Genomic DNA, 57,671 nt, shown 5'->3' with positions numbered 1-57,671 from the left:
TTTGTCTTTTATCAATCAGTCGGACACGATACCAAAGGTGCGGTTTTATTCACCGCCTACTATGAACCGCTTTATGTCGCTAGTCGCTTTCCCACCGCAGAGTATCGCTATCCTATTTATCGATTACCCGCTGATTTAGACTTCTGGCCTAAGCCTCATCCTACACGCCAAGAGTTAGAAGGAGCAGACGGTTTGCAAGGCGAAAAAGGCAACCTGCGGGGATTAGAGTTGTTTTGGTTTCGCGATCGCCTTGAGCCATATTTAGCTCAAATTCAGGGTTCTGCAAGACTTCAGCTAACTGATGGCACTCAGACAACAATCGGTTATGCCGGCAATACTGCTTATACTTACAAAAGTATTGGGCGAGAACTAGCAAACGATGGCAAATTACCTTTAGAAGGGATGACTATGCCAATTATTCTCGACTATTTCCAGAAGCATCCCCAAGATTTAAATATTTATATTCCGCGCGATCGCAGCTTTGTTTTTTTTCAAGAAAATCATGGTGCGCCAGCACAAGGTTCCATCAACGTACCAGTCACAGCAGAGCGTTCTATTGCTACAGATAAATCTCTCATGCCTCCTGGTGCTTTAGCCTTAATTCGTGCTTCTTTTCCCTTTGCTAAGGCTAATGGAATAGAGCATCGGATTGTTAGTCGCTATGTTCTTGATCAAGATACTGGAGGCGCAATTAAAGGTGCAGGTAGAGTAGATTATTTTTTAGGTACTGGTAAAGTGGCAGGCGATCGCGCTGGCGTTACAGTCAGTAATGGACAATTATTTTATCTGTTACTCAAGCCTAATAATTAAAGCTACTTTGAGTCCTGAGTTTTAGTTTTTAACTTTAAGAAGCTGTTGTTACTACAAAAAATTCCGTTATTAACTCCGGCTGACATTTAGTGTTAGTGCGATCGCTCATCAAAGCAATTAAATCGTTTTTATTACCTTCATTTGCTAAAATATTGCAAATTCCATAAGTCATAAGATATCTTTTACAACAATAAGAACTACAACTTTACCTGTTTAGATATGAGCCATTTTCTAACACTTGTGATTATTGATCACACAGAACCAAACCTAAGCAAAAAGGCTGAAGAATTGATGATGCCATACTTTGAAGCAGATGAAGATAATCCATCTTCGCAAGCAAAATGTGACGGATTTGTGATTGGTGGTCGATATGATGGCATAATTTCGGGTAAGGAGCAGCATTACAATCTCAACCCCGAAGAATTTCAACGTCGATACGGGCTAGATGTTGTGCAATCAGAAGACAATATTCGTCCTATCTCTACCCTAATACCTGATTTAGTTTCATACGCTATCGTAACCCCTGATGGAAAGTGGCATGACTGTCAAGGAAAGTCCAGTGAAGAATGGCTACAAGAGTTCCGAAGTCTTTTACACCAACATCAAGAAAAGATGGTGGCTGCAATTGATTGTCATTGTTGATTGAAGTTTGTATTCTTGCTTGAAACTGTACTTAATTTTACTTTGGGAGTGAGATTAGATCTCAAATGTGTTACCACAGATGATTGGTTGCACCTTGCTGCCATAGAGTATCAACAGTCACAAATTCATAACCTTGTCGTAGCAGTTGAGGAATAAAGATTTTGATTGTGGCTGCAACATCTTCTCCACCGCAAGCACCATCATGCAAGACAATCATTGAACCATTTTTTACCTGCTCGACAACTCGCTGCACTACTGTGTTAACGCCTGGTCTTACCCAGTCTTCTGGTACAACACTCCACATAACTGGGCGGTAATTCCACTGAAAAAATAATTTTAAAGTTGCAGGTGTAAATAAACCATTGGGGGGACGGACATCGCGCACTTGTTCAGGTTGTAAGTTGCAGGCGTCATAGATTGCAACTTGGGTTTTTTCTAAACTATCCTTGAGGTCAATTGGGGAAAGCATGGGAAAAGAGCGATGATCATAGCCATGCAATCCTATCCAGTGTCCACGATCGCTTACTGCTTTGGCAATCGCTGGTGAACGATTAACGCAAGCACCCAACCAAAAAAAACTGGCTTTAATGTTGTAGCGGTCTAAAACTTTTAATACTTGAGGTGTGTATTGAGGATGAGGGCCATCATCAAACGTCAGCGCGATCATTTTGGAATTGCGATCGCCACCCCAAAGACAATTGGGAAACGTTGGTTGGAGAACACGGTAAAAAATCGGAAAAAAGGGCGCTAGCTGCATCTTCGCTTTGAGGATCTTGTTCTGGAACGTAAGCTTAGTTTTCTGTTTACGAGCAGTCTATGTGATTTTATTTTATTGTGACATTGATAAATCCTGGTTTGTTCTAAACTCAGACCCAAGATGGCTTCCATCCTGCCCTATAGCGATATCACAGTTTCAGCAGATTGGCCCGGCGCATAACGAGGGCGAAGATGTAAAGTGATTTCCGTATCGAGTCGCTTGAGGAAAATGAGAAGTTTGCCCTCGCTGAACCGTTGAAACTCTCCTTTCATCAAATGAGATACTTCTGGCTGGGGAATGCCAAGAAGTTCGCTGATTTCACGCTGTTTCAGGTTGCGTTGAGAGAGGAGGCGGAGTACCTGAATTCCTATCTTGCCCCGCATAAAAAGTTCCGAAGCATCCTCTAAACCGAGGTCAGCGAATACGTTGCCACTGCTTTCTTCAAAAACGGGTTCCTGTGTCATTGTTGTTTCTCCCTGGCTACCGCGTCCTTGTAACGTTGTTTAATCAGATCAACATCAGCCTGTGGAGTTTTAATCCCCTGCTTCGATTTCTTCTGAAAAGCGTGCAGGACATAGATTTTCTCTCCAATCTTTACCGCATAGACTGCCCTGTAAGTATCGGTATCGTAGCGTTATGGTCGGGTAGCGAGATAGTAATTATGGTCTTATACCTTTACTTTTAAGCTTGTTAAACTAAGCCACTTAAACTCCAAAACTTATACCTATTTTCTTCTTCTCTTGGTCTACGAAAAAATCATGATTAAAAGAATAAATACGAATACAATCCTCATAAATAATATGAAGCTGATTTGTATAATTTTTAGATTTAGGAAAAACCCTCCAATTGACAGGTTCACCTGGAAAGTGAATGTATTTGAGTAAACTTGTAATAACTAGCAGCCCTTCTTCTTGTTCTAAAACTATTCCAAAAAAAGAACTATCTGCACTTATTATATCGCCTAATAATTCTTCAGTTTCTATAGAGCCAAGGTTAATAAATTTTTCCTGTTCTTCCGTTGCTTTTGGATAAAATTTTACCAATTGTATAGAGTTTTCTGTAATTGAGCAAATTTTATCATGAGTTCCCCAAGTAAATATAGATGATTGCTCATTCTCATTATTTGTAAATATTTCACTAGATGAAATTAACTTCTTAAATTCTCTGTTAGTGATTTGTGTTTCACCTATCTCTAGCAATGCTATTGAGGATTTTTTCTCTGCTGGCGTGTTATCTACATTAGTCAATTGGGTTAGTTCTGGTTGTTGTTTTCTGTAGCCTTTTTTTATCCTTGATCTACGTCTCTTACTAGCTTTAAAATCTGCAAAATAGCCATCATTGAAATATGAAGAACTGAAGACACTAGGATACAACCAACGAACAAAGCTTGAGTGTTGCACAAAAATATGTCGAGGTTCATTACGTTTATAAGAAGGGTTCTGTCCTAAATAATAATCAAATAAACCCTCACTTCCAGCAGCAATAGCTAGTGTTAAATGAGAGGCGGAAAGGCTTAAAACAGGTATATCACATAACTTTTCGGCTTCAGGATTTAGTGATTTTTTTCTGCTATAACCACAATTAGATGACGAAACACCACTTTGACTTCCGACATAAACAGTTTTATAATGAATGGAACTATCAGCATGAGGAAAAGGCAGTGGATTATTCTGTTCACTAACTATAAAACTTGTTAAATCTGCGGACGAAATTTCTATAGAATTTTCTACTAATTTTTTAAATTTACTGAGAATCAAATCTTTAATTTCTAAATCTTGAAATAGCAAGTTATTGTATAAATTGTCTCCAAATTGAACTGAAAATTTTAATACAAGCTTTAACTGCTCATTAATATTAATGTTTTCTATTAATTTATTCCAGTTAACAGTTGTAATAGAGCCATCATTCTTCCAAAGATAAAGCTTTCCATCATAAATTTGGCTATCATAATATGAACCAGATATAATAAGTTCTAAAGGTTTAACATCTAAAGCTTGCATTTTTGACCTCTAGCAATTTTACGAATAAGTTGTGGACGAAGATACTGTTTACTTAGCCAATCACCCAATACATTTTCTGGAGGAATATCTTGCGGTTTTTGCCCACTAGGATTTGCAGGATAACCATGCCATTTGCTGTTTCTACTACTATCAATAAACTTAGCTATAAATAGTTGGCATAATTCTGGTTCATTTTTAGCTGAGTTTCCAAGATATTCAACTTTATCATTCTTCAAATACAACCCCCAGCTAGTATGATAATGTGGCTTGTTCCAGGAAGATTCTAAAGAATGTTTAAAACAGCTTTTTTCCTCAAGTTCGGTTATAGTCCACTGTGATTTTTCGCCACTATTATTCCTGTGGTCTATTTTAGGAATGTAGAAAATTTCCGGCAGTATCTCAATTTCTTGATTAACCATCTGTCCGATTATTTTTTGAATTTACCAGTATAAACTAAATTCATAGTTTTAACTAGATACTTAGAGACATTCGATTTTTGATATAAAACTGATATCAAACGCCTTTAAATTTTGGATAATATCCAGCTTTCATAGTACAGGATACACACTCAGGCAGCCACTTAAGTAAAACTTATCAATCAACGAAAGAATGAGGGTTGCGGGAGTGACGATTGATAAGCCTGGGTTAAGTGTGTGAACTCGTTCACGAAACGATCAGCTTTTCAGGGATAATGGAGTGTAATAGTAGCCTACTACTACCGCCTGTTGCGATCGCACTAAAAGTGGAAATAATTGATTTATAACCCACATTTCGCACTTCATCTGTAGTATGCAAAAACTACAAAAACTTATTTTCACAATTTTTTGAAGATAAAGCCATAGAACATTTATTAGCAGAGAAATTATTAACTTGAGCGATGAACGTCGTCGAATTTTGCAATTCCTGCCTGTTTGTTGTCAAAAATATTATTTCTTAACTTAAAAACATTTGATTAGTTATTGAACTCTCTTCTAATCTTCTAATACTTGAATAGAGTTAACATTGAATATTCTTGAATAACTAGCTTTTTTAGCGGTATTTGAAAGCTGGGCATCTATCCTGCATAATTTATTTTTTTAAGATTTACTTAGGTATCCAAATTATAATTTGGAATTTTTCCCAGATGTATTTATTTATACTAATAACTGAATTACGGAATATGGCTTTGAGATGTATTGCAAGTCATGTTTGTAACAAAATCTGTAACAACAACATCGTTTTAGCTTTTATTCGTCTAGATTGATGACAAATCTCAGGGAAATCCCGGAATTATGGGGTAATGCTGCTTAAAGATATACGCGATTATCAAATTCTATTTCTGGGCTTGTTTTTAGTCTTGGGAATTAGTACAAGAGACTGGACGCTGCAACCAGAGTTGATTGGGGTGGCGATCGCTACTTGTTTAGCAACGCAATGGATATTGTCATTAGTCACTGGCAAAGAACAAATGATCAATCTTCGCAGCGCCCTAATTACCTCTTTGGGACTCAGCTTGCTTTTGCGGGCAGATCATTGGACAACAATGGCAATAGCCGCAGTAAGTGCGATCGCTAGTAAATTTATCTTCCAAGTCGGTGATAAGCATTTCTTCAATCCTGCCAATTTTGGTATCATTTCCGCCTTAGTTCTGACACCCGATGCTTGGGTTTCGCCGGGACAGTGGGGTGAGGAGTGGTGGTATGGACTGTTATTTGCTGGGACTGGCGGGATGATTTTGCAGCGAGTTGGTCGCTGGGACACCACAGCAGCTTTTTTGGGTGCATATTCCTTGCTGGAGGCGATTCGCAATCTCTGGCTGGGTTGGACTTGGGACGTTTACTGGCATCGTTTAATGAGCGGGTCTTTGCTACTGTTTGCCCTATTTATGGTTACAGATCCGCGGTCTATCCCCAATGCCCGAATTAGCCGTGTAGTTTGGGCAATATGCATCGCCATCTGCACTTTTATTCTGCGGAATTATTTCTTTGTCCCCACCGCAGTTTTTTGGGCGTTATTCGCTCTAGCCCCGTTGACTGTAATCCTAGATTTTCTCTGGTTAGATGGACGATTTTCCTGGTCAAAGGAGAAAGGGGAAGCAGAGGGGCAGGGGGGGAATAAATTACTGATTCTTGACCCTTGACTTTTGACTCACCACTTATTTATAGAGGTATAAAATGAAGCTTTTTCGAGTCTTGATGCCATTATTACTGGCGGTTGTAGCTGTGCTTTGCTTTACGCCCGCAGCTTGGGCATTTTGTGGATTTTATGTTGCTAAAGCTGATACGAAACTGTATAACAAAGCTTCTCAGGTGGCGATCGCGCGGGATGGCGATCGCACTGTCCTAACGATGGCAAACGACTTCCAAGGCGAAGTCAAAGATTTTGCGATGGTGATACCTGTTCCAACAGTTCTGCAAAAAGAGCAAGTTCGCGTTGCTGAACCCAAAATTATCGAACGTCTGGATGCTTTCAGTGCGCCGCGACTAGTGGAATATTTTGACTCTGATCCCTGCGAGCCAGCTTATGATCGGGTAATGCAAGCAGCACCAGCGCCTAGAGCCGCAGCAAATGAAGCAGGGAGAGCAAGGGGCGATGCCAGCTTAGGCGTTACAGTCGAAGCACGTTTCAATGTTGGCGAATACGACATTTTGATTTTGAGTGCTAAAGAATCTGGTGGACTAGAAACTTGGCTCAAACGCAACGGCTATAAAATCCCCAGAGGTGCGAAACAGTTACTTCAGCCCTACATCCGCTCCTCAATGAAGTTCTTTGTTGCCAAAGTCAACCTAGATAAATTCGAGCAATCTGGTTATCAATTTCTCCGTCCGCTGCAAATTTCTTATCAATCACCCAAATTCATGCTGCCAATTCGTTTGGGCATGATCAATGCCACTACCGAGCAGGATTTAATTGTCTATATTCTCTCGCCTAAAGGAGAGGCTGAAATCACTAATTACCGGACGGTAAAAATCCCCTCTAACACCAATATTCCCCTGTTTGTTAAAGATGAATTTGGTGAATTTTACAAGTCCATGTTCCAAACTGCCTACACTAAAGAAGACCGGAAAGTCTGTTTCTTAGAATACGCTTGGGATATGGGTAATTGCGATCCCTGTTCTGCCGAGCCTTTGACCCCAGAAGAACTGAAGCAAGCAGGCGTATTTTGGTTGGATGATAATTCTAGTGATACGCCAGTATCCCCTGGCTTTCGTCGTCGTTCTCCTAGCAGTAATGTCTTCATTACTCGTCTGCACATCCGCTATACCCGCGATAAATTTCCTGAAGATCCGACATTTCAACAAACCTCCAACCGTGAATCTTTCCAAGGGCGTTATATTTTACAACATCCGTTTACTGGAGAACTCCAATGTCAAGCAGGCAGAGAATACAAGCGGTCTTTGCCCAAGCGTTTTGAACAAGAGGCGCAAACTCTCGCTAAGTTAACCAACTGGAATATCCAAGACATTCGCAAAAAAATGAAGCTGAGTGTAGGTAATTTGACATATTCTTGGTGGGAGCAATTCTTGTCCTGGATCAGATTATAGTTAGCTGAAAAAGGAGTTGTGTGTAACGGCAAATAGATTATTCATTTTTTGCTAGATAATTTATGCCGTTACATATCCTGTAGGCTACAAAATCTATATTTGATTGCGGCTAATTAAGGCTTCTAACTTATGTTTTTGACTATCAATTAATACTATTGCTGGATGGTCTGGAGAAAATTCTTTGATAAGTTGCGATCGCTCTATTTCAAACCCTTCTATTTTTTGATATGCAGCATTTGCTTTAAGACTTTTCAGTACAATTTTGTCTACTTGCGGTTGTGTGTTTTCTAATTGTTTATACAACTCATCAAGTTGAGCATCAAAATGCTGAATCGTTGGGTGTTGAGGTTCAAATCTTGCTAAATTTAATGCTCGCTCGACTTCTACTTTGGCGATTGATTTTAAAATAGTACCAGTTGTAATCTGCGGTACTGAGATATTTACTCCCATGCTTGATAATTCATTTCTGACTTTATCCAACATTTCTTCATTTATAGTATCCATAGGGCCATTTCCGTAAACCCCATCTACATATTGCTGAAAAATCTTTTCTGCTACTTTGTAATCTGCGATCGCACTTTCTTTATTTCCTAAATCCCGGTACATATTTCCTCTGAAAAAGTATGCCTCCGCAGAAGAAGCACTTTCACTAATTACTTGAGTAAAATCTGAAATTGCTTTGTGTTTGTCGCCTAACTTTTCATAAGTCAAAGCCCTATTCCAGTATGCAGGACTACTAAAACCCAATCTACCTGTATTTTGCCTAATCACTTCGGTATAGTCTGCCACTGCGGCTTTATAATTCCCAAGTTTCTTGTAAGCATTTGCACGATGATAGTAGGGTTCTTCAGCTTGAGGATTGAGCCTAATTGCCTGCGTAAAAGAAGAAACCGCAGCAAGTGAGTCTTTTTGGCAATCCTCTTGAAAGTGTCCCATGCTTATGAAGTCGGTTAGTATATTAAGATCTGGTGGCTTAAAAGTTTGGCAGTCATTAGAAGCATTAGAAGCTGGTATTTTTACAACTAATGGTAGCGACAAACCTAGCAGCACAATAGATGATATATAAGCAAGTAAGGAAGGTATAGAGAAGGCAAATTTCATAATCTCGAAATGTTTTTAGTTAGGTAAACGACGAGTATTTGGAAAAAACGGCCATTGGTAATTGTAGATTCTACAGAAATTTATTCGCCTATTAATATTAATCAATCATGGTTTAATGTAAAATTGCCTGAATTCGAGCATAAAAAAATTTTAGATTTAACCCAAAGGCATTAACTAAACTCGGATGAAACCGAGGTTGAAAAATTAATGATGCTAGTGGGTGGACATCCATTTATAGTACGTCTTGCTCTTTATAATGTAGCCAATATGAACATTACTCTAACACAAACATTACAAGATACTACAACATTAAGTATCTATGCAGACCATTTACGCCGTCAAATTTTAATTTTTACACAACAATCAGAATTAGCTGATGCGATGAAAGATGTAGTTTATAAAGATTCTGCCAAATTATAAACAAGAAACCAATTTAAATAGCAGAGTATTTTATTGGTAAAACTTCAATAAGATGGTATGATAGAACACTGTAATTTCCATCGTCATTATTTGCAAATTCATAATACTGTTGGCGAATTGATAGGTAGTCCATAACCCATCAACCATAATCCATCTGAAATTTCTTTAATTTAAGTGCGTTTCAACGCACTTTAGCTAGTAGCCCACAATTTATTGCAGAGTGGGAAAGCAACACAAAGTAAGGAAAAGTAAAAAAATATAGTATCACGACGAAGGGTAATTTTTTTAGGGCATTGTTATACGCAATACTTAAGATATTCTTGCTTTCTTCGCTAAGATTGCCATGATTGAATTCGATGAACAGCTACGCTGCTTAGTTGCCCAAGCCTGTGGAAACCCACTCGGAAGCCCTCAGCGTCAAAAGCTGCTCACGCAAATTATTCGCTTGACAGCAAGTAGACTCTGGAGGGAAAATACTCCCTACTATCAAGACGCACTACAACAAACTTGGTTATATTTCTGCCGCAACGTTTGTGAAGGGTTGACAGGTCAAATATATGACCCCACTTATGGTAGTGTTGTCACCTGGCTGAATGCTTACCTGAAACGCAGATTACAAGACTTTTATCTCAACCAGCACCGGGAACAAATCAGAACTGTCCCGCTCCGGCTCCACCAGTCTAAGTCGGGTGAAAATAGTGAAACTATTGATCCTGTAGATAACTTACCTGCTACCCCCCAAGCACCTCCCATTTTGGAAAACTTGGAGATATGGGCGAAAACAGATTCGGATGGAGAACTGCGCCGTACTCACATAAAAGGGCATCCAGAGGTGAATTGTCAGGTGTTAATTCTCAAACGCCTACCCCCCGAAGTTAGCTGGAGAGAATTAGCTGAGGAATTTAATCTCTCAATTCCGACATTAAGCAGTTTTTATCAGCGTCAGTGTCTACCGCGCTTGCGGAAATTTGCTGAGTTAGAGGGCTTGTTATAGAAGTGGATTATGAAGTAGTCAGGAGTCAGAGAGAAGTTTGAGCCTTACCCTTACAGGATTACGGCGAATCGGCGCTATCGCCTCTATCCGGCGCACCCTGCGGCATCTTGCACGGCACTGGCTCCTTTTGCCAGCAAACCCTTTACACCCACTGACTCCTAACTCCCATTATTAATACTTTGTCTACTCTCATCCTCTAGCAATACAGGTAACTTAATTCTTAAATTTACAAACTGGGTATTTTGTAAAATTACTACCGAGTCTGATTGGGGAAATGCTTCTCAAATCTTCACAAACCACGTTTTAACTGTTACCAGTCTTTTCAATCATCTTTAGGAAAATTCAAGAAACGTAAAGAATACTTCCTCTTTCCATGACCATAACTAAAATAACTAGGCTTTCTGGGGTGAATTCTCTAAAAATTCTTATGCAAAAAGTCAAAGGCAAGACTTTCAACTTTTTACGTTTGCCTTTGTACTTCTTAATTGCTTTACTGTGCATTCTTAGTTCGCCTGTGCTGGCAAATGTCCCAGGTGTGGTCAAATCCTCATCCCAACTAGTAATCAATAGCGTTACTGATTCTACCTCTCCACTGCAACAGGGTAAAGTTTTATTCGATGCCGGCAACTTTGCCCAAGCGGTGAATGTATTGCAAAAGGCAGTTCAGGAATATAAGCAACAGGGGGATAAGCTCAGACTAGCAGCGACTTTGAGTAATCTTTCTTTAGCTTACCAGCAGCTCGGTGCATGGACTGAGGCACAGCAGGCAATTACAGACAGCTTAAATTTGCTCAAAGAACAGGATAAAAACCAAAATCTGCAAGTATTTGCTCAATCACTGGATATTCAAGGTCGTCTGCAACTGGCAATGGGAAAGGCAGAGGCCGCTTTAGCAACTTGGCAGCAAACGGAAGAAGTTTACAAGCAAGCAAAAAATCAAAGCGGTATAATCCGATCGCAGATCAATCAAGCACAAGCGTGGCGAACTCAAGGATTCTACCGTCGTGCAGTAGAAACACTGAAAAAAGTAAATCAAACATTACAATCTCAGCCAGACTCTATAGAAAAGACAGTAGGATTGCGATCGCTCGGTGATGCTCTCCAAGTAGCAGGAGAGCTAGAAATGTCCCGCCAAGCCCTTGAGCAAAGTCTTGTGATTGCTCAACGACTGCAATCAAACGCTGATATTGGGGCAAGTCTATTCAGTTTAGGAAATAATACCCGTAATAACCGTACACAAGAGCAAAAACAACAGGCGATCGCCTATTATCTACAAACAGAGAAAGTATCTCCATCGCCTCTGACAAGAGCTACAGCAAAACTCAATCGCCTCAGCCTACTCATCGAAGATAAACAATTAGCACAAGCCGAAACTCTATTACCATCAATTGAATCCCACGTAGAGCAACTCCCTCCTAGTCGTGCTGCTATCTACGCTAGGATTAACTTTGCACAAAGCCTAAGTAAATTTTCCAACAGAAATTCGGACTCAGCACTATTACTTGCCAAAGCTATTGAGCAATCCCGCAGTTTGGGTGACAAGCGAGCAGAAGCTTATGCCTTGAAGAGTTTGGGCGGCTTATACGAAGAAACCAAACAGTGGTCAGAGGCACAAAACCTGACCCAGCAGGGATTATTTCTCGCCCAAACCAGCAACGCACTGGACATTACTTATACTTTAGAGTGGCAGTTAGGTAGATTGCTCTGGGCACAAAAAGATATCAAAGGAGCGATCGCAGCGTATGATGCTGCTGTGGAAACTCTCCAGTATCTCCGCAGTGACTTAGTGGCAGTCAATCAAGACGTGCAATTCAACTTTCGAGATAGTGTCGAACCCGTCTATCGACAGTCAGTAGAGTTACTGCTGCAATCTCAGGGGACACAACCGGATATCAAAATATTAGAGAAAGCACGTCAGCGGATTGAAGCACTACAATTGGCAGAATTAGATAACTTTTTTCGGGAAGCTTGTCTACAGGGTCAAAAAGTGCCGCTTGATCAAGTGGTAGATCAAGATAACCCCAATGCTGCCATCCTTTATCCAATTATTCTTCCTAGCGAACTCCAGGTAATTGTCAAAATTCCCAAACAACCCCTACGGCATTACAATACCAAAATTCGCCAAGTAGAAGTAGAAAAAATTCTCGCAGAACTGCGAAAAAGCCTTGTCAATCCCACTGCGACCAAAGCTATAGAAAACCAGTCACAACAAGTTTATAACTGGTTACTCCAACCTATTGAATCAGAATTACAAGCAAGTGGGGTGAATACCTTAGTGTTTGTGTTGGATGGAGCATTACGCAACTTACCAATGGCAGCTCTTTACGATGGTAAGCAGTATTTAGTGGAAAAATATGCGATCGCTCTCAGCGTCGGTCTGCAACTCCTCGACCCCAAACCACTGGTACAACGGCAGCTAAAAGCCTTAACTGCTGGGCTAACTCAGCCTCCAGCCAATTACCCCAACTATGCTCCTTTGCCTGCCATCAAATCTGAATTCAACAGCATTACCGAAGCCGGAATATCGACAACTAGTCTCTTAGATGGGCAGTTCACCAGCAAAAAACTAGAAAGCGAAATTAATAGCGTTTCATTTAACGTAGTACATTTAGCAACTCACGGTCAGTTTAGTTCCTTAGCTGAAAACACCTATATTTTGGCTGCTGATGGCCCAATCAAAGTCAAATATTTTGATAGTTTCCTTCGTAGTCAGGATAAAACCAGAGTAGAACTATTAGTTTTGAGTGCCTGTCAAACAGCAGCAGGAGACAACCGTGCAGCACTCGGTTTGGCCGGGGCATCTGTACGAGCTGGCGCACGCAGTACCCTAGCATCCCTATGGCAGATTGATGATGAATCGACAGCTTTGTTTGTCAGTGCCTTTTATCGAGAACTCAAAGGTGGCAAGATCACCAAAGCCGAAGCTGTCCACCGTGCCCAGCTACAACTGCTGAAACATGCCAACTACCAAGCACCAAGCTTTTGGGCTGCCTATGTGCTGATTGGCAATTGGTTGTAACTGGAGTTCGGACTAGTCAGGATTTTTTCCTGAAGCGATGCTTTCGCTGATGTAATAGACCACATGTAGGGCTGACATTACAATGCCAGCCCTACTTAGAGGATACTATGATGTAGTTTCTATGGGTAACTCCTGTATGGATAAATTACACCTTCAGCAGATGCTTGAAAGTATTTACCAAGAACTACTTCCTCGCTTACAAATTGAGAGTGTCAATCCCCATAACCCAGTAAAAGTAAACTATCTTCCTGAACCCTGGCGGCTTCTGGGTACGGGAAACTATGCTGCTGTCGTCTATCATCCCGACCATCCAGACCTAGTGGTGAAAATTTACGCGCCTGGTCGCCTAGGCTTTGAGGAGGAAGTGGAGGTTTATCGTCGCTTAGGTACTCATGCTGCTTTTTCTGAATGTTTCTATGCTAAAGAAGGCTTCTTAATTTTGAAGCGGCTGTATGGAGTTACTCTTTACAACTGTATGCACCTTGGTCTACGTATCCCAAAACAGGTTATACGAGACATTGATGAAGCTCTAGATTATGCCCGTCATCGCGGTCTTTACCCCCATGATATTCACGGTCGCAATGTCATGATGCATGAAGGTAGAGGATTAGTCGTAGATATCTCAGATTTCCTCGATAAACAGCCATGCTCGAAGTGGAATAACCTGAAAAAAGCTTATTACTGGCTATATCTCCCTCTTTTGTATCCACTTCGATTAAGAGTGCCTTACTTTGTTTTGGATCTCGTCCGCAAGGGCTATCGTTCAGGAGCTTTATTCAAATCATTCTGCCGTCGATTATTTCAGATATTACCTCATCGTTAATCTTTACATGCAGGAACAAATTTAGGGAGTGTGTAAAGGGACAGTAGCATCTCGATTAAGTATATGATGATTTAGTTCATTAATGAGTGTGATTTAGATTATTGAGTCGAGAAATAAGAATACTCTAAATTGCTGTCCTTCCTCAATCACTAATCCCGCTTCTATGTTCAACCTGAATCGTCGTCAGTTTTTATTGCGGAGTACTCTCGCGATCGCCGCAACTGTAACCTACGATCAAGTACAAGCCCAAAAACCAACTTCACCCGGCGCTTTACCCAAAGGATTGCCGCGTCGAAAAGTACTCATTGTCGGTGCAGGTATTTCCGGTTTAGTGGCAGCGTACGAATTAACAGCAGTTGGTCATGATGTCACCATTTTAGAAGCAAGGAAACGTGTCGGTGGTAGAGTGTTAACTCTGCGAGGAGTCTTTCAAGGAAAGGATTTAGAAGAACTTGGAGCGGCTAGAATCCCACCAAATCATCATTTAACCCTTGGTTACATCAAACATTTTGGTTTAAAACTTTCACAGTTTGCGCCGACAGATGGGAAATATCTGACAATGAAGGACGGAAAACGTCTATTAATCCCAGCGAAAGAACTATTTCAAAATCAACCACAAATCAATGCCCAAGAGATTCAAAAACTGACGGATGGATTCGATCTACTTCCCCAAGCATTTGCCCAAGTATTGACAAAAAAAATTAAACTTGATAATTCTGTTACTCACATTGTACAAACATCTAATGGTGTTGAAGTGTGGTGTTTGTCAGGGCAACGATATCTTGCTGATTATGTATTATGTACTGTCCCGTTAACCGTCTTAAATCAGATTACTTTTTCACCTGAACTATCTCCGGCAAAAAAACAGGCGGCGGCAGGAGGATATAACTATCGAGCAGCAACTCGTTGCTTTGTTAAATTCCCTAATCGGTTCTGGGAAAAAGAAAACTTAAATGGGTGGGGATTTTTCGAGGATGAAGAACTGTGGCATACTACCTGGGATAAACCTGAAAAAACGGGTATTCTTCATGCCTATCTAAAAGGAAAAAAAGCTCTTGAGATGGATGCTTTTGAGGGGAAAACTCAACAGACAAAACTACTCCAGTATTGGGAGAAGATTCTGCCTGGGGTAACTAATTACTCTGTGCGATCGCACTTTTATTCGTGGACAAAAGATGTCTGGTCAAAAGGAGGCTGGGCCTATCCAACAGATGAACAGGAGAAGAAACTATTTTCAGAATTAGGGAAGTCAGAAGGACAGATTTATTTCGCTGGAGAGCATACTTCCAAGATTAGAGGCTGGCTTCAAGGAGCATTAGAATCGGGACTCAACGCTGCTAAAGAAATTCACTTTGCTGGCTCTACCGTTCCCTTGATGAAAAGATGACCAAATAATTTTTAAGTGGGTACAATCCTGAACCAATTGTAATTACGAATTACGTAGCTTGTTTCCCGCTTTGCAGGTATTTAAATTACGAATTATTTTGATGCCTCATATAGCCATCACTGTCACTATTACTGGCTTCATTTTGTAAAATGAAAAACTCCAAGTCACTTGCGGGATGGAGTTTTTGGGCATGGGTAATGGGGAAGAAGTTACCAAGCCAAAGTGTACTAGTCCCTGAGAAATAGTTTTATTCCAAATGACACGCACACTTCAGGCGTGCCATTTAGATAAGCACCTTTTCCCTTTATCCTTTACCCTTTTCCCATCCGCTAAAGTTACGAAGACGGACTACTAGCAAACTATTTACGTACCAGGTTGAGCAGTTCTTTAGGAGATGCTAATAAATCAATCGCCACAAAGTAAATTTGTCCTTGGGGGTCGAGTAAGAATCGCCAAGCAATGTTCATACCGACGTTACCCCCAAACCAAGGAGTTTCGACCGTACCAGTAATTTTATGCTGTGTATAACCATCTTCTATGCTTTCCGAAATGCCCTTGGTTGGTTTCATGACCAAGCCTTGTCCTTCATCTTGTAAATAGGCGGTGATAGCCTCTCGCCCGACAATCGGTTTTTGGAAAGGCGGTTGCAATGCACCGTTGTTAGCAAATAAAGCAACAGCAGCTTCAACATTATCTGCGTTCATCGCTTCAATGTATTTCAGCACTGTTGGCTCTGTTACTCCCTCAATAGGTAATTGAGGAAGTTGAGATGTACGGGGGAATGTGAAGTTTATGACTTCTGCCTCCTTTGTGGAAGCCTGAGCCGGATCGAATCCCATGTTTACTACAGTATTTCGTAGTACAGTAATTTGCTGACTCTGGTCGATTTTCTGGACTGCTTCTAGTACTGCTTTAACTTCAGCTGACATTTGATAACCGAATGGCATGGGAGCAACGATACCCTGTTTCATCCACTCTCCTAGCTGCCACCAAAAACCCAGCTTTGCATTGACACCAAAGTATGCATAGGAACGGCTGATGGGAGTGTCAGCATTGGTTGCAAGATCCCTCATTAATTGCGTTTGTTCTTCATGAGACATCTGCTTAATTTGGTTGAATATACCTTCCATCAATTGCAGATTTGCCTTTCCTGGAGCAGCGGGAGTAATTGTACGACCTAATTCGGTGTAGGCGTACCAGAGAAATGCTAGTTTGTCGTCAATGTTGAGTTTGGCAAACATTGCTGTGGTGGCTGGAACCGCATCCGCCACCTGGGTGTTAGAAAAAATGTTACGCGCGGACTCGATAGTGTAATTCATGCTTATTACCTCAGAGATTTACCTATTAATTGGTTGCTTTCAGCTAAACTTTGCAGCTTGGGGGATAAATCTAGGGGATTTTTCCGGGATGACACAACCATCCCTAGATATCCAAGTTCGAGCCATTAACTACTCTAGTATGGTAGCTTGAAAACATTAACAAAAGACTAAGATTTATAAGATTTATCTGATGGATATCATTGAGAAAAATGCATATCAATTATTTTTGAAACTAAGTTGATATCCCAAAAAAAGTAAGTTTTTTAGATTATTTATATTTCTTGAGGAATATAAATTAATAAAGCATCTATCTATGTAGGTAAATAAATATAATTTGCTAACTAATTACTGGAATAACAATACATTTTGCAGTGATTGCAAGCTAGAAATGAATTTTATTTGCTCAAGATGAATTAAAGTATTTTGAATTAAGGGTTTCAGATTTTTTTTAATGAAAAGAACTTTGTGGCGATCGCAAAACTTTTTAGTCTACTGAATTTCATCAAACTTCCCTTATACTTCCACTCTACCTGCTTTCAATACAATCACTTGGTCAGCGCGACGTAACTTACCAAAGTATCTGTGGATACACCAGATAGTAAACTAGCCATACGTTCAAAGGATACTTCTGTATGCTTGTATAACGCCATAAACCCACCAAGGGAGGTAAAAAAGCTAGTTACAAAAGAGGTCATGAATTGATTAGTATATCGTAAGTAGCTGGACAGAAAAATTTATAATCATAATCAATATTTTCTAACTTTCAATAGGAAATATTGTTTTAATCTGTAGCGAAAAGCTGAGCCAGTCGCTTGGGCAGGTTTCCCGACTTTAGCTAACTGGCGTAGACGTCCACCAGAAGGCTTGTCGTTGGCAAAGCCTGTCTTAGAGAAAATATCCAAACCTTTCAAGACAGTCATCGCTCCACTCTGATCAGGGGGAAAGTACGCAGATATCGTACTTATGCTAGGGTTAATGGCGATCGCTTAACTGATTGACAAAAAGCGCTTTATCTCAAATTCTCACGGATGCATACTTGATACATAATGATTGGGATTACCGAAACTCTCCTAGTTCCCAGCCAATTGTCAGTTCTTTTTTATTATTTAAAACTCTCTTTTGTGGCATAAATTTAGTGAATGTGAGCGATATGTAGATAGCAGCATTGATTACTGGGGACTTAACGTATGAATAACACCACCTATCAGCTAGACGATTCCGCAATAACTTTGCCGATTTCCCAAATAGCTCGCATAACTGCCCAGCAGTTTGCCAATCAGCAGCCAACTCTTGAAAAAGCAGAGCAAGTGCGGCTGAACACACTAGCTGTATGGGTGGTGAATGACTACTTGCAGATGATGGAAATTCCTACTAACCTCCAAGCCAGTGATAGTTGGAACCCCGTCATCCGCCTCTGTGCAAATGTGGCTGATCTGGAGATACCTTCAGTTGGTCGTTTGGAGTGTCGCCCTGTACGTCTGCATCAGCAGACATGTGTGATTCCTCCAGAAACCTGGGAAGAACGAGTAGGTTATTTAGTTGTTCAATTTGATGAATCGCTTCAAGAAGCAAGGCTACTGGGATTTCTCCCCAGAGTCACAACTGAAAAACTGCCTTTGAATCAACTGCAACCTTTAGAAGCGTTAATTGATCATTTAGCAACACCTTTTGTGAATTTGAGTCAATGGTTTGCTGGGATATTTGAGACAGGCTGGCAAACTATTGAATCTTTATGGAACGTGCCGGAACTTAGACCAGCTTATGCTTTTCGCAGTACTGAAACCGTGGAAAAAAATGCCCTTAACCAGCCAGAAGCAGTAACCAGACGTGCAAAATTGATTGATTTGGGAATCCAAATTCTCAACCAGCCCGTCATGTTGATGGTGGAAATTACTCCTGAAACTGACCAACAAACCAGTATTCGTCTCCAATTACACGCTACTGGTAATAAAATTTACTTGCCACCAGGAGTGCAGCTGACTGTTATTGATAGTTCAGGAGCGGTGTTTCTAGAAGCTCAAACCAGAAAATCAGACAACTACATTCAGTTGCAGTTTCGTGGCGCATCCACAGAGCAGTTTAGCGTTAAAGTAGCATTGAATGATACCAGCATCACAGAACATTTCATGATTTGAAGCATGTAAATTTTCAAGTTTGGTTCGGTAATTATTAACTGGTAATTGGTAATTCGGGTAAAAATTCTAACTAGATTTTTTGAACATCTCTTTAAAAGAAGTTTGAGCAGTGGCTAGAACATAGAACATAAGTGTATAGAGTAGGTATTCCCGCATCCTCATGGGGAAACAAGCTACGCGCAACGTCGCAACCACAGGAGAAGACAAGGATAAAAGCATAAGAAATTCGGTGATTTTGAATTGGAGCAAAGCGACGGTCATGGGTAAGTTAGTAGTTCTAAAATTTGGAGAGGGTAGTTTTGAGCAGGGATTTGCTGTCACCCTTCAGATTGGTGAAGAATGCGATCGCCCCTCAACAGAAATCACGGGTAAGCTACCACCATCACCCGAAATGCCGCTTTACTATAGTCACTGGCAGTCTAGCTATCGACATTTGGGCAACCGTTATCGCCTCCATGCTGACAAAGTGCAGGTGACAAATGTATCAATGATCCAAGACTGCGAAAACACTGCCCATATTTTGCGGGCACGTTTCAACACCTGGCTGCGGGCGGAGGAGTTTCGTCCCTTGCGGGAGAAATGGCTAGAAAGATTATTGCCCACAGAAGAAGTGCGGGTGATTCTGCAAACGGAAAATAACCAATTGCAGCTATTACCTTGGCATTTGTGGGACTTGTTAGAACGCTATCCCAAGACTGAAATCGCCCTCGCTTCACCGACCTACGATCGCATTATCAAACCATGCACCCGAAACCAAGCAGTGAATATTTTGGCAATTGTCGGTAATAGCCAGGGAATTGATACTCAGGCTGACCAAGCTTTACTGCAACAGTGTAGTAACGCGGATATTAGCTTTGTAGTAGAACCACAACGCAAGGAATTGACCGACCATCTCTGGGGGAAAAACTGGGATATTCTTTTCTTCGCTGGTCACAGTTCCAGTCAGGGAAATGGAGAAAGTGGGCGAATTTACCTGAATCAAACTGATAGCCTCAGCATTGGTGAGTTGAAGTACGCTCTTAAAAAAGCTATTGAAAATGGGTTGCAACTGGCAATATTTAACTCCTGTGATGGGTTGGGATTGGCGCGAGAATTGGCTGATTTGCAAATTCCCCAGATGATCATTATGCGCGAACCCGTACCAGACCGGGTTGCCCAGGAGTTTTTAAAGTATTTTTTAGCAGGCTTTGCAGGTGGTGAATCTTTATACCAGGCGGTACGGCAAGCACGAGAACGGTTGCAAGGACTAGAAGATAAATTTCCCTGTGCAACTTGGCTACCAGTAATTTGCCAAAATCCCGCCCAAAAGCCACCGACTTGGGAAGAACTAAGGTGTGCAAACACCGAAGAAATACCGAATTTATCTGCCTCTCTTCAACGCAGATTTAACGTGCCTTTATTCTCTAGCCTAGCGATCGCAACCTTAGTCTGTGGGATGAGGTTTCTGGGACTGCTGCAAAGTGGAGAGCTAAAAGCCTTTGACTTGATGATGCGATCGCGTCCTGATGAAGGAATTGATTCACGCTTGTTAATAGTGACGATTGATGATAATGACTTGGCAACTCAACGACAAAATGGCGAATCATTCAAAGGAATTTCCCTATCTGACAGATCTCTCAACAAACTGCTGGCAAAACTGGAGCAGTACGATCCCAGAGCGATCGGTTTGGATATTTACCGTGATTTTCCGGCTGAGGAGCAAGATTTAACTACTCGTCTCCAACAGACTGAGAACTTGATTGGCGTCTGCAAGGGAAGTGATCGAACAGCAAACACTAAAGGCATTGAGCCGCCGCCGGAAATTCCAAAAGAGCGTGTAGGATTTAGCGATTTTGTTCTAGATAGCGATGGGGTTTTACGTCGGCATTTCCTGTTTATGAACCAAGAAGCAGCATCGTTGTGTTCAGCTTCCCATGCACTCAGTATGCAACTAGTATTCCGCTATCTATTGCCTTTAAAAATTAAACCTCAGTTCACTCTGCAAGGGAATTTGCAGTTGGGCAATAATGTTTTTTCGACTCTGAAGTCTCGCGCTGGGGGCTATCAAGGCATCGATCCCAATGGTCAAATCTTACTCAACTACCGCTCCTCAAAGCAGATAGCTGAGCAGGTAACGCTGACGCAATTTCTATATAGTCCAGTCAACCCCGGCGCCATCAAAGATAAAGTTGTTCTGATTGGTGTAGTAGCAAAAGGAGATTTTCGAGACACCTGGTCTACGCCATACGGAGCTTCTTTAGACAAACAAATGCCAGGAGTGCTGGTACAAGCGCATATGGTTAGCCAGATCCTCAGTAATGTCTTAGATAAGCGTCCGTTACTGCAGGTTTGGTCATTGTGGGTTGAGGTAATCTGGATTTGGGGTTGGTCTTTGGTCGGGGGAATACTTGCTTGGCAGTGGCGATCGCTTCCTCTGTTAGCATTAGCTGTCGGTGTTACCTCTGGTGTGCTATATCTACTCTGCTTTGGTCTGTTAATTTTGGGTGCTTGGGTGCCTTTTGTACCATCGGCTTTGTCGTTGGTAGCGACAGTTGGCTTGATGTCATTTCATAATTCAAAAATAAAAACTTAAAAAGTAAAAATATCTAAGACTTCGCCATCATGTTTAATGTTCTTTGTGCCTTTGTGTCTCTGTGTTGACAAAAACTAATTTAATTAACCACAAAGGCACTAAGACACTAAGTTTAATAGCACCGATAAAGCAAATTTTTCACCGCATTGACAGGGCTAGCATTACAATCATGCCCACCCCATAAGCTGGAAGTTTTAGATGAAATAATAAGCTTTGAAGCTCCTTGAAAATCCTAGTTCATCACTAATTGACTTAAGGAAAAGTTTTTATGAAGTCAAATTCGCAACCAATAAAACTGTTTTTAATAGTAGCTTTTAGCTGCACAAGTTTACTAAGTAGCCTAACCTCAGTACTGGCAAAACCAACCCTACCAGCTTCAGCTCGCGCTCAAGTTGTACGCTTTAATCCCCCCCCGCCTCCACCCGGGCCACCTCCTGGAGGTCGTCCAACTGGAGGAGCTAGCCGTGGAGGCAGCTTAAGTGTGTGTCCATCTGTCAAAACTGAACTCACTGCTCTAGTCCCCTTTAGCGAGAAACCTAGTACAGTCAAGAATGTCTGGGGATTGACAACCGTGGAACGCCCAAGCTGGTTGTTTTATGTGCCATATACTAAGGAGTCTACCTATCCAGCTGAATTTGTACTGCAAGATCAAGAATCAAACCCTATCTATCAAAAAGCGATCGCCCTACCAGAAAGTCCAGGAGTAATCCAGGTTTCTTTACCTACCAATGCTCCCCCATTAGAAGTAGGCAAACAATACCGCTGGTTTTTAACCGTTTATTGTGACCAACAAAAAGAATCACCGCCGATTTACGTTGAAGGGGTGATACAACGAGTCAACCTGAAACAGGCAACTGTTAAGGAGCTAAAGACAGCAGATCCTCTAAAACGTGTTGTTATCTATGCCCAAAATGGGATATGGTACGAGGCACTGACGACACTCGCAGAACTGCGTCAGAAAAATCCTCAAAATCCAGAACTTCAAGCAGAGTGGCGGAATTTGCTTGCTAGCGTCCGTTTAGATAAATTAGCAGCTGAACCGATTTTTTCAGAAACACGGTAAATGAGGAGTAGAGACGTTGCATTGCAACGTCTCTACTCTATTTTTTCTGCCGCAAATACTGGGGACGGCAGGGGTTTCCCCAACCAACCTGTCCAGGAGGTATGTGACTAAAAACACTACTACGAGCGCCAATTACTGCATTAGCTCCAATTTGCACTCCTGGCCCCACAAAACAATCTGCCGCTACCCATGCACCATTACCAACAGTGACACTCGCTGTTTTCAAACCAAAAGTAGGATCTTGGATATCATGACTACCAGTACATAAGTAACTTTTTTGCGAGATTACGCAGTGTTCACCGATAAGTATCTGATCGAGACTATATAAAACTACATCATCTCCAATCCAACTGTAGTCGCCAATGGTGACTTTCCAAGGATAGGTGAAGCGGGCCGTAGGTCGAATCAGCACGCCTTTACCAATACGAGCGCCAAACAAACGCAGCAAAGCACGACGCAAAATATTGAGTGGTTGAGGTGTGAGGGGAAAAGCGATCGCCTGCACAATCCACCACAACAAAATATACCAACCTGGACGCCCTCGATCAAACCAGGATTGGTCATACTTACGTAAATCTACAAAAGGTTTGTCATTGGTCATTAATCATTTGTCATCTCTTACAAAGTTGAGCCAGTTGCTTGGGCGGGTTAAGCGACTTGTGCGTTAGCGTAGCGGTAGCGACGCAGGAGCGTCACTGGCGTCTGAGGCAAGGCTTCCTTGGATCAGACTTTGCGCTTTGTCATTTGTCAAGAGTCAAGGGTCAAGAGACAGTATTTATTCTCCCCCTGCTCTTTTCCAATATCTTCTAACTTGCTGTTTGCCCAATTTCTTGAGTTAGAGATGCTGGCACAGACTTAGAAGTAGTTGTAGTATTTAGCTGACCACCACAGTTACGTAATTCGTAAAGTTTGACCCCAATTTGATATTCATATTGACTCAGCAAGCGTGCATAGATATATCCGGCTTTGCCATCCAAAAAACCGCGCTGAATAATGTAGAACAAAACAAATCGTAAAATTGGTTTAAATGGCAGACGCACCCACACTTTTTTCAAAAAGCGCTTACGTTGTACCGCATCACCAAATAGATTTGCACCAATAGTGCCGCTCTCGTCTTTACCTGTGAGAATATTGAAATAAACACGGGCTTCCCAGTTGGAATAGCGGTTGTGCCGTTCTAACCAGTGGTAAAGATCGCGGAAATCTTCGTGGAGCATATCATTTTTGAGATACCCGACTTTTCCCTGTAAAATCACATGTTCGTGAACTTCGTTATCACCAGTGTTGGGAATATCTTCGGTATTCAGGTTTTCGTAACGACCTTTTTGATGCTTGAATAAACGCAGATTCCAATCAGGATATTTACCACCGTGGCGAATCCATTTTCCTAAGAAAAAGACACGGCGATTCAGGTAGTAACCGTTATCTTGATTATTGTGAATTGCTTGGTCAATTTCTTCCCATAGTTCGGGGGTGATGCGCTCATCGCAATCTACAATTAATACCCATTCGTTGCGAAAAGGGAGATTATCTAAAGACCAATTTTTCTTTTTGGGCCACTGTCCATTGAAGCTGAATTGCACGACATTTGCACCGTGACTTTTAGCAATTTCAACACTATTATCGGTACTTTGAGAATCTACTACAAACACCTCATCTGCTCTAATAAGGCTAGCGAGGCAGGCTGGTAAGTTTGCTTCTTCATTTTTGGCTGGAATTAGTACTGAAACTGGTATTTTAGATGACATAAAATTTAAGTTTTTATTTGTTATTTTTTATTTGATTTTGAGATAAAAGACCTTGAATAGCCGCATTTAAGTAACCAATCTGACCATAAGCGTATACAAGTTTGTCAAATCGTTCTGCTGGGTCGGAGAAATATTGCACTGCTTTATATAAACCACGTAAAAAGCGTTCGCTACCACGCTGCAATTGAGCGATACCAGCTTTACCGGAGAGTTGTTCCCGATAACATTCACTGATACCTTGCCACCAGCCTCGGTTTAAAAACCAGGAACGTTGTAGCCTCTCTGGGGCAACATTGTGAGCCACTAAAGCTTCGGGCAGATAAGCAACTTGCCAACCACGCTGTAGGGCTAATTCGGTCATTTGCAGTTCTTCATTAGATAAGAGATTTTTCCCAACTCGACCAAGCTGAGGATCAAAACCTCCGATTTCTTCAAGAAAGCGGCGGCGGATAGAGTAATTCAAGCCTCTGGGTGTTAAACCTGGTTGTTCAATGTAAATGATGCTGTCACCTAAGTCGTATGCTCCCAGATTTCCAGCTAATCCTGGAGATATCCAGCGTGGTTGTTGAATACCTGGGGGCCATAGTAGAGTGACTTTGCCGCCTGCGATCGCTAACTGAGAATTATCTTGGTAGGCTAAATATAAAACTTGCAGCCAGCTAGGGCTAGCTACAGCATCGTCATCTAAATAAGCAAGAATATCACCACGAGCAACCTTTGCGCCGATGTTCCGAGCAACAGATAAACCGATGGTGGGTTCAAAGATGTACTTCAGACGGGGATCGCTGGCTCTTTGTTCTACAACTTCACGAGTGCGATCGCCAGACCCATTATCTACGACCACAACCTCAAAGTCAGTAGTGAAATCTTGCGCCAAAAGGCTATCAATCGCAGCACCTAAATACATGTCTCGGTTATGAGTGCAGATAATGGCAGAAATTTGAGGGTCTGGCATTTTGTTAGTTATCAGTTGTCAATTGTCAGTTATCAGTGTTCAGAGAGAACTGTTCACTATTTACATTTGCTGCCTGTTAATCTAAACCAAAAATTCCCAACCCACCAACCGAGTTTCTTCGGATATAATTTTTAAAACTTTATAATAAGCGGCGGAAAACCTCATCCGCCGCATAGAGGACGAGGCATAATTCTTCCCCATGCCGCATCTCCCGTGCCCACAAGGGACATGGTTTTTTATGTTTGTTGGATGTGACTGTGTAAAACCACGAGCGTTTGAGCTAATTGACTCAGACGGGTTTCCAGATATTGCTTGCGCCCCAATAGTTGACGTAACTTTTGGTAACGAGCGATTGCCATGCTGACTGTGGGAACTTGATCCGATGGACATGGACGTGACCAGACTTTACCAGAATTATCCACGCCACAGAGGCGATAGCCAGTACTGGATGATTGATAAGATACTTTCTTACCAGTCGCGCAGATTTCTTCTACGTAGTCCATGAGTCGGTCAACTTCCGCATGGCGCAGTGTTGCAGTTCCTCCCTGTTCTGGTTCTTGCAGATTAGATTCTAACCAGCCGTTAACAATTGGCCCTTCTAAATAAATATCTTGAATTTGCTGTAATATTTTTTGCAGTTCATTTTGCCAACCAGCGACAATTTCCTGAATTTCTTGTAATAGATTCATCGCCAAGGTTGGATTGGCTCCGTGGCGATGACTACTTAAGCTAGGAGTTTTAAACTTGGGTAGACTCGGTGTTTTATCATCACTCTCTTGTGCTTGAAAGGTCTGCACAGAGTCATGTTGGGGAAATAAATTTTGTTCGGCTGAATAGTCTCCATCGGCATCTACATCAAGGTCTACTGTTTGCCCTTGTGCTTTTACGTCCTCTTCAGATGGCGTCTGTGTGCTTTCTGTAGGTTCATTTGCGCCGACGCTAATCCTAAAGGAGAAAGGCCGCTTTGTCGAATCACCTGTTTGATCGGCGGAGGCAGTGCCGCGAGTCCCTATATCGTGTAGAGTTGCCTCAATGCGTTTTAAGCCTGCTTTCATAAAAGATAACCTTAAATTTGCTGTCCCCAATGGTGTTAAATAATTATGAATGGGGTTGTTGGGATTTCGGCTCTTGCCATTTGTGGCATCAAAGATGCTGTGCTGGTGCTAATTTTATCTCCTAAAAGTTATTTGTTAGCAAAAATTTCACCTGTAAAGTAAAAAACTGTGGTAATAAATTAGTACCATAGTTATCTTTTCTAAGATACTAAGGAAACAACTTTGGGTAAAGTCATCTTAGTCACAGGGCCAGCACGATCTGGTAAAAGTGAGTGGGCGGAAACTTTGGCGATGCAGTCGGGGAAAGCAGTTGTTTATATAGCAACAGCTAATGACAACCCAGATGACCAAGAGTGGCACAAACGCATTCAAAAACACCAAAATCGTCGCCCTCAAGACTGGGTGACGCTCTGTGTACCTATAGAACTGTCTGCTACCCTAGCTGATGCGAAGCCGAATACTTGTCTGTTGATTGATTCTTTGGGAACTTGGGTAGCTAATTTCTTAGAACAAGACGACCTCAGCTGGGAAAATGTCCTTACAGAGTTGTTGGAGACGGTGCAGCTGGTTGCTGCTGATATGCTATTTGTTGCAGAAGAAACGGGTTGGGGTGTAGTACCAGCTTACCCTCTTGGTCGGACATTCCGCGATCGCCTGGGTTCTCTGGTGCGCCAGTTAGGTCTGCTTAGCGAAGCCGTTTATTTAGTCACTGGCGGTCATGTCCTCAATCTCAGTGTTCTTGGTTCACCATTGCCAAATATAGAGGAAGCAGGAGAAGTAAAGAGTCAAGATTCTTAACTCTTGATTCAAATTAAGCCAAAATCTCAAATCTAAAATCTAAAATTGTAATATGGCAACCAAACAAGAAGTTAGAGAATATCTTGCCTACTGGTTTCAGTTAGGTAAGAGAGTTATCACGGGTAATGGTCAGGCAAGCTTTTTGCCCCAACCAGTACTAAAAGGCGATCGCTATAGTCAAGAATTTGAAGAGTGCTGGCAAAAAATTCTCTCGCCAGAATCAGGTGATTGCTACTTGGAAGGTACGCAAGAAACCATTGCTGAACTATTGACATCAGAATGGGATATGCTACCTTGCAGCCGTTGCGCTATGCCAGTAGCCGCACGAAACGTTGGTATACCAGCATTATTATGTCCCTGTAATAATTTACCTAACTGGCCGAATACAGAGCTACCAGCACCGCGTAGCCCAATTAATAGCCAAGAACAACTAGTGCTAATTCGTAAACGGCTTCTGGATAATCTTCCCTCAGCAAATAACTGAAGTCACGAACAAAATCAAAAAAGCTCAATTGGTGATGTCCCTCTTTAGGGCATCAGCCTATCTTATAGCAATCCCAAATCCTTAAAACTTCGTCGTGTAATCTCGATTCTCGCGACTGCATCCTCTGGCTTATACATGTCAATGGTTGTCGCAAAGAAATAAACGTTTTTATTCTGTTCTAAATAGCCCACGAACCAACCAACTTCTGGGTTAGTGCTATCTAGCCATCCCGTTTTTGCTCGCAGTGTGTAGTCTGGAGTTTGTTCGCGCACCATAATATCTTTGACAAGATTCATTGTCCGTTGCGAGAAGGGCAAATTGCCTCTATACAACCTTTGCAAAAACTCTATTTGCTCTTTGGGTGTAATTTTTAATGGCCCTTGCAACCAGAAACGATCAATGTCTGCGGCAGTACCAATTTGACGGTTGCCATAATTAACTTTATTAATCAATTGCTGCATCCGCTCATGTCCAGCTTTGCGTGCTAGTACTTTATAGAACCAGACAGTTGAATCCTTGAAGGCTTGACGCAAATTCGTATCATGATTCCACGCATCAATATTCCGGTGAATTCCATCCCAAGTCAGGACAGCCACATCATCAGGAATGATACCAGTTTCAAGAGCCACCATCGCGTTGAAAATTTTGAATGTTGAACCTGGAATAATTGCAGTTGCGTTACGTTGAAAATTATGTTCGTAGGTTCGGTTTTTATTTAAGTCGTAAATCAAGATCGAACCCTCAAGCCCAAATTTTTTGAAGTGTCGCCCTAGATTTGGTGCTTGAGCAATCACTGTTGAAGTTACAGAAGATTGAGCCAGAACATGCATTGCCCCAAAGTTAATTATGGTTAGCAAAGTAAGGCATCCAATGACTGTGAAAACAACAAATTTTAATCGCCAGATGCGAAACAAGATTTTTTCTCCTTACAGATTAAAAGACACTTAAACGTAAAAGGGATTGGGGATCGGGGATTGGCGACTCCGATGCTCGTACTAGGCTAACGCCGTGACGAGTCGATTTACCTAATTTTCTCATCCTAACGTCCCTATAACCTGCAAAACTTCTAAAATTGTTAATTTGGTGGATCAAAACGATTCACAACTGTCGCCCATATAATCATCGGTGAACCTACCGCTAAACAAAATAACCATTGCTGCAAACTCAATGGTGCTGTTGAAAAAACCTCATTAATTAACGGCACATGAGCAAAAATGATTTGTAAAATAATTGCCCCAATAATCCCAAAACCAATTGCAGGAATATTAACATTTTCTTTAATTGTTCCATCCATCTTAGCAATGAGATTTGGAATTAATTGACTAATACTCAATAAATAGAATATTCGTCCAGCAATTAGAGAATTAATCGCCATTGTCCGAGCTAAATCCACATTGCCAGTTATTTGGCGGATGTATTCAAATACTCCGAATATGACAATCCAGTTAAACAGAGAAATTGCTAAAATTCGCTTGATGCGACTCCCCGATAGCAATGGTTCATTAGGACGACGCGGCTGTTGTTGCATAACATTTTGCGCCTTCGGTTCAAATGCTAAAGGTACTGTCATTGTGATGGAATTCAGCATATTCAACCAGAGAATTTGTAGGGATAAAATTGGTAAATCTCTAGCAAGTAATGTGCTAATAAGAATCGTCATTGATTCCCCACCGTTGACAGGCAAGATAAAACAAATCGCTTTTAGGAGGTTTTTGTAAACCGCGCGTCCTTCCTCTACAGCAGCTTCAATGGAGGCAAAGTTATCATCAGTAAGTAGCATATCAGATGCTTCTTTGGCTACTTCTGTACCAGCACCACCCATCGCAATACCAATATCTGCTTGTTTCAAAGCTGGTGCATCATTCACACCATCCCCCGTCATGGCGACTACTTCGCCTTTTGATTGTAAAGCTTCGACTAAACGCAGCTTTTGTTCTGGTGCGACACGGGCAAAGACTACTCCCTCTTCGGCAACTTGGGCGAGTTCTGTTTTATCCATTTGCGTGAGTTCTGCGCCTGTAAAAGCTAGAACTGAGCCATTTTTGTTGATTCCCAAGCGGCGAGCGATCGCCTGTGCTGTAACCGCATGATCTCCGGTAATCATCTTTACCTGGATTCCCGCCGATTGACAGGCTTGTACTGCCCTAATTGCACTTTCACGTGGCGGATCAATCATCCCCTGCAACCCTAAGAAAATTAACCCGGTGGCAATATCTGGATGATCTACCGTATTTTGTTGCTCGCTGACAGGCTTTTTCGCCAAAGCTAATACTCGCAAGCCCTGCCGTGCCATGATATTTACTTCCCTCTCAATAGTGGTTTGCTTTAAAGTTTCTACACAATCTAGCGGGCGGGGTTGTCCATCATTATTTAGCATCAGATTGCAGCGTTGGAGAATTGCCTCTACTGAACCCTTGACATAAATAGTCTTTCCTTTGGGAGTAGTGTGCAAAGTTGCCATGTATTGGAACTCAGATTCAAACGGAATTCCATCCAGCTTAGGCATTTGCTTTGCTAGGGTAGACTGGCTGAAACCCGCTTTGTTAGCTGATGCAATTAAGGCTCCCTCTGTGGGATCTCCCATGACTATCCACTTGTCATCCTTCTTTTCTATATGGGAGTCATTGCACAGCAATCCTGCTAACAGGCATTCTTGCAAACCCTTCTCACCGTTTAAGTTCACTGGTTTGTCATCGATGAGGATTTCTCCCGTTGGTGCGTAACCTAAACCGCTGACTGTATATTGATGTCCCCCAGCGTAGATTGCTTGCACTGTCATTTGGTTTTCTGTCAAAGTCCCAGTTTTATCGGAACAGATGACGGTAGCGCTACCCAAGGTTTCCACTGCTGGCAATTTGCGAATAATGGCATGACGCCGCGCCATCCGCGAAACACCTATGGCTAGTGTGACTGTAACTACGGCTGGTAAACCTTCTGGGATGGCACTTACTGTTAAAGCGATCGCAGCTTCTAAGGCTTCTTGAAAGCCCCGAAAGCTTAATCCCACCACAAAGCAGAGGCTAGCTAGCCCTAGCACCATGTACAGCCAATTCTGACTGAATTTGTCGAATTTTCGGGTTAAGGGCGTGGAAATGTCGATATGCTGCTGCATTAACTGGGAAATTCGCCCTGTCTCGGTGGCGTTTCCTGTAGCAACTACAATACCAGTCCCTTGCCCAAAAGTAACGAAGCCTCCGGCATAAGCCATATTTTTACGCTCTGCTAAAGCTGCGTGCAGATTTAAAACACGAGTGTCTTTTTCTACGGCTACCGACTCACCTGTGAGAGCAGATTCATCAATTTGCAAGTTCCGCACTTGGATTAAGCGTAAATCTGCTGGTACTTTGTCGCCAGAAGTCAGCAACACAATATCACCAGGAACTAATTCTCGTGAGGGAATGCGTAATTTTTGACCATTGCGGATGACAGTAGCTTCTGTGGTAATAGCTTTAGCTAGGGCTGCGATCGCACTTTCGGCTTTCGATTCCTGAATAAATCCAATAATGGCGTTGGTGGTAGTGACGCCCCAAATTACCCCCGCATTCACCAAACTGCCAGTTATTGCTTTCACAAAACCCGCACACAGCAAAATAATTAGCAATGGCTGGTTAAATTGCAGCAGAAATTTCCACCACCAGGGTTTGCCTTTTTTGGCAGTAAGTTCGTTAGCCCCTAAATCAGTTAATAGCTGTTTTGCCGTCGCGCTACTTAAACCTGTCTCGGCATCACTTTGCAAGCGGGCGATCGCTTGGGAAATATCCAAACTATGCCAGATAAGCTGTTTATCTTCTGGCGCAATGGTAGACACTGCCTGAGCCATATTTGTAATCCTTTTTAAAAGTGTCAAATCTAATATGGCACGATTTATTAGTGTCAAGCATTTTATAGCACTATTTGTTTTTGATACTAATCATAGTTGTCCTCAATGGTTGCTGAGTAATCACAGAAGTGAGTATGCTTTCGTTACAGGCGAAAGGCGGGTGAATTTGGATTTGTCTACTCCTTTGCAATTAATTGGGCGATCAGCAGAATTTCAGCGCATTGTTGAAGTACTTGCCCAGGATGGCGACTTGCTGATTACTGGAGTACCTGGAGGCGGACGGCGTACCTTAGTGCGGGGAGCAGCGCAAGAAGTCGGTGCGATCGTGCTGGAAATAGACTGCATCCGCGCTACAGATGGGGAGCGATTTGTACAGTTGCTAGCAGAGGCGATTAGCCAAAACTGGCAACCAGCAAAAGTTCAAGATTGGGTTGTCAAGAGTGCTAGTCAGTTTTTTATTTACGTGTTGGAGGGAAATGGTGGGAAACTAAAACTATTGCGATCGCCAAATGTCAAAGCAGATGCGTTCAACCAACAACTATGGCAAGCATTTGAACTATTGCTAGAGTTGCCGCAAATCATGGCTATTGATTTGCATAAGCGAGTAGTGCTGATTTTGCAGAGTTTCCCTCACATCCGCTCTTGGGATCGCAATGGTTTGTGGGAAGCCACATTCAGGCGAGAAATTAAAGTGCATACTCATGTTAGTTACGTTCTCATAGCAACTATTGCTGAGACAAGTAATCATGCAGATGAGACTAACTATCCTCTAGAAACTGTACAATTACCACCCTTAGCTAAGGACGTTTTAGCAGTGTTAACTAGGGAAACGTTGCATACACAGGGACTAACATTTGATTCTCGCTCAAAAGCACTACAACTATTTTTAGATGCTGTACAGGGACACATTGGCGATGCTATGGCACTAATTCGCCGCCTGCAAACTTTGTGTCGTCCTGATAAATTAATTACTGAGCAAGAGGTAGAGCAAGCAATTGCTGGACTGCTCCAAGACCTGTCTATCACGTTTGAGTCATTACTGATGCTACTTCCAGCAAATCAGGTGCATCTTTTGGAATGTTTGGCTCTAGATCCCACAGACAAACCGCAAAGCAAAGATTACATTCAAAAAAATGGACTTTCGAGGGGTGGTAGCCTTCAGGGTGCTTTGAATGGGTTACAGCATAAAGGTTTGATTTACAGTGCTGAGCAGAGTTATCAACTGGCATTACCTTTACTAGCTTTGTGGTTGCGTCAGCGGTTGAGTTAACCTCTGTAGAGACGTTGCAATGCAACGTCTCTCTATATACAGGACTTACGCACTCAGATCCCCCAACCCCCTTAAAAAGGGGGGCTTTAGAAGTTCCCCCCTTAAAAAGGGGGGCTAGGGGGGATCTAGGTTTCAGGCTTCAGTGCGTAAGTCCTAATATATTAATAGAAACCAGTATCTTGCAAAAACTCAATAATTGCTGCATTCACTACTTTAAAAGCACCTGTTGAGGCGTCATGACAACAATTAGGCAGAATTTGTAACCGGGAATTGAGCAGGCGTTGATGCAATTTCTCACCATGACTAGCTGGAAACCAACTATCTTGCTCGCCCCACAAAATTAGTGTAGGACACCTAATAGCATCCAAGTTATTTTGAATTTTACTGAGCATATTTGGCTTATTCTCTTGGAAATTCTCAATTTCTCGCGCTGCTATTTGTAATTCTTCTGCGACTTTCACAAGAGTGCCGGGTAGTTCAATAAACGGGTAAGTTATCCAGTAGACATCTTCCTGTGTCAGGATTGATGGATCGAACAGCACCCCACGCCTTTCTATTGCCATAATTTCTCTAACTACAGGTGCTAATAAATATGCCAAACGTAAAGAGTCAATTGTTTGGACTATTTCTAAAGGTGCGTGGGCAAGCAATGACATCGCCCAGTGAGGTAATTGTTCGGCAAAAATAGGTGCATTTACTACTACTAATCGCCCAATTAGTTGGGGATTTTCTTGAGCAAGGGCAAGAGCAACTAATGCACCTAAAGATTCTGCTACAATCACTGGAGGTTCATCACATAATGCCTGAATAATTCTCTCTAACTCAATAACTTGATGACCGTTATCTTCTCTGCGGGACAATGGTTTTTCTGAGAAACCATAGCCTTTGGCATCAAAACAAATCACACGAAAATATTTAGATAATGGTGCTATGCTGTTGCGCCAATTGTAGCTCCAACTGCCCATGCCATGTAAGAAAATTAACGGCTTACCTATACCTTTTTCGCCGTAAGCGATTTGTACAGGATATCCTTTAGCATCAGTAATAATTAGACTTTGCCGCCCTTTAGGAAAAGTGGCTTGCCACCAATCTTTCATTCTGTCAATAACTAATTTAAGTACCAGTGAAGGCGTTCAATAGAATTCTAATTAGTATCACAGGTAATGCTACTAAGACAATAGCGATTAGCAATAATCCAACAAAAACGGCAAAGATAAACCACTTGTCTGCACTCCTTTTCTGGCTAGGAAACTTTAAGTGTTCTTCTAATAGCTTGAGATTATGGGTATTAGCTGTCCAGGCAAAATCAAAAAAGTCTCCCAACACTGGGATAGCGCCTACTAAGCCATCAATAATCACATTCAAAACCATTCTACCCAAAGTGGCTCTAGACGCACCCAGCCTCGCTGCTTCTAGGATGATGTAGCTAGAAAGCATGATTCCTAAAAAATCGCCACCAATGGGTACAAGCCCTATAAGTGGATCTAGACCAATGCCAACTTTTGTTCCGGGAATCGTGATCATACTATCCAGAAGTCGGCTCATTTGACGCAGGCGCTTTAAGCTAGGTGCTTTAGCATCAGGTTCAATCATTGAAAACTGAGGGGGAGATTCAGACATTGGGGCGATCGCTTATTTGTATTGAATCGTTAGATATTTTACTCCCATACTGAGATCTTTTAACAGGTTACACGGGGATTTATGAGTATATTTATCTTTAATATTCTTCGCTAGATTGCGATACTTACGGTAAGCTACGCTAACGCGTTTTCAGGCGCATATCTTCACCAACACTCACATTTAATTGGTCGCCTACTAACAGAACAGCAGCGCTCATCCACAACCATAGCATTAACACTATCACAGTCCCTACTGCACCATATACTTTATTATAGTTGCCAAAATTAGCCACATAAAGCCGAAATAGGGCAGACAAAATTGCCCAGGAAACAGCTGCTAAAATTGCTCCAGGCATCATTGGTGTGCCTGAGTTCCATCTGCTTGGGCCATAGCGATAGATAAAGCTAAAGGCAGCAGCAACAATACTTAAAGCTAGAGGCCAGCGTAACAGTTGCCAAATATGTAATAAAAAGACTAAATAACCATTTTCACGCACCACTAATGCTAAAAGTAGGTCACTAATAAAGACTAAGAAAGAAGCCAACACCAAAAGCAATATAGTACCGACTGTTAATCCCAAAGAGACGAGTTTTGCTTTCCAAAAGGGGCGCGTATTTTCTGAGGGAATTTGATGAATTTGATCAAAGGCAGTCATAGCTGTACTGACTGCTCCAGAAGCAGTCCAAATTGCGATCGCAAAGCTCAAAGAAAACAAGCCACCATTTTTGGGGTCAGTAATTTCTGTGGTGGCAAAATCACGAATTAGCAGCAGCGCATCTTCGGGTAAAACTTGACTCAGTTGCACCGCTAGTTGTTTAAAGGTGTCTTGCAAAGATTCTTCAAATAAGCCAATAGCTGTGAGGATAGCAATAATCGCTGGAAACAGCGATAACATGGCGTTGAAAGCAATTTCCGAAGCAAGTCCTAAAAGTCGTCTTTCAGTTGTCCTAGCAAAAGTTCTCTTGAGTGTACGCAAATTGAGGTGGCGAAAAAAGCGGACAAAACGAGGATTTGTCATAACTACAGTTGCAGCTGATTCAGCGAGTCAAAATTGCAAAAAGAAAAGTTTTTTTAGCAAAGCTTTTGGTTTTTCTCTCAAAATTGGGGTTAAACGATTAAAGGACAATTGACACTGGTAAGTTTCTCCGTGATTCTACCGTAAGATTGAGTATTGCACTTCGTTGATACTCTGTTCCTATTTGCGAGGCTATTTGCTCACTGCTGATTTACCACTTTGACTGTAGGTATAAAGTGGGATAGAAATTAAGAAAATTCTTTCTTTAGCTCCAGCAGCCTATCATATTAATTTTCGATTAAAAGTTTTAATTACAAAGCTGTTTTCTGGACTCTCAAACAATATTACTTATCCTAATTTGATATCAGTGTTTATCGGAAAAGGTAAATCAAAGTAACACAAAATAATTTTCTATGAGTCAAGACTTAACACAACAATGGTTGACGGAAATTCAGAGCCTCAAACAACAACTGGCAGAGCTGCTGCGCGATCGCGATGCGGCTTGGGAAAGCGCCCAAAAATGGCGTAAACTTTACAATACAGAAGCAGAACAACGCCGCACAGATGCCCAAATGTCACAACAGGCGATCGCATCCCTCAAGGCAGAGCTTCAGAAACTCCAGGGTAGTGAAGAAGAGAGACTTGCTGATGGTACAGCAGTAACAGCTATCCAACAAGAAATAGAACCACTAAAATCTGTAGAGGACATGCAACTTAAACTCATCGCTGTCATCAAAGAACGCGATCGCTTGGTGCAAGCTTTGAAAACTGAGCAAGATAACCACGCTCAAACCCGCAACAGTCTCACTACCGCCTTGGGTGATGCTATTGATCGGTTGACACAAGAGCGCGATCTGGGGAAGAGGGGAAGAGGGGCAGGGGGCAGGGAGCAGGGGGAGAATAAATACTGACTCTTGACTCAGAACTCAGAACTCAGCACTCAGCACTGAGTATGGTAGACCAATATTTTCTGGAAGCGGAGTCGAGATTTAGATGACTGAAGCGAAGGCAGTAAATTCCAACGACCTCTTTACTATGGGTGGCGAGATGGGGGCGCTTATGCGAGCGCTTGACTGGTCGCAATCACCGCTCGGTGCTGTTGAAAACTGGTCACTAAGCCTAGGAGTCGCCTTAAGCATCTGCCTGAATTCTCGCTTTCCGATGGTGATCTGGTGGGGTAAGGAATTAGTGTTGCTTTACAACGATGCTTGGCAACCGATTTTGGGTACTAAGCATCCCCAGGCACTAGGACGCCCTGGTAAAGAAGTTTGGGCTGAGATTTGGGACATTATTGGCGTGCAGCTTGAAAGTGTGTTGACAACCGGACAGGCAACCTGGTCTGATGATATGTTGCTGTTGGTTGATCGATACGGCTATATCGAAGAAGCCTACTTTACCTACTCCTATAGCCCCATCTTCTTAGAAACAGGAGAAGTGGGAGGAGCGTTTACGGCTGTCACTGAAACCACTCGACGGGTGATTGGTGAGCGACGTCTGAGCACATTACGAGAACTGGCTGCTAGCACTGTGGAAGCAAAATCGGTTGAGAAAGCTTGTCGCATTGCTAGCACAACTCTGGCAAAAAATCCTTATGATATTCCCTTTGCGTTGCTGTATTTAGTAAACAATCATGGCAAAGCTCACCTTGTGGAAACAGTAGGACTAGAAGCGGGGACACCTAGCAGTCCTCAACAGGTTGATTTAACTCAGCACGACCCTTGGCAGCTGGCGCAGGTAAGCAGAACTACACAACCAGTAGTTATTGAGCAGTTAATAAAACAATTTGGTGAGCTAACGGGTGGAGCCTGGGAAGAGTCACCCCGATCGGCGATCGTCTTGCCGATCGCCCAAGCGGGTCAAAAAGAGCAGTTAGCGGGGTTGCTTGTCCTTGGTATTAGTCCTCGCCTGGAGTTTGATCATGAATATCGAGGCTTTTTTGAGCTGGTTGCTAGCAATATTGCCACAGCGATCGCTAATGCCAGTGCCTACGAAGAGGAACGCAAACGAGCCGAAGCTCTAGCAGAACTTGATCGGGCTAAAACTACTTTTTTTAGTAATGTCAGTCACGAATTCCGCACACCGCTAACGCTAATGCTGGGCCCATTAGCAGAGACTTTAGCCCACGATTCAGGACTCCAGCCAGGGGAGCGTGAAAAATTAGAGGTGGTACAGCGCAACGGATTACGTTTGCTCAAGCTGGTCAATACCCTCCTTGATTTTTCCCGTATTGAAGCCGAGCGGGCGCAGGCAGTTTACGAACCCACAGATTTAGCAATGCTGACAGCGGAATTAGCGAGCGTCTTTCGCTCCGCCATTGAACAAGCCGGGCTACGGCTTTTAGTCAACTGTCCACCCCTGCCCGAAAGAGTGTATGTAGACCGCGAAATGTGGGAGAAGATTGTCCTCAATCTACTTTCCAACGCCTTCAAGTTTACCTTTGAGGGAGAAATTGAAGTGATGCTGCGTTGGGGTGGTACTCACGTTGAATTAGAAATCAGGGATACAGGTATTGGCATTGCAGCAATCGAACTTCCGCATTTGTTTGAGCGATTTTATCAAGTGCAGGGTGCGCGTGGGCGGACTTATGAAGGTTCAGGGATTGGATTATCGTTGGTTCAGGAGTTAGTGAAACTGCATGAGGGTAACATTCAGGTTAACAGCGTTGTAAACCAAGGAACCCGGTTTACCGTATCGCTACCCACAGGATTTGCCCATCTGCCGAGCGATGCGCTAAGCACCAGATCTACTGAAAGCATCGCCCTATACTCAACCGCAACGGGTGTAGCTGCTTATGTTGAGGAAGCATTACGTTGGCTACCCGAAGAGGAAGAGGATCTGGGGATCTGGGGGGCAGAGGAGGAAATTAGTTCTTTGGCTGTGCGTGAATCTGCACGAATTCTCTTGGCTGAGGACAGCGCCGACATGCGTGACTACCTAAAACGACTGTTGAGCCAGCGGTATGAAGTTGAGGCGGTTGCTGATGGGGTCGCGGCCTTGGCTGCTGCTCAGACACAACTGCCTGATCTGATTCTGAGTGACGTGATGATGCCGGGACTCGATGGTTTTGAACTGCTGCATCAACTCAGATCTGACCCACAAACGAGAGAATTACCCGTCATTCTGCTTTCTGCTCGTGCTGGAGAGGAGTCTCGCATTGAGGGGTTAGAAGCCAGAGCCGATGATTATTTGATCAAGCCGTTCTCTGCTCGTGAATTGCTGGCACGAATTGAAGCAACTTTAAAGCTAGCTCGGATACGACAAGCAGCAAAGCTTCGTGAACAGACATTACGAGCTGCTAGCGAGGCGGCACAGCAAGAAGCTGAATCAGCTTATAACCAAATCAATCACATTCTGGAGAGGATGACCGATGCGTTCGTTGCCCTTGATCAAAATTGGCGAGTCACGTATCAGAATACACAGGCTGAGCAGCTCAACGGCAAGCCACGAACCGAGGTCATCGGCAAGAATCATTGGGAGGAGTGGCCTGCATCAGTTGGCACTAATATAGAGCGCCAGTATCGACGGGCAATGGCAAAGCAGGTTCCTGTCCACTTTGAACACCGCTACTACTCACCACCCGATTATGAGTTTTGGCTTGAGATTCATGCCTACCCTTCTCAAGAGGGGCTAGGAATTTTCTTTCGTGACATTAGCGATCGCAAGCAAGCAGAGGAGGCGCTACGGCAACGAGAAGCAGAACTTAGCCTGATCACAAACGCCTTACCAGTCCTCATATCCTTTATAGATTCAGAACAACGTTACCGCTTCAATAACCGAGAGTACGAGGTATGGTTTGGGCATTCGGCAACAGAGGTCTATGGCAAGTATATTTGGGAGGTTTTGGGTGAATCTGCCTATACAGCGATTCGTCCTTACGTAGAGCAGGTATTAGCAGGACAGCAAGTTACCTTTGAAAGCCAAGTACCTTATATAGATGGTGATTTACGCTATGTAAGTGCTACGTATATTCCTCGTTTGAACACTCAAGGAACCGTTGAAGGGTTTGTAGCGTTGGTCAGCGATATTAGCAATCGCAAACAGGCCGAAGCTACATTGCGTGAAAGTGAAGCACGTTTTCGCCAGATGACAGATACCGCTCCAGTGCTGGTCTGGATGTCTGGCACTGACAAACTCTGTAATTACCTCAATCAACCTTGGCTAGACTTTACCGGACGGACTTTAGAGCAAGAGATGGGGAATGGATGGACTCAAGGCGTTCATCCCAATGACTTTCAGCGTTGCTTAGATACATACATTAATGCCTTTGATGCCCGACAAAATTTTCAAATGGAGTATCGCCTTAGACATTTTGATGGCGAATACCGTTGGATTTTGGATGCTGGTGTGCCGCGGTTTGCATCAACAGGAAAGTTCCTCGGCTATATCGGCTCGTGTGTTGATATTCACGATCGCAAGCTAGCTGAGGAGGCGTTACGCGAGAGTAAGGAACGTCTAAGCTTTGCGCTGGAATCAGCAGAATTAGGCGATTGGGATCTAGATTTGAGAAACCAAACTGCTCACCGTTCTCTGCGGCATGATCAAATCTTTGGTTACGAGTCTCTCTTACCCGAATGGACTTATGAAATGTTTCTGGAGCACGTTGTACCTGAAGATCGCGCTCTAGTTGATGCCAAGTTTCGGACTGCCTTAACTAATAATAATATCTGGAATTTTGAGTGCCGCATTCGCCGTGCTGATGGAGAATTACGCTGGATTTGGGCACGTGGGCATATTTATCATAATGCTCAAGGTGAGGCAGTGCGGATGCTGGGATTAATTGCTGACATTTCTGAGCGCAAACTAGCTGAGGAGGCATTGCGGCAAAGCGAGGAGCGCACACGGCTTGCAATCAAGGTGGCTCGGCTCGGTACTTGGGCCTATAACCCTAGCACAAACCTCGTTAAGTTCGACGAGCGGATGTGCGAGATCTGGGGCGAGCCGGATGACGCGGTGATCATCCCTTTACCAATAATCATGGAGCGCATCCACCCTGATGATCAAGCACGTGTAGCAAGTTCTGTCAATACTGCGCTTGATCCTAAATTGTCGGGTGCTTACAAAATCGACTATCGGCTTGTGTGGCCCGACGGAAGCGAGCGCTGGGTATCGGCTTACGGACAGGCGCAATTTGAGGGAGAGGGAGTATCCCGGCGATCGCTTGAGTTAATTGGAACCGCACTCGACATCACTGATCGCAAGCTTGCCGAAATCGCCTTGCAACAACTCAACGAAATCTTAGAGCAAGGAATCAAAGAACGCACAGCCCAACTAGAAGCTGCTAACCAGGAGCTAGAATCTTTTTCCTATTCAGTTTCTCACGACTTGCGAGCACCATTTCGCCACATCGCTGGATTTGTGGAATTGCTGCAAAAACGGCTGAATTCAACCAGCTTAGATGAAACGAGTCAGCGCTATTTACGGACGATCGCTCAAACTGCCAAACAGGCAGGTATACTAATTGATGAATTGCTGACATTTTCCCGGATGGGACGCAGCGAGATGCGTTCTATTACCCTGAATATGGATCAACTGGTGCGAGAAGTCAAACGTGATTTAGTCACAGAGACAATAGGACGCACAATCCATTGGCACATTGCGCCATTGCCAGAGGTGCAAGGCGACCCTTCTATGCTCCGGCTCGTTCTTCGCAACCTGATTGGGAATGCAATTAAATATACTCTGACTCGCACCTCAGCAGAAATCACCATTGGAAGTATCAATCATGAAAACGAAGTTATCTTTTTTGTGCAAGATAACGGCGTTGGTTTTAATATGCAATATGTCCACAAGTTGTTTGGCGTATTTCAACGCCTACATAGCGACCTAGAGTTTGAAGGCACGGGTGTAGGATTGGCAAATGTGCAGCGGATTATTTATCGACATAATGGTCGAGTTTGGGCAGAGGGTGTGGTTGACAACGGAGCCACCTTTTATTTCTCACTGCCTAAGTTGTTAAACAAGGAGGGAGAATGAAGGAACTCAAGCGAATTCTGCTGATTGAAGACAGTGCCAACGATGCGGAGCTAATACTGGCTGCCCTTTCGGAAAACCATCTCGCCAACGAAGTAGTGGTAGTACGCGATGGTGAGGAAGCATTAGATTATCTCTATCGCCGGGGGCTGTTTCGATTACGCATGGAGGGGTATCCTGTTGTAGTGCTGCTCGATTTGAAGCTACCTAAAATTGATGGACTAGAAGTGCTAGCACGACTCAAATCTGACCCCAAAATGCGAGTGATTCCCATCGTAGTACTGACCTCTTCCCGCGAAGAACCAGACCTATCTCGATGCTATGAGTTAGGCGTCAATGCCTATGTCGTCAAGCCTGTAGATTATCATGAATTTGTCGATGCGATTAGAGGTGTGGGACTGTTTTGGGCAGTGATCAATCAGCCACCCCTTGGTGCTCTACCTCCTGTACCTCATCGTCAGCCGGAGAGCAAGTAATGAGTGTCCTGCGTTTTCTCCTTTTGGAAGACAGTCTGTTGGATGCAGAGCTTATCCAAGCAATGTTAACAGAAGGAGGAATTGATTGCGAACTCGTACGTGTTGAAACCAGTGCTGACTTCTTGGCTGCACTGGAAACAAAGGCTTTTGATTTAATTCTTGCCGATTATGCTTTGCCGTCGTTTGATGGGATTTCTGCACTCCAAATTGCTCGAAATCGTTGTCCAGATGTGCCTTTCATCTTTGTCTCTGCGGCGTTGGGTGAAGAATTGGCGATCGAAGCCCTCAAGAATGGTGCAACCGATTATGTGTTGAAGCAAAGACTAGGGCGGTTGGTTCCTTCGGTACAACGGGCATTGCGGGAAGCCCAGGAGCGTTGTGAACGCCAACGAGCAGAGGATTCTTTACAAAAGAGTGAAGCCAAGTATCGCAGAATTGTTGATACTTCTTATGAAGGAATCTGGATGATTGATTCTCAGGCACGAACAGAGTTTGTAAACCAGCGGCTCTCCGAAATGTTGGGCTATACGGCAGAGGAGATGTTTGGTCGTGCAATATTTGATTTTATGGATCAGACTGATGGTATAGTTGCCCAACAGAAACTTGAGTGGCTTAGGCAAGAAGGAAATGATCTTAAAGAAGGTCGATTGCGCTGCAAAGATGGTTCCTACATCTGGACACTGATTTCTGCTAGAGCAATTTCGAGTGAGCAAGGTGAATTCTTAGGTGCAATCGCCATGCTAACCGATATCACAGATCGCAAGCGAACCGAGTCAGAACGCGATCGCCTTTTGCAACTTGAGCGAGCAGCACGAGCAGAAGCAGAAGCAGCAAACCGAATCAAAGACGAGTTTTTAGCAGTCCTTTCTCATGAATTGCGATCGCCCCTGAATCCGATCTTAGGTTGGTCAAGATTGTTACAAAGTCGTAAATTTGATGAAACAGCCCTCAAGAAAGCACTGGAAACCATTGAGCGCAATGCTAAATTGCAAGCTCAACTAATTGAAGACCTGTTGGATGTTTCTCGCATTCTGCAAGGTAAAATCAACCTCAACATGACAGCAGTCGATCTAGCATCCACTATTGAGGTTGCAATGGAGACAGTACGCTTAGCAGCAGAGGCGAAAACCATTCAAATAAAAACGATGCTAGATCCGGCTGTTGGTAAAATTTTGGGTGATTCAGCTCGTCTACAACAAGTCCTCTGGAATCTGCTCTCGAATGCCGTCAAGTTCACACCTATTGGCGGACAAGTAAATGTGCTATTGGAGTGTGTTGACACTCAAGCTCAAATTACCGTGAGCGACAATGGTAAGGGCATCACCCCTGACTTTCTACCTCATGTGTTTGAATATTTTTATCAAGGTGACAGTACAACAACCAGAAAGTTTGGTGGATTAGGGTTAGGTTTAGCGCTTGTCCGTCACTTGGTTGAGATGCATGGTGGAACAGTGTCGGCCCAAAGTCCAGGTGAGGAGCAAGGATCTATCTTCACAGTTCAGCTACCCTTGCTCAAGGACAGCAGAATCATCAAGGATGAAACAAACAACACCGTTTTAACTGAGACTACTGCTACTTTCCCCCTCACAGGTATACAAATCCTGCTTGTAGATGACAATGCTGATACCCGTGACTTTTTCAGCTTTGTGCTTGAGGAGTTTGGCGCACTCGTAACCACAGTTGCATCAGCAGATGAAGCATTACAAGCTCTAGCACACTCAAAACCAGATATCTTGCTCAGCGATATCGGAATGCCAGAGATGAACGGCTATATGCTAATACAACAGGTGCGTGCTTTGGAAATAAAAGAAGGGCGACAACAGATTCCCGCAATCGCCCTGACTGCTTATGCAGGTGAAATGAATCAGCAACAGACACTAACAGCCGGGTTTCAACGGCACATTGCCAAACCTGTAGCACCAGAGGAGTTGCTCACAGCGATTTCCAACTTAGTTAAATGTAATTAACAAGGTCGCTGCATTAATGCTTTACAAAGAGTTCCCATTGTAGCACCAGAGGAGTTGCTCACAGCGATTTCCAACTTAGTTAAATGTAATTAACAAGGGACTGGGTACTCTTAAGAGGGGGAAAAGGTTAAAGGGTAAAGGTTAAGAGGATAGTTTTTCCCTTTACCCCTTACCCCTTCCCCTAATGCCCCATGCCCAATTCCAATTATTCTAAAATCCCATTGCTTCGGCTACTGCTCTCAGTTCAGGCGCGATGCCCTGTTTAAATAGACTTTGATTGTGTTTAATGGCTGTATCTGGGTCTTTTAGACCATTGCCAGTGAGGACGCAAACTACTGTTGCCCCGGTAGGAACTTGGTCTTTTACCTGCAATAAGCCGGCTACAGAAGCAGCGCTAGCAGGTTCGCAAAAGACGCCTTCAGATGATGCTAAAAGTCGATAGGCGTCAAGAATTTCGGCGTCAGTAACGGCGTGGAAACTGCCCATACTTGCTGATTGCGCTGCGATCGCTAATTCCCAACTAGCAGGATTACCAATGCGAATTGCTGTCGCTAAGGTTTCGGGATGCGCCACTGGCTTACCAGTGACTAAGGGGGCTGCACCTGCGGCTTGGAATCCCATCATTCGGGGTAGGCGATCGCATTTTCCAGCTTGATGATATTGACAAAACCCCATCCAATATGCTGTGATATTTCCCGCATTACCTACAGGGATACATAGCCAGTCTGGAACTTCGCCTAGCACATCGACAATCTCAAAGGCTGCTGTTTTCTGCCCTTCTAGGCGGTAGGGATTGACCGAATTCACCAAAGTTACCGGATAGCTTTCTGCCATTTCGCGGACAATTTCTAGCGCTTGGTCAAAATTACCTTTAATTGCCAGCACCTCTGCCCCATACAGCAAAGCCTGAGCTAACTTGCCCAATGCTACATAGCCATCGGGAATCAGTACGAAGGCACTCATCCCGCCACGCCTAGCATAAGCCGCGGCGGCGGCTGAGGTGTTGCCTGTGCTAGCACAAATTACTGCTTTTGCCCCTGCTTCCTTGGCTTTGGAAATTGCCATTGTCATTCCCCGGTCTTTGAAGCTACCAGTGGGATTAAGACCGTCGTATTTGACAAATACACGTACTTGTCTGCCAATGCGTTCTGCGATCGCCGGCGCCGGTATTAAGGGGGTGTTACCCTCGAACAAGGTGACAACAGGCGTTTTTTCGCTGACAGGCAAGTATTCACGATAGGCTTCTATCAGTCCAGGCCAAGGTTGGCGATAAGATTTAGCAGCAGACAGGCTCAAAGTCACGGAGTTTATAAAGATTGAGGATTGGGTAATGGGGATTGGGGATTCTTAAGAAGGGGATAGGTTAAAGGGTAAAGGGATGGTTGTACCCTTTTCCCCTTACCCCTTCACCTTTCCCTAATCCTAATCCCCAGTCTTTTGATTTGATTGGAACACGAGTATCAAAATTGCAGTCTTTTATGAGAGAATCTAATATTTATTAGACTAAATGATTAAAATTATACAATATTTTCATAAAGGTTAAATTTACATTATTATATTATCTCTAATGGTGTGAGTTAAGTTGTGGATTTAAATAAGTGATGTCTACCTGTTCACCAAGTGTTTATAACCGTGAGTCTCAGGCTCTCTGGGCTAGCAAGTTGAGCAAGTCTTATTACCAAGATGATCAGCAAGCTAAACTTATGCATCTGCAAGCAGAGATAGACTCTCTGTTGGAGCAGTTGCAAAACCTGAAGCACCAGCGTCTAGATGGTGTTAGCCAAGAATAATGTAAGTTGTTTTGGACAGAGAAGAGATCGCCAGCATCTCTCGACTCGGAATTTTCACAAGAGAGTTGCTTACTCAAAACGCTGGTTTTTCTCTGACCAGCGCTTCAAACTATAGTTATTAGCATTTTCCACTAGTAAAGCTAGGGAATGCGTATCTGAAAGTTTAGCGATCGCTGTCAACGTTTGCCGAGAATTTTCGGTAAAATCCGTATAAATCACTTTACCAGTATCAGACAAAATTAAACTCCGGGGACGGGATTGCTCTTTTTCCCCCTGAATCCCAGGTACAGCCTGATTTAAAGATGCTATTGATGCCCCAGAGATAGTTAATACTGTTTCCGGCTTGGCATTGTTTGTTAAATCAATCAGTTGAACAGGCCAATAACTCAATTTTTCGTGCATCTGCTCGAAGCTAGGAATAGCCTCAGTGGAAACATCACCTGATTGTTGTATGGAACGCCACACAGTTGGTAATATTGTCCTTAGCTTTTGAGGATCTTGTTGATACAGTGCCTCTATAGTGATTGGAGACGGTTGCACCCATTCCAGCGCTGTATTTGTCAGGGCTAGGGGTCTGGGTTGAAGACCATTATTTTGATTCTCTGGAATTTTGACGCCAGTAGCTAATAAGCGCAAAACCCCACCTCGTAATTGCACTGCTTTGATAGTGGCGGTAGTTGTTTGCTGTTCTCCATTGGGTAGCCAGACAACTATTTGAATTCCAGGGTCAGAAGTGATACCCAAAGTTTGCCAAAAAAATTTACCTGGGGAAGTTTTAGGAGGCTTTAAGTCATTAAATGGTGAATTTAGCCAGCGTTTACCGTCATGAAATGCACTTACTTCCACCTGATACCATTGGTTATCTGTGAGTTTTATATCTGCCTTGGAATTTAGTTGTAGCCACTCGGCGCTAGTAACTTGAGTGATTGGTTGCACCGAACCAATAATCTGACTAGGATGATTAGAGAGGGTTTGCGACTTTGTTACCTCACTACTAACTCTTGTTAACAGACCTTGAATATATGCAAGAGTATGTTTTTTGATTTGTGGTTGGGCGCTCAACCAGGAATTGGCATGTTCTCGCCCCCGTTGAACTGCTAAAATTAATGCTCCCCAAGCTTGTACTTCCGACCTATTTGGATTCACTCGCAACGCTGCAACTGTGCGATTCCACAACCGTCCTTCATCGGCTTTAAGTAAAGTGGCAATTTCTTGAGCATTCTGGGGCGATGCTTCAAACACCTGTAAAGCTTTTCCCCAGCGACCATCAATCAAATCTGCTAATACTTGTTGACTCGGACTTGCCCAATTTTTTTGAGCTTGGGCTTTGCTAAGTTGGGAGTGCAAGCGAATCAAATCCATTTGCGCTTGCGCCGCCTCTGGTAAAATCCCTCTTCGCTGTTTTTGGATGAATTTCAACCACTCAAAAGCTGGTGTCCACAGTCCGCTACGGGCAATTGAGAGGGCATTTTGGTACGCAGAATCTTTGAGGGCTGGTGAATTGAGAGTAATCGCCTCTAATTGAATGGGTTTGAGGAATAATTTGACAGGTTTGACTTGATAAACTTGTAACTGCGGTTCTAAACCTACTGTTTGATCAACCACTAACTCTTTTTTGTTATCACCAGTTACCTGCTGCCATTTGGGCTGTTGTCCGTTGGGACTTGTCCAAGACAACATCGATTGTAAGTTGGTGCGTTCTGGATTGTAATATATGATGTTACCGTAAGCAAACTTACTACTTCCTTGTTGGCGTTGACCTCGCAAATAAAACCAAACCCCTGATGATGTAGCACCTTCAAAACGTTTCACTTCAGTTAAAGGTAAGGATAAGTTAGTATCTTGATCTGATACCGTATCCAATACAAAGGATTCTTCAGGGCCAGTTACAGATAGTTGAGTTGCTAGATAGTAGTATTTTTCTGACTGAGATTGAAACTCTGACTCTTGTGAGCGTTGATAAACCCTGAGTTCCATAAGTTCTTGACAATCAGACTGACAATTAGCCCGTTGTCGAAAAACTGGCAGTAAAAACGAGATTTCTACATCCTTATCTAAAGGTAAGATTTCCCCAGCTATGTGTTTGTGCTTACTCAGATTGAGTTGAATATCTTCGAGAGTATGAGGACGTTCGTAGTTACCAAGAGGAATTTGCGCCCATTCTGGTAAAACTTTATTCAGCCAACTTACCTGATTTGGATTGAAGATGTAGAGAGTGCTAATCCAAGCAAAAGCCATAACTAAACTAGCACTGCTCAGCAGAATTGCGATCGCTAGCGTTGACAATAGACGATTTGGCTTCGGCTTATTATCGGGTTTTTTAGCCACATCTTTGGTCACGCCTGCATGAGGCTGATTTCGTTTAGCAGCTTTTGGCGTCAGCTTGCGCCAGCGATTTGCCATAGTAGTTCTTAATCAATCCAGTGTGTCTTTTTAAGTTCCCAGTCCCTAGTCCCTAAGTCCCTAGTCCCCAGTACCTAATACCCTGTTATACTCGCGCTTTCAGAAGTTGCCCAGACATATAAAGTCTAATTTTGTACAAAATCCGTACATTTCCCCATGTGGACGCCAGAGAATCGAGAATACACTCTTCACGTAAGTATGTGAGCAGAGTGTAAAAAGTTGAAAGTTAGACTTATTCGCCGCAGTCATTGCATTGGGACGTTCGCCTGTCTACTAGTTGCGGCAGCGGACGGAGTTACACAAAAAGCAATAGCACAGGAGTACACTGACACGGTAATTACACAGGAGCCGGGAATTACAAGTCAAGAGTCAGAAGCTATATTGTTCCCCCACAGCCCCCACTCCTCTATTCCCCCACTCCTCTATTCCCCCACTCCTCCACTCCTCCACTCCTCCACTCCCCCACTCCCCATCGCCGAAGAACCGATGGCACAAGTTACATCGGTTTCTCAACTCAAGGATGTACAACCCACAGATTGGGCATTCGGTGCATTACAGTCTTTAGTAGAACGCTATGGTTGCATAGCGGGTTATCCAGACAGTAGTTATCGCGGTAATCGCGCTTTAACTCGGTATGAATTTGCTGCTGGTGTGAATGCTTGCTTAGATAGAGTCAATGAGTTGATTACTACAGCCACTAGTGATTTACTCACCCGCGAAGATTTAGCAACTTTGCAAAAATTACAAGAAGAGTTTGCTGCTGAATTAGCGACTTTGCGGGGTCGTGTTGATGATTTAGAAGCCCGCACCGCTGAAATTGAAGCTAATCAATTTTCAACAACAACTAAACTCAGCGGACTACTCATAGTTGGCGTTCAAGGACGGACTAGCAATCGTGGTGACGTTAGTCCCAGAGATGGTCAAAAAGATACAGATGATGGAGGTACAAACGCTAATGTTATATCCTTGGCACAGCTGTATTTAACTAGTCAAATCACTCCCCGCAGTTACTTGTTTACAGGTCTTTTATCTGGTAACGGTACTAGTGCGCCTCGATTTAACAATAGTGTTTCCCGAAATGATGTTTTACTTGGCTACGAATTTCCTACAGATAACTTAATCATTAGTGACCTTAATTATCACTGGCTGGTGACAGACAACTTAGCAGTGATGGTGGGAACAGAAGGCGTGAGTATGCCGGCTGCTTTTCGAGGGCCAAACCGAGTAGAGAGTGCTGCAACAGGGCCACTATCTTATTTTGCCCAAAGAAACCCGATTTTAAATATGGGGTACGCTCACGGTGGTATAGCTATTGATTGGCAATTTGCTAAACGCGCTAGTTTACAGGCAATTTATTCGAGTTATAGTCCCGGTAATCCCGGTACACGCAGCGGTTTATTTGACGGAAACACCACTACAGGCGTACAGTTGCTACTGACACCAACGGATACTGTAGATCTGAGTTTGTATTACGTTAACAATTACTCTTCAGATGGTTGTTTACTAACCTTTGTTGGTGATGAATGCTTAACTACTGTTAATTCTAATATTGGAAAGTCAGCACCTCTGCAAACCAATGCTGTTGGCGCTACTGTAAATTGGCAAATTTCACCCAGCATTACTTTAGGTGCATGGGGTGGTTATACTAAGTCTTACATTCCAGGGCGATCGGGAAATGTAGAGACGACGAATTACATGGTATTTCTAAATTTTCCTGATTTGTTTGCTAGGGGAAATTTGGGCGGAATTTATATCGGACAACCTCCTAAAATTACCAGTAGCGACTTACCTGTAGGGAACAATGTCCCTGACTTTGTGAATACAGGTTTGGGACGAGCAGGAGGACAACCAGGAACAACTACTCAAATTGAAGCATTTTATCGCTTTCAGCTAACAGATAACATTAGCATCACACCAGGTATAATTCATATCCTAGAGCCTGGACATACACCAAACAATGACCCAGTGACTATTGGCATTCTGCGGAGTAGTTTTAGTTTTTAATTTTGTTTTTACATAGACATTACAACAAAAGGATGATTTTAAATAAGTTTTGTTAACAACTGTATGTATTAAATCTGCTTATCTTATGGCAGCGATGTCTAAAACGGGCTACGCCTACGCACGCAGCGTTAATATCTATAAAGCCATTTGCCAAAATACAAAAGCGAAAAGTCCTAATGTAGTAATGGAAATAAAAAAGGTTTGGCGATGAGCCAAACCTCATATATAAATCCAGTGCATAACAACATCCCGAATTAATTTACTCATGATTATTTTCTTAGGTCATCTTCCTATAGGATGTGTGCAAATATTCTGAAACCTGATAAAACATTACTCCAGTATTTTTGAATGCCTGAAAGCATAAATAATTATTGAGCCATAACCTAGAAAGAGGCTATGGCTCAAGAGTTTAGAGGCTAAGAATTTTGATTTATAATATGCTTGTAAATCTGTGGGTTGCGTTATGTTAGCTTAGTTTAACGGTAGTTATGAGCATTAGCTTCCACGGCTCATCCTAACTCCCAGCAGTTTTTTACTTTCTAAAACACTTTAAGAATAGTCACACAACTCCAAGTATTTTTACATCCAGAACTTGCATCCAAGCATTTTTCTAGCTAGCAGACAAAATAAAAGACGGGTTTTATCCCGTCTAGATAGCTTGAAAGTAGTAACACACCTTGGACTCTGGAAAAAATAGTAAAAATAAAATTCAATAGGTTGTGAGTCTGGCTAATGACATAAACAAGAAGAACAGTGATTTAGCCCGTGCTAAATGTTTTAATCATAGTCCATCACGACAATTTCGATTAATATATCACAAAAAAATTTTAATGTTGTGCCAATATGCCAAATAGTTAACAACAAAAAAGACGGGATTAAACCCGCCCTTAGTATAACAAGTAAAAACATCTTGGTAATTTCTGCAATATATCAAAACCCGATAATAATCATCTGCCAAAATGCCAAAACATTACAGATAAAAATTTTGAACCACAAAGAAAAGACACTGCGAAAAGTATGTAGCAAGATCCCGTAAGGTGCGCCGGCTTTCGGTGAACATATAACAGTTAGCATTTTCATGAATCACATGTAGAGACGTTACATGTAACGTCTGAAGATTGGTTGTGGGCAACCTGGAAGTTAAATAATTTAAATTATACGTAGCAGAATTTATATACTGTCTTGTAGTTAAAACAAAAAGGATTGTTTGACCTTTAGCAATCCTGTTAAGATGCTTCGATGTCAAAAACACAACATCCCCTAAACCAAAAAGCCGGTTGGTCTTTGGATAAGCGAGATCCAAAATTCATCAAATCTCTGATGCCCTTATTAGGCTTTTTATATCATTACTATTTTCGAGTTCAAACTAGTGGCTGGCACAATATCCCACTTCAGGAAAAAGTCTTATTTGTTGGTTCGCACAATGGGGGACTCGCGGCTCCCGATATGACGATGATGATGTATGACTGGTTCCGCCGATTTGGTGTAGAACGACCCGTTTACGGTCTGATGCATCCCAAGGCCTGGCAGGTTAGCCCGCCACTAGCGGAACTGGTTGCTAAAACTGGAGCAATTGTAGCTCATCCTAAAATGGCTTACGCGGCTTTGCGTTCTGGAGCTAGTTTATTGGTCTATCCAGGTGGAGCCGAAGATGTTTTCCGACCGCATTATTTGCGTCACAAAATCTATTTTGCAGGGCGACAAGGGTTTATCAAGCTGGCGCTACGGGAAAATGTGCCAATTGTGCCTGTGATTTCCGTCGGCGCTCACGATACGCTGATTGTACTAGCTGACTGCTACAAAATTGTGCAGCAACTCCATGAGTGGGGGATGCCTTGGCTATTGGGCATTGATCCAGAAGTCTTTCCGATTTATCTGGGACTGCCTTGGGGATTAGCATTTGGCCCTTTGCCTAACATTCCGTTGCCTGTGCCTATATATACGCGAGTTTGTCCTCCGATTATATTTGAACGTTACGGTCGGGAAGGGGCTAGCGATCGCCAATATGTCAACGCCTGCTACGAACTGGTAACAAGTCAGATGCAGCAGGAGTTAGACGATCTAGTCAAGCTAAGTGCTGAATCACAAATAATTAAGCACTAAAGCTATTTGGAACTAAGGAAGGCTTGAGGTAAGGATAAGGTACAAACCGTTGCCGATTCATTGCATCAATCCGCTGCTCAATCTCATTCAACTCCTGCTGGAACTCCTGAACCATCATTTTGACTGGAGTTCCGCGGAAGGTGAGATTAAACGCTTCATCATAATAGCCCAGGCGATCGTGCCGATAGAAAGATAAGTAACTAACAATTTTAATTTGAGCTTCCGCCTGATCCTTTGGTGGGAGGAACTTCATCAGTGCTTTTTCATCTGGAATCATGCCTTTACCAGTAATACTGACATAAGCAGCCTGGGGCATATTGGGAATATATGCCATGTAGTCGAATTGTGAATAGTTAACTGCTGCGTGCTGCGGGCCACAGGTGAAAATAACATTGGTAATAATCTCAATTAGTTGCTCTACTGTGGCGATCGCGCTTGGCATTCCTTTAACCCGTCCGCCGTCTGCTGAGGTTAGTTCCTTTGCCCAAGCTTGTAGTTCCTTATCCCCCTGAATATCTGCGGCTGTGGGATAGCAATACTTGAGATAATCAGATACAAACTTATTAATGGCATTCCACAGCAACATCCCATCATCTCGATAGGGGAAGTTGGGCAGTTTTTTCACATCCTCCAGTCCGCGGCTCTTGATTTCTTGTGGGAAAGCAAACTTATCTAAACTCCACTCAGAATAGGCTTTCTTGACAATTCCATAAGATTCCTCTAATGTGCCTGCCATAATTCGATCAACGTGACCACCCACTTGACCATCGACGTAAGGATTGATCAGTAGTTGTCGACCTTGATCGTTAATTGCTAAGAGGAAGCGTAGATGAGGAGCTAGTAGTAAATGTACAGGATGGTTAATGGCTAGTTGGCGGGGGGTGGAAATGGCAAAAGGCTCCATGACAAAGTGTGTCCAACACAGATGGCTGCTCATTTCGTGGTGGTTGGCATCTGCTACCTGAACGCACATCTTGGCTACCAGCCAATCCAGGGGTTTATCATGCGGGGTAAAAATCGCTCCACCCCGTTTAGGCTGCACTTGAATCGCGATCGGTATTAACTCTTTCTTCGTTTCATCAAAGTAGAAAAATGCAATTGGGGTGGGTAGATATTTTTTCATTCCCTTAAAAGTCCCACCCTGGACAAAGCTGAGTCCGCTGTAATCGGCAACGTAAATATTGCCATTGGCTAGGGCGGTATCTAATCGCACATTGGGACAAACTGCCTTGAGTTCTTCTTTGGTCACAGAAGAATGAGGTGTAATTTGCATGATTCGCCGCAGCACCATCGGATTTACACCAGCTAATCTCTGATCAGCAAAAGAGCGATCGCTTTGATAAATCTTACTGACTTCTGGCTTACCTTGCGTGGGAAAAAAATCATCAAAGGCTTGCAGTCCATCAAAGGGGTCGAGGGTGTTAGGCAGTGATGACCGAGTGAATACGTAGGTAGGTGACAAGGTAGAAGACTGAGGTACACGGGGGTAGCCTGGCGGAACTGGAAACGGTGGAATAACTGGATGAAGGGCAGCTAGCGGCGCTAAAATATCGTGGTCAAATTTATACTGATCGCGATCGGGCAAAAACTGGCGCGTTTCTTGAGCTGTCTGTGGCAATAACGGCTTAATTGTGTTCATTTTGCCTCTTTGTTTTATCTTGAACTATTCGATTTGAATACTCTATTTGTACTGCATCCATGAATACAAACTATATTGTTATACAAAAAATTTACGTATATTCACCTTGGTAAAAGGATATCAATAACTTTTCTGTATAAAACTTAGTCATATCCAGGATTTTTCTCGATTTTGTCTATAAACTACAAAACTTATAGTTTTTTGTTGCTAATTATTACTCAGAGTTACGTTTCTCTTTTATGCAGATTGTCGGCTTTAGTTTTTACTCAATCTACTCGCTAGCCGTCAAATTCCGCTTCACGTTGATTTACGGGTGATACTTTCCAATGGTATTTGGGAGTACCCACTGTTAAACGAATATATTCGGGGACTTGTAATACAAAACTGGGTGAGCAAATTTCCCAAAGCTTTGCACTATCTAAGGTAATAAGGGATTGAGCCTGATATTCGCCCTGGTAAATTTGGCTCTTTAAAGGGAAAGGTTTATTTCTTTTTTCCTTTTCCAGACCTACATCCGTCATTTTTAGGTTGGTGAACTACTAGATGTTTGTAAAATTTTTTAAATCGCTCAAATACTTACCGTCAATACTTTTCCTGCACTATAGTCGAGCTACACATATATTTGTTAATCGACATTAGTTACAAAAGATTGACAATTAGTAATCATTGTTTAATAACTGTTTTAAATGTTCTAACTCTCAGCTTAACTGTCTTAACTGTCTTCTAATTATTCAATTAATTATTTTACTGTTTACTTAACTGTCTTAACTGTCTTAACTGTCCTCTAATTATTCAACTGTTTGCTTAACTGCTTTAGTCTACAGATTGCTTTTTTTTTATAACTATGAAAAAGTATGAGAACACCATACAAATTGCTAAGAATCCATCATCAGCATCGGAAATAAGTAATGACTTAAGTGGCTTTTTCAAATGTCTTATCTTGTTGTATAAGGAACTTCAAATAAAACGTATATAGCTCGTTATTTGGATTAGGAGCATCTTGTATTATTGCCTTGACACGAGCCACCACGAGCAAATCCGATATAGATACTTAATCGGCGTGGTAAGGATACTTGTGAACCTCAACGGTACTCAGTTCCGCCACGAAAATAAAGACAGCAAAAAGACCCCAGAGGAGGTTACGCGCAGATCATGCAACCCTTTGAACTGCCAGAATTTTACATGCCTTGGCCCGCAAGGCTGAATCCAAACCTGGAAGCGGCGCGAGTGCATTCCAAAGCGTGGGCCTACCAGATGGGGATACTTGGCTCACAAGAGGAAGCGGAAAGCTCCCCAATCTGGGACGAACGCACATTCGATGCTCACGACTATGCCTTACTTTGCTCGTATACCCATCCAGATGCTCCAGGGACGGAGCTTGACCTAGTGACCGACTGGTATGTTTGGGTGTTCTTCTTCGACGATCACTTCCTTGAAATCTATAAGCGTACTCAAGACATGGCTGGGGCGAAGGAGTATCTTGCAAGACTACCGACGTTCATGCCAGTGTACCCCACCGACACAGCCCCAGTACCCACCAACCCCGTGGAGAGCGGCTTAGCTGACCTGTGGTCTCGCACCGCGTTTACCAAGTCTGCGGCCTGGCGGCTCCGGTTCTCCGAGAGTACCAAGAACCTCCTGGAAGAGTCTCTGTGGGAACTCTCCAATATCCGCCAGGATCGGGTTGCCAACCCCATTGAGTACATTGAGATGCGCCGCAAGGTTGGCGGCGCTCCGTGGTCAGCGGATCTCATAGAACACGCCGTGTTTGTTGAGATTCCGCCCGAAATCGCCACAACTCGGCCTATGCGTGTATTGAAAGACACATTTGCCGATGGGGTGCATCTTCGTAACGACCTGTTCTCCTACCAGAGAGAAGTAGAGGATGAAGGCGAGAACGCCAACTGTGTGTTGGTCTTTGAGCAATTCCTGAATGTGAGTACACAGGAGGCGGCTAATCTCACCAATGAACTCCTGACCTCGCGGCTACAGCAGTTCGATAACACCGCCATCACCGAGTTGCCGTCCCTGTTTGAGGAATACGGACTAGACCCAGTGGCTCGCATGAACGTTCTGTTATACATCAAAGGACTTCAAGACTGGCAGGCGGGCGGTCATGAGTGGCATCTGAGGTCGAGCCGCTACATGAACAAGGGAGTGGACAATTCTCCGACATCCACGCTACTTCTGGGCGGCCCCACTGGGTTGGGTACATCGGCGGCGCGTATTGGATCGTTATACAGCGCTTTGGGTTTGGGAAGGTTCAAGAGCTTCACTCACGTTCCATACCAGGCCGTGGGGGCGGTAACGATGCCGAAGTTTTACATGCCATTCTCTACAAGTTTGAATCCGCATCTGGATGCCGCGCGGCAGCATTCCAAGGAATGGGCGCGTCAGATGGGGATGCTGGACTCATTACCTGGCATTCCTGATGCTGTCATCTGGGATAACCACAAGTTCGATGTTGCTGACGTGGCCTTATGCGGTGCATTGATCCATCCGAATGCGTCCGGTTCTGAGCTGAATCTGACAGCGGGCTGGCTTGTTTGGGGAACATACGCTGACGATTACTTCCCGGCGCTCTACGGACACAGCCGCAACATGGCGGGTGCAAAAGTTTTCAACGCCCGCCTGTCAGCGTTCATGCCTCTCGATTCCACGCCCATGCCGTTACCGACCAACCCGGTAGAACGCGGCTTGGCTGACCTGTGGTCTCGCACAGCCGCCCCCATGTCTGCAAACGCGCGGCGTCAGTTCCGCCGTGCTATTGAGGACATGACCGAAAGCTGGTTATGGGAGCTCGCCAACCAGATCCAAAATCGGATTCCAGACCCGATAGATTATGTAGAGATGCGTCGTAAGACGTTTGGCTCGGATCTGACGATGAGCCTGTCTCGACTAGCTCAAGGCAGCGAGATACCGCCGGAGATCTACCGCACCCGACCGATGCGCCAGCTGGATAATTCGGCTGCCGACTTCGCCTGTTTAACCAACGACATCTTCTCCTACCAGAAAGAAATAGAATTCGAGGGCGAACTCAATAACGGCGTGCTGGTCGTTCAGCAATTCCTCAACTGCGATCTGCCGCAGGCCGTCGAGGTCGTCAACAACCTGATGACCTCTCGCGCCCGCCAGTTTGAGCACATCGTTGCCACCGAACTGCCAGCCCTTTTCGACGATTTCGACCTGGACGCAAGTACCCGCGAGAAACTGCACGGATACGTCGAGAAACTACAGCAGTGGATGTGCGGCGTACTCAAGTGGCATATAACGGTAGACCGTTATAAGGAATTTGAATTGCGTAATAGTTCGGCAGCAGGGCGGCTATCTAGTGGCCCCACAGGGCTGGGTACTTCGGCTACGCGTATCAGATCTTTGGTTAGTACAGGGGGTATAAGTTCAATACTCAATCAAGTAGGGTCGGGTTCTTTTGTCGGTGAATAAAGTTTGGTGGTGTGGGTTCAAGGTCAGCATTCGAGCAAGTGAGATCAGTTTTTTTAGTAACTAGAGGATTAGGTGATGACAGAATCTATTGAGTTGAATTTGGATGTTGAGATTGGACAACCTCAACTGAGTTTAAGTACGGCTGCTGCGCGGAATTTGTCTACGACGACTAAATCTGCACCACAGATGCAGAGCATTACCTCGCGGTGGTTGTTAAAGATGTTACCGTGGGTGCAGACCAAGGGTGGCACTTATCGGGTGAACCGTCGGTTGACCTATACCGTGGGTGATGGGCGGTTGAGTTTCTCCAACACCGCAACCGAGGTACAGGTGATTCCCCAGGAACTTGGTGAGTTGCCGTTGCTGCGAGGGTTTGACGACACTGAGGTATTGAGCGCGTTGGCTAGTCGGTTTGTGCAGCAGGAGTTCGCACCAGGTGACATCATAGTGCAGTCAGGTCAACCAGCCAATCAGCTTTTTTTGATTGCTCATGGCAAGGTGAACAAGATTGGTGTTGGCAAGTATGATGAGCAGACCGTGTTGG

The 57,671-nt window shown here is 43.3% G+C and carries 46 protein-coding genes and 3 pseudogenes (1 of these 49 running past the window's edge); 25 read left to right on the top strand and 24 right to left on the bottom strand.

Annotation, left to right across the window (positions count from 1 at the left end):
• Nucleotides 1–810, top strand: the 3' portion of a protein-coding gene (locus tag HCR01_RS05565) for a murein transglycosylase A (protein WP_193195275.1). The gene continues 486 nt to the left of window position 1, outside the view; only the last 810 of its 1,296 coding nucleotides appear in the window; the start codon falls outside the window, past its left edge; it ends in the stop codon at nucleotides 808–810.
• 34 nt (nucleotides 811–844) lie between these two features.
• On the opposite strand, the gene HCR01_RS38460 is transcribed toward HCR01_RS05565, so the two are convergent.
• The gene (locus tag HCR01_RS38460; protein ID WP_226889153.1) at nucleotides 845–982 is read right to left on the bottom strand and encodes a hypothetical protein; all 138 of its coding nucleotides are present in this window, start codon (nucleotides 980–982) and stop codon (nucleotides 845–847) included.
• Between the two features lie 47 nt (nucleotides 983–1,029).
• On the opposite strand from HCR01_RS38460, the gene HCR01_RS05555 reads away from it, so the two are divergent.
• Nucleotides 1,030–1,452, top strand: a complete 423-nt coding sequence (locus HCR01_RS05555; RefSeq protein WP_193195274.1) for a hypothetical protein — start codon at nucleotides 1,030–1,032, stop codon at nucleotides 1,450–1,452.
• Between the two features lie 70 nt (nucleotides 1,453–1,522).
• On the opposite strand, the gene HCR01_RS05550 is transcribed toward HCR01_RS05555, so the two are convergent.
• The 6 genes and pseudogenes from HCR01_RS05550 to HCR01_RS39860 all read right to left on the bottom strand — a co-directional run bounded on the left by HCR01_RS05550 (nucleotide 1,523) and on the right by HCR01_RS39860 (nucleotide 5,004).
• Nucleotides 1,523–2,209, bottom strand: a complete 687-nt coding sequence (locus tag HCR01_RS05550) for a polysaccharide deacetylase family protein (RefSeq protein ID WP_193195273.1) — start codon at nucleotides 2,207–2,209, stop codon at nucleotides 1,523–1,525.
• Between the two features lie 137 nt (nucleotides 2,210–2,346).
• Nucleotides 2,347–2,673, bottom strand: a complete 327-nt coding sequence (locus HCR01_RS05545; RefSeq protein ID WP_193195272.1) for a helix-turn-helix domain-containing protein — start codon at nucleotides 2,671–2,673, stop codon at nucleotides 2,347–2,349.
• Nucleotides 2,670–2,843, bottom strand: a pseudogene (locus tag HCR01_RS05540) (type II toxin-antitoxin system RelE/ParE family toxin); the annotation flags it as partial. The gene HCR01_RS05545 and the pseudogene HCR01_RS05540, both read right to left, overlap by 4 nt.
• A 70-nt stretch (nucleotides 2,844–2,913) precedes the next feature.
• Nucleotides 2,914–4,209, bottom strand: coding sequence for a hypothetical protein (locus HCR01_RS05535; protein ID WP_193195271.1), 1,296 nt, complete (start codon nucleotides 4,207–4,209; stop codon nucleotides 2,914–2,916).
• Nucleotides 4,197–4,628, bottom strand: coding sequence for a hypothetical protein (locus HCR01_RS05530; RefSeq protein ID WP_193195270.1), 432 nt, complete (start codon nucleotides 4,626–4,628; stop codon nucleotides 4,197–4,199). Before HCR01_RS05530 ends, HCR01_RS05535 begins: the two co-directional genes overlap by 13 nt.
• Nucleotides 4,629–4,872: 244 nt before the next feature.
• A complete protein-coding gene (locus HCR01_RS39860) occupies nucleotides 4,873–5,004 on the bottom strand; it encodes a hypothetical protein (protein WP_264299882.1) in 132 nt (43 codons plus the stop codon).
• A gap of 484 nt (nucleotides 5,005–5,488) precedes the next feature.
• On the opposite strand from HCR01_RS39860, the gene HCR01_RS05525 reads away from it, so the two are divergent.
• Nucleotides 5,489–6,328: an RnfABCDGE type electron transport complex subunit D gene (locus tag HCR01_RS05525; RefSeq protein ID WP_193195269.1), complete on the top strand. Its 840-nt coding sequence runs from the start codon at nucleotides 5,489–5,491 to the stop codon at nucleotides 6,326–6,328.
• Between the two features lie 34 nt (nucleotides 6,329–6,362).
• Nucleotides 6,363–7,733 carry a DUF2330 domain-containing protein gene (locus HCR01_RS05520; protein ID WP_193195268.1) on the top strand — a complete coding sequence of 457 codons (1,371 nt, stop codon included), beginning with the start codon at nucleotides 6,363–6,365 and terminating at the stop codon, nucleotides 7,731–7,733.
• A 93-nt stretch (nucleotides 7,734–7,826) separates the two neighbouring features.
• Here the strand turns inward: HCR01_RS05520 and HCR01_RS05515 are convergent, their stop codons facing one another.
• Nucleotides 7,827–8,834 (bottom strand): tetratricopeptide repeat protein, encoded by a 1,008-nt coding sequence (locus HCR01_RS05515; protein ID WP_193195267.1) that lies wholly within the window; start codon nucleotides 8,832–8,834, stop codon nucleotides 7,827–7,829.
• A 36-nt stretch (nucleotides 8,835–8,870) separates the two neighbouring features.
• Here HCR01_RS05515 and HCR01_RS38455 point away from each other — a divergent pair.
• The 5 genes and pseudogenes from HCR01_RS38455 to HCR01_RS05485 all read left to right on the top strand — a co-directional run bounded on the left by HCR01_RS38455 (nucleotide 8,871) and on the right by HCR01_RS05485 (nucleotide 15,477).
• A pseudogene (locus tag HCR01_RS38455) lies at nucleotides 8,871–9,254 on the top strand (AAA-like domain-containing protein).
• 343 nt (nucleotides 9,255–9,597) lie between these two features.
• Nucleotides 9,598–10,248: a sigma-70 family RNA polymerase sigma factor gene (locus tag HCR01_RS05500; protein WP_193195264.1), complete on the top strand. Its 651-nt coding sequence runs from the start codon at nucleotides 9,598–9,600 to the stop codon at nucleotides 10,246–10,248.
• 427 nt (nucleotides 10,249–10,675) lie between these two features.
• Nucleotides 10,676–13,267 (top strand): CHAT domain-containing protein, encoded by a 2,592-nt coding sequence (locus HCR01_RS05495; protein WP_226889152.1) that lies wholly within the window; start codon nucleotides 10,676–10,678, stop codon nucleotides 13,265–13,267.
• A gap of 136 nt (nucleotides 13,268–13,403) precedes the next feature.
• Nucleotides 13,404–14,090 carry a serine/threonine protein kinase gene (locus tag HCR01_RS05490; protein WP_193195591.1) on the top strand — a complete coding sequence of 229 codons (687 nt, stop codon included), beginning with the start codon at nucleotides 13,404–13,406 and terminating at the stop codon, nucleotides 14,088–14,090.
• Nucleotides 14,091–14,253: 163 nt separating this feature from the next.
• Nucleotides 14,254–15,477 carry a flavin monoamine oxidase family protein gene (locus HCR01_RS05485; protein WP_193195262.1) on the top strand — a complete coding sequence of 408 codons (1,224 nt, stop codon included), beginning with the start codon at nucleotides 14,254–14,256 and terminating at the stop codon, nucleotides 15,475–15,477.
• A 359-nt stretch (nucleotides 15,478–15,836) separates the two neighbouring features.
• On the opposite strand, the gene HCR01_RS05480 is transcribed toward HCR01_RS05485, so the two are convergent.
• Nucleotides 15,837–16,796: an orange carotenoid protein N-terminal domain-containing protein gene (locus HCR01_RS05480; protein ID WP_193195261.1), complete on the bottom strand. Its 960-nt coding sequence runs from the start codon at nucleotides 16,794–16,796 to the stop codon at nucleotides 15,837–15,839.
• On the opposite strand from HCR01_RS05480, the gene HCR01_RS05475 reads away from it, so the two are divergent.
• Complete coding sequence (locus HCR01_RS05475; RefSeq protein WP_193195260.1) at nucleotides 16,795–16,947, top strand: hypothetical protein; 153 nt, start codon at nucleotides 16,795–16,797, stop codon at nucleotides 16,945–16,947. The genes HCR01_RS05480 and HCR01_RS05475 overlap by 2 nt on opposite strands.
• A gap of 394 nt (nucleotides 16,948–17,341) precedes the next feature.
• Here HCR01_RS05475 and HCR01_RS05470 read toward each other — a convergent pair whose 3' ends face one another.
• Both HCR01_RS05470 and HCR01_RS05465 read right to left on the bottom strand, forming a co-directional pair.
• Nucleotides 17,342–17,491, bottom strand: a complete 150-nt coding sequence (locus HCR01_RS05470) for a hypothetical protein (RefSeq protein WP_193195611.1) — start codon at nucleotides 17,489–17,491, stop codon at nucleotides 17,342–17,344.
• Between the two features lie 51 nt (nucleotides 17,492–17,542).
• Complete coding sequence (locus tag HCR01_RS05465; protein WP_193195259.1) at nucleotides 17,543–17,716, bottom strand: hypothetical protein; 174 nt, start codon at nucleotides 17,714–17,716, stop codon at nucleotides 17,543–17,545.
• A gap of 267 nt (nucleotides 17,717–17,983) precedes the next feature.
• On the opposite strand from HCR01_RS05465, the gene HCR01_RS05460 reads away from it, so the two are divergent.
• From HCR01_RS05460 to HCR01_RS05450, 3 genes are all read left to right on the top strand, one after another.
• On the top strand, nucleotides 17,984–18,931 hold the full coding sequence (locus HCR01_RS05460; protein ID WP_193195258.1) for a DUF1822 family protein: 948 nt from the start codon (nucleotides 17,984–17,986) through the stop codon (nucleotides 18,929–18,931).
• A 259-nt stretch (nucleotides 18,932–19,190) separates the two neighbouring features.
• Entirely contained in the window at nucleotides 19,191–21,503 is a 2,313-nt protein-coding gene (locus HCR01_RS05455) for a CHASE2 domain-containing protein (protein WP_193195590.1), read from the top strand.
• Between the two features lie 268 nt (nucleotides 21,504–21,771).
• Nucleotides 21,772–22,566, top strand: a complete 795-nt coding sequence (locus tag HCR01_RS05450; RefSeq protein ID WP_193195257.1) for a DUF928 domain-containing protein — start codon at nucleotides 21,772–21,774, stop codon at nucleotides 22,564–22,566.
• Between the two features lie 37 nt (nucleotides 22,567–22,603).
• Here HCR01_RS05450 and hpsU read toward each other — a convergent pair whose 3' ends face one another.
• The 4 genes from hpsU to HCR01_RS05430 form a co-directional block, all read right to left on the bottom strand.
• Nucleotides 22,604–23,167 carry a hormogonium polysaccharide biosynthesis acetyltransferase HpsU gene (gene hpsU / locus HCR01_RS05445; protein ID WP_193195256.1) on the bottom strand — a complete coding sequence of 188 codons (564 nt, stop codon included), beginning with the start codon at nucleotides 23,165–23,167 and terminating at the stop codon, nucleotides 22,604–22,606.
• A gap of 205 nt (nucleotides 23,168–23,372) precedes the next feature.
• Entirely contained in the window at nucleotides 23,373–24,314 is a 942-nt protein-coding gene (locus HCR01_RS05440) for a glycosyltransferase family 2 protein (protein WP_193195255.1), read from the bottom strand.
• A 13-nt stretch (nucleotides 24,315–24,327) separates the two neighbouring features.
• Complete coding sequence (locus HCR01_RS05435; RefSeq protein WP_193195254.1) at nucleotides 24,328–25,269, bottom strand: glycosyltransferase; 942 nt, start codon at nucleotides 25,267–25,269, stop codon at nucleotides 24,328–24,330.
• A 236-nt stretch (nucleotides 25,270–25,505) separates the two neighbouring features.
• Nucleotides 25,506–26,324 (bottom strand): hypothetical protein, encoded by an 819-nt coding sequence (locus HCR01_RS05430; RefSeq protein ID WP_193195253.1) that lies wholly within the window; start codon nucleotides 26,322–26,324, stop codon nucleotides 25,506–25,508.
• Nucleotides 26,325–26,546: 222 nt separating this feature from the next.
• Here HCR01_RS05430 and cobU point away from each other — a divergent pair, with 222 nt between their 5' ends.
• Both cobU and HCR01_RS05420 read left to right on the top strand, forming a co-directional pair.
• Nucleotides 26,547–27,122, top strand: coding sequence for a bifunctional adenosylcobinamide kinase/adenosylcobinamide-phosphate guanylyltransferase (gene cobU / locus HCR01_RS05425; protein ID WP_193195252.1), 576 nt, complete (start codon nucleotides 26,547–26,549; stop codon nucleotides 27,120–27,122).
• 52 nt (nucleotides 27,123–27,174) lie between these two features.
• Nucleotides 27,175–27,606, top strand: coding sequence for a hypothetical protein (locus tag HCR01_RS05420; RefSeq protein ID WP_193195251.1), 432 nt, complete (start codon nucleotides 27,175–27,177; stop codon nucleotides 27,604–27,606).
• A gap of 62 nt (nucleotides 27,607–27,668) precedes the next feature.
• Here the strand turns inward: HCR01_RS05420 and blaOXA are convergent, their stop codons facing one another.
• Entirely contained in the window at nucleotides 27,669–28,520 is an 852-nt protein-coding gene (gene blaOXA, locus HCR01_RS05415) for a class D beta-lactamase (protein ID WP_226889151.1), read from the bottom strand.
• Nucleotides 28,521–28,681: 161 nt separating this feature from the next.
• Nucleotides 28,682–31,426: a cation-translocating P-type ATPase gene (locus HCR01_RS05410; protein ID WP_193195250.1), complete on the bottom strand. Its 2,745-nt coding sequence runs from the start codon at nucleotides 31,424–31,426 to the stop codon at nucleotides 28,682–28,684.
• 160 nt (nucleotides 31,427–31,586) lie between these two features.
• Here HCR01_RS05410 and HCR01_RS05405 point away from each other — a divergent pair, with 160 nt between their 5' ends.
• The gene (locus HCR01_RS05405) at nucleotides 31,587–32,696 is read left to right on the top strand and encodes an ATP-binding protein (protein ID WP_193195588.1); all 1,110 of its coding nucleotides are present in this window, start codon (nucleotides 31,587–31,589) and stop codon (nucleotides 32,694–32,696) included.
• A gap of 161 nt (nucleotides 32,697–32,857) precedes the next feature.
• On the opposite strand, the gene HCR01_RS05400 is transcribed toward HCR01_RS05405, so the two are convergent.
• The 3 genes from HCR01_RS05400 to HCR01_RS05390 form a co-directional block, all read right to left on the bottom strand.
• On the bottom strand, nucleotides 32,858–33,793 hold the full coding sequence (locus HCR01_RS05400; protein ID WP_193195249.1) for an alpha/beta fold hydrolase: 936 nt from the start codon (nucleotides 33,791–33,793) through the stop codon (nucleotides 32,858–32,860).
• A gap of 16 nt (nucleotides 33,794–33,809) precedes the next feature.
• The gene (locus tag HCR01_RS05395) at nucleotides 33,810–34,316 is read right to left on the bottom strand and encodes a DUF4112 domain-containing protein (protein WP_193195248.1); all 507 of its coding nucleotides are present in this window, start codon (nucleotides 34,314–34,316) and stop codon (nucleotides 33,810–33,812) included.
• A gap of 139 nt (nucleotides 34,317–34,455) precedes the next feature.
• Nucleotides 34,456–35,334: a YihY/virulence factor BrkB family protein gene (locus HCR01_RS05390; RefSeq protein WP_193195247.1), complete on the bottom strand. Its 879-nt coding sequence runs from the start codon at nucleotides 35,332–35,334 to the stop codon at nucleotides 34,456–34,458.
• Nucleotides 35,335–35,744: 410 nt separating this feature from the next.
• Between HCR01_RS05390 and HCR01_RS05385 the strand changes: the two genes are divergently transcribed.
• From HCR01_RS05385 to HCR01_RS05355, 4 genes are all read left to right on the top strand, one after another.
• A complete protein-coding gene (locus HCR01_RS05385; protein ID WP_193195246.1) occupies nucleotides 35,745–36,242 on the top strand; it encodes a hypothetical protein in 498 nt (165 codons plus the stop codon).
• Between the two features lie 82 nt (nucleotides 36,243–36,324).
• Nucleotides 36,325–41,304, top strand: a complete 4,980-nt coding sequence (locus HCR01_RS38450; RefSeq protein WP_226889149.1) for a PAS domain S-box protein — start codon at nucleotides 36,325–36,327, stop codon at nucleotides 41,302–41,304.
• Nucleotides 41,301–41,777, top strand: a complete 477-nt coding sequence (locus HCR01_RS05360) for a response regulator (protein ID WP_162398782.1) — start codon at nucleotides 41,301–41,303, stop codon at nucleotides 41,775–41,777. Before HCR01_RS38450 ends, HCR01_RS05360 begins: the two co-directional genes overlap by 4 nt.
• Nucleotides 41,777–43,744: a response regulator gene (locus HCR01_RS05355; RefSeq protein WP_193195245.1), complete on the top strand. Its 1,968-nt coding sequence runs from the start codon at nucleotides 41,777–41,779 to the stop codon at nucleotides 43,742–43,744. The genes HCR01_RS05360 and HCR01_RS05355 overlap by 1 nt, the downstream gene beginning before the upstream one ends.
• 210 nt (nucleotides 43,745–43,954) lie before the next feature.
• Here the strand turns inward: HCR01_RS05355 and thrC are convergent, their stop codons facing one another.
• Nucleotides 43,955–45,046, bottom strand: coding sequence for a threonine synthase (gene thrC / locus HCR01_RS05350; protein ID WP_193195244.1), 1,092 nt, complete (start codon nucleotides 45,044–45,046; stop codon nucleotides 43,955–43,957).
• Between the two features lie 299 nt (nucleotides 45,047–45,345).
• Between thrC and HCR01_RS05345 the strand changes: the two genes are divergently transcribed.
• The gene (locus HCR01_RS05345) at nucleotides 45,346–45,534 is read left to right on the top strand and encodes a hypothetical protein (protein ID WP_162398779.1); all 189 of its coding nucleotides are present in this window, start codon (nucleotides 45,346–45,348) and stop codon (nucleotides 45,532–45,534) included.
• Nucleotides 45,535–45,603: 69 nt separating this feature from the next.
• On the opposite strand, the gene HCR01_RS05340 is transcribed toward HCR01_RS05345, so the two are convergent.
• Nucleotides 45,604–47,937, bottom strand: coding sequence for a hypothetical protein (locus HCR01_RS05340; RefSeq protein ID WP_193195243.1), 2,334 nt, complete (start codon nucleotides 47,935–47,937; stop codon nucleotides 45,604–45,606).
• Nucleotides 47,938–48,156: 219 nt separating this feature from the next.
• On the opposite strand from HCR01_RS05340, the gene HCR01_RS05335 reads away from it, so the two are divergent.
• The gene (locus HCR01_RS05335) at nucleotides 48,157–49,941 is read left to right on the top strand and encodes an iron uptake porin (RefSeq protein WP_226889148.1); all 1,785 of its coding nucleotides are present in this window, start codon (nucleotides 48,157–48,159) and stop codon (nucleotides 49,939–49,941) included.
• Between the two features lie 1,239 nt (nucleotides 49,942–51,180).
• Complete coding sequence (locus HCR01_RS05330; RefSeq protein WP_193195242.1) at nucleotides 51,181–52,044, top strand: lysophospholipid acyltransferase family protein; 864 nt, start codon at nucleotides 51,181–51,183, stop codon at nucleotides 52,042–52,044.
• On the opposite strand, the gene HCR01_RS05325 is transcribed toward HCR01_RS05330, so the two are convergent.
• Together HCR01_RS05325 and HCR01_RS05320 are read right to left on the bottom strand one after the other, a co-directional pair.
• Complete coding sequence (locus HCR01_RS05325; protein ID WP_193195241.1) at nucleotides 52,034–53,683, bottom strand: lipoxygenase family protein; 1,650 nt, start codon at nucleotides 53,681–53,683, stop codon at nucleotides 52,034–52,036. The two genes, HCR01_RS05330 and HCR01_RS05325, sit on opposite strands and share 11 nt — an antisense overlap.
• A 278-nt stretch (nucleotides 53,684–53,961) precedes the next feature.
• On the bottom strand, nucleotides 53,962–54,204 hold the full coding sequence (locus tag HCR01_RS05320; RefSeq protein ID WP_193195240.1) for a hypothetical protein: 243 nt from the start codon (nucleotides 54,202–54,204) through the stop codon (nucleotides 53,962–53,964).
• A 631-nt stretch (nucleotides 54,205–54,835) separates the two neighbouring features.
• On the opposite strand from HCR01_RS05320, the gene HCR01_RS05315 reads away from it, so the two are divergent.
• Nucleotides 54,836–57,127 (top strand): family 2 encapsulin nanocompartment cargo protein terpene cyclase, encoded by a 2,292-nt coding sequence (locus HCR01_RS05315; RefSeq protein ID WP_193195238.1) that lies wholly within the window; start codon nucleotides 54,836–54,838, stop codon nucleotides 57,125–57,127.
• 75 nt (nucleotides 57,128–57,202) lie between these two features.
• Nucleotides 57,203–57,671: pseudogene (locus HCR01_RS05310) on the top strand (Crp/Fnr family transcriptional regulator); the annotation flags it as partial.

The sequence above is a fragment of the Nostoc sp. MG11 genome (assembly GCF_014904695.1).
GTDB lineage: Bacteria > Cyanobacteriota > Cyanobacteriia > Cyanobacteriales > Nostocaceae > Komarekiella.
The sequence above is the reverse complement of the archived record's forward strand: the minus strand, read 5'-3'. Positions and strand labels throughout refer to the sequence as shown.

Coding starts and splice junctions, on each gene's coding strand:
- HCR01_RS38460 (WP_226889153.1), bottom strand. CDS start 982: ATGACTTATGGAATTTGCAATATTTTAGCAAATGAAGGTAATAAAAAC.
- HCR01_RS05555 (WP_193195274.1), top strand. CDS start 1,030: ATGAGCCATTTTCTAACACTTGTGATTATTGATCACACAGAACCAAAC.
- HCR01_RS05550 (WP_193195273.1), bottom strand. CDS start 2,209: ATGCAGCTAGCGCCCTTTTTTCCGATTTTTTACCGTGTTCTCCAACCA.
- HCR01_RS05545 (WP_193195272.1), bottom strand. CDS start 2,673: ATGACACAGGAACCCGTTTTTGAAGAAAGCAGTGGCAACGTATTCGCT.
- HCR01_RS05535 (WP_193195271.1), bottom strand. CDS start 4,209: ATGCAAGCTTTAGATGTTAAACCTTTAGAACTTATTATATCTGGTTCA.
- HCR01_RS05530 (WP_193195270.1), bottom strand. CDS start 4,628: ATGGTTAATCAAGAAATTGAGATACTGCCGGAAATTTTCTACATTCCT.
- HCR01_RS05525 (WP_193195269.1), top strand. CDS start 5,489: ATGCTGCTTAAAGATATACGCGATTATCAAATTCTATTTCTGGGCTTG.
- HCR01_RS05520 (WP_193195268.1), top strand. CDS start 6,363: ATGAAGCTTTTTCGAGTCTTGATGCCATTATTACTGGCGGTTGTAGCT.
- HCR01_RS05515 (WP_193195267.1), bottom strand. CDS start 8,834: ATGAAATTTGCCTTCTCTATACCTTCCTTACTTGCTTATATATCATCT.
- HCR01_RS05500 (WP_193195264.1), top strand. CDS start 9,598: ATGATTGAATTCGATGAACAGCTACGCTGCTTAGTTGCCCAAGCCTGT.
- HCR01_RS05495 (WP_226889152.1), top strand. CDS start 10,676: ATGCAAAAAGTCAAAGGCAAGACTTTCAACTTTTTACGTTTGCCTTTG.
- HCR01_RS05490 (WP_193195591.1), top strand. CDS start 13,404: ATGGATAAATTACACCTTCAGCAGATGCTTGAAAGTATTTACCAAGAA.
- HCR01_RS05485 (WP_193195262.1), top strand. CDS start 14,254: ATGTTCAACCTGAATCGTCGTCAGTTTTTATTGCGGAGTACTCTCGCG.
- HCR01_RS05475 (WP_193195260.1), top strand. CDS start 16,795: ATGCTTATTACCTCAGAGATTTACCTATTAATTGGTTGCTTTCAGCTA.
- HCR01_RS05480 (WP_193195261.1), bottom strand. CDS start 16,796: ATGAATTACACTATCGAGTCCGCGCGTAACATTTTTTCTAACACCCAG.
- HCR01_RS05470 (WP_193195611.1), bottom strand. CDS start 17,491: ATGACCTCTTTTGTAACTAGCTTTTTTACCTCCCTTGGTGGGTTTATG.
- HCR01_RS05465 (WP_193195259.1), bottom strand. CDS start 17,716: ATGACTGTCTTGAAAGGTTTGGATATTTTCTCTAAGACAGGCTTTGCC.
- HCR01_RS05460 (WP_193195258.1), top strand. CDS start 17,984: ATGAATAACACCACCTATCAGCTAGACGATTCCGCAATAACTTTGCCG.
- HCR01_RS05455 (WP_193195590.1), top strand. CDS start 19,191: ATGGGTAAGTTAGTAGTTCTAAAATTTGGAGAGGGTAGTTTTGAGCAG.
- HCR01_RS05450 (WP_193195257.1), top strand. CDS start 21,772: ATGAAGTCAAATTCGCAACCAATAAAACTGTTTTTAATAGTAGCTTTT.
- hpsU (WP_193195256.1), bottom strand. CDS start 23,167: ATGACCAATGACAAACCTTTTGTAGATTTACGTAAGTATGACCAATCC.
- HCR01_RS05440 (WP_193195255.1), bottom strand. CDS start 24,314: ATGTCATCTAAAATACCAGTTTCAGTACTAATTCCAGCCAAAAATGAA.
- HCR01_RS05435 (WP_193195254.1), bottom strand. CDS start 25,269: ATGCCAGACCCTCAAATTTCTGCCATTATCTGCACTCATAACCGAGAC.
- HCR01_RS05430 (WP_193195253.1), bottom strand. CDS start 26,324: ATGAAAGCAGGCTTAAAACGCATTGAGGCAACTCTACACGATATAGGG.
- HCR01_RS05420 (WP_193195251.1), top strand. CDS start 27,175: ATGGCAACCAAACAAGAAGTTAGAGAATATCTTGCCTACTGGTTTCAG.
- HCR01_RS05410 (WP_193195250.1), bottom strand. CDS start 31,426: ATGGCTCAGGCAGTGTCTACCATTGCGCCAGAAGATAAACAGCTTATC.
- HCR01_RS05400 (WP_193195249.1), bottom strand. CDS start 33,793: ATGAAAGATTGGTGGCAAGCCACTTTTCCTAAAGGGCGGCAAAGTCTA.
- HCR01_RS05395 (WP_193195248.1), bottom strand. CDS start 34,316: ATGTCTGAATCTCCCCCTCAGTTTTCAATGATTGAACCTGATGCTAAA.
- HCR01_RS05390 (WP_193195247.1), bottom strand. CDS start 35,334: ATGACAAATCCTCGTTTTGTCCGCTTTTTTCGCCACCTCAATTTGCGT.
- HCR01_RS05385 (WP_193195246.1), top strand. CDS start 35,745: ATGAGTCAAGACTTAACACAACAATGGTTGACGGAAATTCAGAGCCTC.
- HCR01_RS38450 (WP_226889149.1), top strand. CDS start 36,325: ATGACTGAAGCGAAGGCAGTAAATTCCAACGACCTCTTTACTATGGGT.
- HCR01_RS05360 (WP_162398782.1), top strand. CDS start 41,301: ATGAAGGAACTCAAGCGAATTCTGCTGATTGAAGACAGTGCCAACGAT.
- HCR01_RS05355 (WP_193195245.1), top strand. CDS start 41,777: ATGAGTGTCCTGCGTTTTCTCCTTTTGGAAGACAGTCTGTTGGATGCA.
- HCR01_RS05345 (WP_162398779.1), top strand. CDS start 45,346: ATGTCTACCTGTTCACCAAGTGTTTATAACCGTGAGTCTCAGGCTCTC.
- HCR01_RS05340 (WP_193195243.1), bottom strand. CDS start 47,937: ATGGCAAATCGCTGGCGCAAGCTGACGCCAAAAGCTGCTAAACGAAAT.
- HCR01_RS05330 (WP_193195242.1), top strand. CDS start 51,181: ATGTCAAAAACACAACATCCCCTAAACCAAAAAGCCGGTTGGTCTTTG.
- HCR01_RS05325 (WP_193195241.1), bottom strand. CDS start 53,683: ATGAACACAATTAAGCCGTTATTGCCACAGACAGCTCAAGAAACGCGC.
- HCR01_RS05320 (WP_193195240.1), bottom strand. CDS start 54,204: ATGACGGATGTAGGTCTGGAAAAGGAAAAAAGAAATAAACCTTTCCCT.
- HCR01_RS05315 (WP_193195238.1), top strand. CDS start 54,836: ATGCAACCCTTTGAACTGCCAGAATTTTACATGCCTTGGCCCGCAAGG.